This window comes from Stutzerimonas sp. R40042 (assembly GCF_026642215.1).
Taxonomy (GTDB): domain Bacteria; phylum Pseudomonadota; class Gammaproteobacteria; order Pseudomonadales; family Pseudomonadaceae; genus Stutzerimonas; species Stutzerimonas frequens.
The window spans coordinates 2,439,836-2,497,506 of record NZ_CP113258.1 but is presented as its reverse complement, the minus strand read 5'-3'; the positions used below and the strand labels follow the sequence as shown (position 1 = coordinate 2,497,506).

The window sequence follows — 57,671 nt, the reverse complement described above, 5'->3', positions numbered from 1 at the left end:
TGATCGGCGTGGTGAAGAAAAACGCGATCCTGATGATCGACCTGGCGCTGCAGTTCGAGCGCCAGGACAAGCTGTCGCCCGCCGAGTCGATTCACCAAGCCTGCCTGTTGCGCTTTCGCCCGATTCTGATGACCACCATGGCGGCGATCCTTGGCGCGCTGCCCTTGCTGCTCGGCGGCGCGGAGGGCGCCGAAATGCGCCAGCCGCTGGGCCTGACCATCATCGGTGGCCTGCTGCTGAGCCAGATCCTGACCCTCTACACCACGCCGGTGGTCTATCTGTACCTGGACCGTCTGCGTCATCGTTTCAACAGCTGGCGCGGTGTACGCACCGATGCCGCCCTGGAAAATTCGCTATGAGCCCGTTGTCGCTGAAGATGCCCCTGCAACCCATCGCCGCTGCCGTTCTGGCTCTGTCGTTGAGTGCCTGTACCCTGGGCCCGGACTATCAACGGCCGGAACTGCCGGTAGCCGCCGAGTTCAAGCAGGCCGAAGGCTGGAAGCCGGCGTCACCGGCCGATGTGCTGGCGCGTGGCGAGTGGTGGCGGCTTTATGGCGATGCCGAGCTGGACGCCCTGGTCGGCCGGCTGAATGTCGACAATCAGAACCTGGCAGCGGCCGAGGCGCAGTTCCGTCAGGCCCGGGCACTGGTACGTGGTGCACGCTCGCAGCTGTTCCCGATCCTTTCCGGCAGCGCCGGCGTGACCCGTTCGGCGCAGGGCAGCGGTAGCTCGGACACCAGCGGCGGCTCGTTCGGCAGTGGCGTCAGCGAAAGCTACGAAGCAGGTTTGAGTGCGTCCTGGGAAGCGGACATCTGGGGCCGGCTGCGGCGCAATCTGGAAGCGAACCGCGCCAGCATGCAGGCCAGCGCCGCAGACCTGGCCGCGGTGCGGCTGAGCCTGCAGGCCGAGTTGGTGCAGACCTACCTGCAACTGCGGGTGATCGACGAACATCAGCGCCTGCTCGATCAGACCGTCGCGGCCTACGCACGCTCGCTGCGCCTGACCGAGAACCAGTATCGGGCCGGTATCGTGCCGAAATCCGACGTCACCCAGGCGCAGACACAACTCAAGAGTACCCAGGCCCAGGCTATCGACCTGCGCTGGCAGCGGGCGCAGATGGAACACGCGATTGCCGTGCTCATCGGCGTTGCGCCCTCGGAGCTGGACATCGCGGTGCGCGAGGACATCCCGGCGCTGCCGGGCGTGCCGCTAGCCGTGCCGTCACAGTTGCTGGAGCGGCGTCCCGATATTGCCGCCGCCGAGCGCCAGGTTATGGCGGCCAACGCCAACATCGGCGTCGCCGAAGCGGCCTGGTATCCCGACCTGACGCTCTCCGCCAGCGGTGGCTACCGCAACAGTAGCTTCAGCGACCTGTTCAGCGTGCCCAACCGGTTCTGGTCGCTCGGCCCGCAACTCGCGCTGACACTGCTGGACTTCGGCAGCCGGCGCGCCGAACTGGAGCGTGCCGAAGCCAGTTACGACCAGACCGTGGCCACTTACCGGCAGACCGTGCTCGACAGCTTCCGCGAGGTGGAGGATTACCTGGTGCAGCTGCGAGTCCTGGAAGAGGAGGCGGTGGTGCAGCGCGAGGCGCTGGAGGCGGCACAGGAGTCCCTGCGTCTGATCGAGAACCAGTACCGGGCAGGCACCGTCGATTTCCTCAGCGTTGCCACGGTGCAGACCACCGCGCTGAACAACGAGCGCACCAACCTGACCCTGCTGGGCGATCGGCTGACCGCCAGTGTGCTGCTGATCGCCGCGCTGGGCGGTGGCTGGGACAGCGCGCAGCTGGATCAGTCACCGACGGCTGCGGCTTCGCCGGACGCGCCCTGATTCCAGTCGCGAGGTCGCTGCCGGAAAAAAAAGCCCCGCATGATCGGCGGGGCTTTTGCGTCCTAAGCGGCGTCGCGCGCGGCGGTCATTTGCGCTGCTTGCGATTGACGGTCTGGGCTGCCTTGATGATGTCGGCGCCGATCACCGGTTCGAACTGCTGCCAAACCGGACGCATCGCTTCGCGCCAGCGCTCGCGCTCTTCCGGGGTCAGGCTGACGATTTCGGTCGTTCCCGCCTGGCGAATGCGTTCGCGGTCGGCCTGATTCAGCTCCTCGGCCTCGCGGTTCACCATGTAGCTCACCTCGTCGAGGATGGCTTCCAGCTCGAAACGAATCTTGTGCGGCATGCCCATCCAGAAGCGGGTGTTGCTGACCACCATATAGTCGAGCACACCGTGGTCGCTCTCGATGATGTAGGGCTGCACGGTATGCATCTTCTTGCTGTAGATGTTCGACCAGGGGTTCTCCGCGCCCTGTACGGTACCGGTACGCAGGGCATCGTAGACATCGGCGAAGGCGATCTTCTGGGTTGAGGCGCCGACAGCACCGAACTGCGCCTCGAGCACGGCAGAGGGTTGGATGCGGAAGCTCAGCCCCGAGGCATCGCTTGGCAGGCGCAGCATGCGGGTCGCCGAGAGCTGCTTCATGCCGTTATGCCAGTAGGCCAGGCCGGTGATGTTCTGGTCTTCCATGGAGCGCAGCAGCTGCTTGCCCTTGGTGCGCTTCTGGAAGCGGTTTACCGCGTCGATATCGTCGAACAGGAAGGGCAGGTCGAATACCTGCAGCTGCTTGGTGTACTGCTCGAACTTCGCCAGTGACGGCGCCAGCAGCTGCACTTCGTTGTTGCGCAATGCCTCCAGCTCCGTGGCATCACCGAACAGCGTCGAATTCGGGTAGACCTCGACGCTTACCTGGCCCGGCAGACGCTCCTCGGCCAGGCGTTTGAACATCAGCGCACCCTTGCCCTTGGGCGTGTCTTCGGCCACTACGTGAGAGAACTTGATGACGATGGGCTCTGCCTGGGCAAAGGCGCTGGCGGCAGCCAGCACGAGCCCGGCAAGGGTAATGATCGGCTTCATGAAAGACTCTTTATTCTGGTTGGTTGGCAGTGCATCCGTGCGGCTGAGCCACAGGACACCTCTAGGCTTTCAGCCGCTCGTTATGCCAAAGATAGATGACGACTGAAAGCGCTTTCCCCAACCAACCAGACGGGAGCGGCACCGTGTCACATTTTCGCCTGACCGGCCGCCGAAACCGCGAGGCGAGCCGACTGACCACCGAGGTCCCAGCCACCCCCGAGCGCCTTGTACAACGACACAACCGAGCGGTAGACCTCCACCTCGGCCTGGGCCTGGGCATCCTCGGCCTGCAGTCGCTCGCGTTCGGCATCGAGCAGCACGAGAAAGTCAGCCGTGCCTTCGCGATAGCGGATTTCCGCTTGCTGTGCGGCGGCGCGGCTGGCCGTCGATTGGCGGATCAAGGAGAGCAGGCGCTGCTGCGCGTTGGCGTAGTCGCTGAAGGCGTTTTCAGATTCCTCCAGCGCCAGCAGCACTTGCTGCTCGTAACCCGCTAGAGCAGCGTCGGCATCCGCCTCGGCACCGCGCAGACGGGCGCGCACGCTGCCCAGGTCGAACGCCGCCCAGCTGATGCTCGGCGCCACGCCCCAGGCCTGTGCGGCGCTGGAGCCGATCTGCGAGCCGCGCCCGGCGATGAAACCGAGAAATCCGGACAGGCTCACTCGCGGGAACAGATCGGCTGTGGCTACGCCGACATTGGCGGTCGCCGCCGCCAGCTGACGTTCGGCCGCACGGATGTCCGGACGCCGGCGCAGCAGCTCACCGGGATCGCCAATCGGTAGCGACTTGGCGATTGCCGGCAGCTCGCGGGGCGAGAGGTCGACGCTGAGCTGATCGGCGCGCTGGCCGAGCAAGGTGGCGATGCGGTTGCGCGCACGCACCTGCTGTGCCCTGAGCTGCGGCAGGCTGGCCTCGGTGGCCGCCAGACGGGCATCGGCGCGCAGCACATCGAGTTCGCTGCCGACACCCGCTTCGCGCAGCTGCTCGGTCAGTTCATGGGAATTGCGCTGGTTGGCCAGGTTGTCGCGGGCGATGCGCTCGCGCAGCTGGGCGCCACGCAGCTGACCGTAGGCATCCACCAGCTCGGCGACCAGGCTGACCTGCAATTGATAGAGCTCGGCCTCGGCAGCTTCGGCCTGCGCTTCGCTGGCCTCCAGGCTGCGCTGGATACGGCCGAACAGGTCCAGCTCCCAGGCCATGTCCAGGCCCAGATCGTAACGCTCGGCGTTCACCCGCTCTTCGCTGAAACCGGGTTGCTGGGCCTTGCCGATATCGGCGCGCGCACCTGCGGTGACGGTGGGCAGACGATCATTGCCGACATCATCGCGAATAGCCCGCGCCGCACGCAAACGGGCATAGGCGATACGCAGCTCGCGGTTTTCAGCCAGTGCTTCGCCGACCAGGGCATCCAGTGTCGGGTCCTCGAACTGCTGCCACCAGGCCGCCTCGAAGCGCGAGCGGTCGTGATCGCCGCGCTCGGCCTGAAGCAGCCGCGCCGGCTCCGGTTGCGGCGCGCGGTAATCCGGGCCGACGGCGCAACCGGTGATGGTCAGGGCGAGCAGGGAAAGGGTGAAGAACTTCATGCGCGGGCCTCCTTGAATACCGCTTTGCGTGCTTCGCGCTTCTCGACGAAGGCGCGAATCACCAGATAGAACACCGGGGTCAGCAGCAGCCCGAAGAAGGTCACCCCGAGCATCCCGGAGAACACCGCCACGCCCATGGCATGGCGCATCTCGGCGCCGGCCCCGCTGGAAAGCACCAGCGGTACCACGCCCATGATGAAGGCGAAGCTGGTCATCAGGATCGGCCGCAGGCGTAGGCGGCAGGCCTCCAGGGTGGCGGCGAGCCGGTCCATGCCTTCCTCCTGCTTGTCCTTGGCGAACTCGACGATCAGGATCGCGTTCTTGCACGCCAGGCCCACCAGCACGATCAGGCCGATCTGGGTGAAGACGTTGTTGTCGCTACCGGCCAGGATCACCCCGGTGATGGCCGAGAGCAGCGTCATCGGCACGATCAGGATCACCGCCAGCGGCAGGCTCCAGCTTTCGTACTGCGCTGCCAGCACCAGGAAGGCCAGGAGCACGCAGAGCGGGAAGACGAAGACCGCGGTGTTGCCGGCGAGGATCTGCTGGTAGGTCAGCTCGGTCCACTCGTAGGTCATGCCGTTGGGCAGCTCGGTCTGGAGCAGTCGTTCCATGGCTGCTTCGGCTTGCCCTGAGCTGTAGCCCGGTGCGGCGGCGCCGTTGATCTCCGCGGTGAGGAAGCCGTTGTAGTGCATCACCCGGTCCGGGCCGGCGCTGTCCGTGACGCTGACGAAGGTCGACAGAGGGACCATCTCGCCGCGGTTGTTGCGCACCTTTAGCTGGCCGATCTGCTCTGGCGCGAGGCGGAACTTCTGGTCGGCCTGGACGTTGACCTGATAGGTGCGACCGAAGCGATTGAAGTCGTTCGCGTACAGCGAGCCCAGGTAGACCTGCATGGTGTCGAAGATGTCGTCGATGGCCACGCCATGGGTCTTGGCCTTCTCGCGGTCGATATCGGCATCCACCTGCGGCACGTTGACCTGGTAACTGGTGAACAGGCCGGCCAGCTCCGGATAGTCCGCGCTCTTGGCGATGACGTTCTGCACCTGCTTGTACAGCGCCTCATAGCCAAGGTTGCCGCGATCCTGCACCTGCACGCGGAAGCCGCCGATGGTGCCCAGGCCCTGTACGGGTGGCGGCGGGAAGATGGCGATGAAGGCATCCTGGATCTGCGCGAACTGGCCGTTCAGGTCCGCCGCGATGGCGTTGGCCGAGAGCGACGGATCCTTGCGCTCATCGAAGGGCTTGAGCGGGGTGAAGACGATGCCGCTGTTCGGGCTGTTGGTGAAACCGTTGATCGACAGCCCCGGGAAGGCCACGGTGTTCTCCACGCCCGGATGCTTGCCGGCGATATCCGACATGCGCTTGATCACGTCCTCGGTGCGGTCCAGGGTGGCGGCGTCCGGCAGCTGGGCGAAGGCGACCAGATACTGCTTGTCCTGCTGCGGAACGAAGCCGGTCGGGGTGCTGGCGAAGCCCATGTAGCCCAAGCCCACCAGGCCGAGGTAGACCAGCAAGGCCACGGCGCTGCCGCGCAGGATGCGCCGCACCACGCCGACGTAGCCATGGCTGGCGCGGTCGAACACGCGGTTGAACGGGCGGAACAGCCAGCCACCGAGCAGCCGGTCGAGCAGCCGCGAGAAGCCGTCCTTCGGCGCATCGTGGGCCTTGAGCAGGGTCGCGGCCAGCGCCGGCGACAGGGTCAGCGAGTTGAACGCCGAGATCACCGTCGAGATCGCGATGGTCAGTGCGAACTGCTGATAGAACTGCCCGGTCAGACCGGAAATGAACGCAGTCGGGATGAACACCGCGCAGAGCACCAGGGCGGTGGCGATGATCGGCCCGGTGACTTCCTTCATGGCCTGACGGGTCGCCTCTACCGGCGACTTGCCGAGGCCGATGTTGCGCTCGACGTTCTCCACCACGACGATGGCGTCATCCACCACGATGCCGATGGCCAGCACCAGGCCGAACAGCGACAGCGCGTTGAGCGAGAAACCGAGCAGGTGCATCACCGCGAAGGTGCCGATCAGCGACACCGGCACGGCGGCCAGCGGAATGATCGAGGCGCGCCAGGTCTGCAGGAACAGGATCACCACCAGCACCACCAGCACGATGGCCTCGAGCAGGGTGTGCACCACCGCCTCGATGGAGCCGCGCACGAAGATGGTCGGGTCGTAGACGATCTCGTAGTCCACGCCCTGGGGGAAGCTCTGCTTGAGCTCGGCCATGCGCTCGCGCACCAGGTCCGAGATGGCGATGGCGTTGGAGCCCGGGCGCTGGAATATCGGGATGGCCACCGCCGGCTGGTTGTTCAGCAACGAGCGCAGGGCGTACTGGCTGGAGCCCAGTTCGATGCGCGCGATGTCCTTCAGGCGGGTGATCTCACCGTCCTCGCCGGCGCGCACGATGATGTTCTCGAACTCCTCCTCGTCCACCAGGCGCCCCTGGGTGTTGATCGACAGCTGGAAGTCGGTGGCGCCCGGTGCCGGCGGAGCGCCCAGGGCTCCGGCGGCGACCTGACGGTTCTGCTCGCGGATGGCGTTGACCACGTCGGTGGCGGTGAGGTTGCGCTGGGCGACCTTGTTCGGGTCGAGCCAGACGCGCAGGGAATAGTTGCCCAGGCCGAACAGCTGCACGTCGCCCACACCGTCCAGCCGCGCCAGCTCGTCCTTGACGTTGAGCGCTGCGTAGTTGGACAGGTAGAGCATGTCGTAGCGCTGATCCGGCGAGGTCAGGTGCACCACCATGGTCAGGTCGGGGGAGGCCTTGTCCACGGTGACGCCGAGGCGCTGCACCTCGGTGGGCAGGGTCGGCATGGTGCGCGTCACGCGGTTCTGCACCTGCACCTGGGCGTTGTCCAGGTCGGTGCCGAGGGCGAAGGTGATGGTCAGCGTCAGCTTGCCATCGGCGGTCGCCTGGGACGACATATAGAGCATGCCCTCGACGCCGGTGATGGCCTGTTCCAGCGGCGAGGCAACGGTTTCGCCGATCACCTTGGGGTTGGCGCCGGGGAAGTTGGCCCGTACCACCACGGTGGGCGGGACCACTTCTGGATATTCGCTGATCGGCAACTGGAACAGCGAGATGGCGCCGCCGATGAGGATCACCAGCGACAGCACGGCGGCGAAAATCGGCCGTTTGATAAAGAATTGCGAGAAATTCATGGCGCACTCCGGGGTAGGGCGCGGCGGGCGCGCCCTGGCGGATCGATCGGATGGGCGCGCCTGGCGCGCCGGGGTTCAGGGCAGCTGTCGAACGATGCTCAGCTGCTCGGGCGCTGGGCCAGCGTGCGCTCGACCACCTGCGGTTTCATCGCCTCGCTGATCGCGCGGCGCTGGCGATCGAGGGTCGCGAGGGTCTCGGCATCGGCCATCGGTACGCTCTCCGGCTGCACCTGGCTGCCCGGGCGTACCCGCTGCAGGCCGTTGACCACGATGCTTTCGCCCTTGGCCAGGCCATCGCGCACGATGCGCAGCCCCTCGAGCTTGGGCCCGAGCTCGACCGGCCGGTAGGCGACGGTGCCGTCCTCGGCCAGCACCAGGACAAACTTCTTGCCCAGGTCCGTGCCCACCGCCACGTCCTTGATCAGCACGGCCTCGTAGGTCGGGCTGCCGACCAGCTTCAGCCGTGCATACAGGCCGGGGGTGAAGCTGCCGTCGCGGTTATCGAACACGGCGCGGCCGCGAATGGTGCCGGTACGCGGGTCGACCTGGTTGTCCATGAAGTCCATGTGGCCCAGATGCGGGTGGCCGTCCTCGTCCGAGAGGCCGAGATAGACCGGGGTCGCCTCGCCGCGGTCGCCATGACGCGCCAACTCGCGGTACTTCAGGTACAGACGTTCGTCCGCCTCGAAGTAGGCGTAGACCTTGTCGGTGGAGACCAGCGTGGTCAGCAGGGCCTCGCCGGCGTTGACCAGGTTGCCGGCCGTGATCAGTGCGCGGCCGGCACGGCCGTCGATGGGCGCCGTCACGCGGGTGAAGGAGAGGTCCAGCTGGGCCTTGTCCAGCTGCGCCTGAATCGCCGCGACCGCGGATTTCGCTTCGCTGGCGGCGCTGACACGGGCATCGGCCAGTTCGGCGGAAATCGCGTTCTTCTGCCGCAGGCGCTCGCCGCGCTCGGCTTCGGCGGCCGTGCGCTGCTGGGTCGCGCGGGCCTGTTGCAGCTGCGCCTGCAAACGCTTGACCTCGGCCTGGAACGGGCGTGGATCGATCTGGAACAGGAGGTCGCCTTTTTTCACCAGCGCACCTTCCTCGAAGGCCACCTTGTCGATGAAGCCCGAGACGCGCGGGCGGATCTCCACCGACTCCGGCGCCTCCAGGCGCCCGGTGACCTCGTCCCACTCGGTCACCTGCTGCTCGATGACTTCGGCCACGCTGACCGCAGGCGGCGGCGTACCCGACTGGGTGGCCTCCGGTGCCTTGCCGCAGGCGGCGGTGATCAGCACCGTCAGGGCAATAAGGGGAAAACGCAAGGCGTTGAGCGAACGTTCCATGCTTGACTCCGCAAGTCGGATTTGTTGATGGCAGGAGTCTGCGTAGTCAAGCCGTTCAGCAGAAATCGAACGGGCCAAAGGTGAATATCATTGGCGGTGATGGTTGGGCATTCGATATCAGCGCGAGGCGAGGACGTCGTGCAAGGTGTTGGTGCCGTTGCGTCAGGTATGGACACTCGAGAGGGGGTTGTAGGGTGGGCTTTAGCCCACCAACGGGCCTTGAGGCCTGGGAACGCTTGGTGGGCTGAAGCCCATCCTACTGGACTGCTAGAAGGAGCTGCTGGGGCAGGGCACTGAAAATGGTGAGGCGGTGTGCGCGGGGGCGATATACGCGTGGAAAAGGCTGCGCCGTTTCCGCCCTACAGACTATCCGGGTCGCCGACGAACATCTGGATGCGCGAGCGCAGCCAGCGCTCGGCGGGGTCGTTGTCCTGAGCGCCGCGCCAGGCCATGGACAGTTCGAAGTCCTGGCTGGTCTGGAAGGGCAAGGGCTCGGCACGCACGCCGCCGTTGGCCGCCAGCGCGGCCGCGGCGTAATCCGGGACGGTGGCGATGATATCGGTGCCGGCGAGCAGGCTGGCCAGGCCGTTGAACTGCGGCACCGCCAGCACCACCTTGCGCTTGCAGCCGTGCAGGGCCAGTTCCTCGTCGATGTAACCGTTGAGGTCGCCGGCAAAGGAAACCATTGCATGGGGACGGCTGCAGTAGTCCTCCATGCTCAGCCGGCCGGGAATGCTGTCGGCCCGCAGCAGCATCGGTTTGGGCCGGCGCAACACCTTGCGCTTGGCGTTGGCCGGCAGCTCCTCGGTGTAGCAGACGCCCACCGAAATCTCGCCGGATGCCAGCAGGCCGGGCATCAACAGGTAGTTGGCGCGCCGCACCACCAGCACCACGTCCGGTGCCTCGGCGCGCAGGCGGCGCAGCAGCGGCGGTAGCAGGGCGAACTCGACTTCATCCGTCAGGCCGATGCGAAACACCTGGGTGCTGGTGGCCGGGTCGAAGGTGGAGGCGCGGCTGACGGCGGTGGAGATCGAGTCCAGCGCCGGCGACAACAGCTGAGCGATGTCCAGCGCGCGGGCAGTGGGTTCCATGCTGCGACCGGTGCGCACGAACAGCGGGTCGTCGAACAGCGCGCGCAGGCGGGCCAGCGCGGCGCTGATTGCCGGCTGGCCGAGAAAGAGCTTCTCGGCGGCGCGGGTCACGCTGCGCTCGTGCATCAGCGTTTCGAAGACGATCAGCAGATTGAGGTCAACACGGCGAAGGTCGTTGCGATTCATGCCTGGTTCACGTCGAGCCTGGTGGCCGGACCACGGTCCGGTTCGGTGGGTCGCTGCATTCTAGACAGCTTGCGCAGACGAGCGCATGCCCGATTCCGCTTTCGAAATGCACAAACCTGCGATGCGCCCCGCGGGGATACATACGCAAACCCATCATTGCCGTGCATGGCAACTATCGATGGGAATCCGCGTCGCTCGCTGGAGTTGTGACGATACTGACGATAGAGTCCGTTTGCACAGTAGTAAGCGAGGGGTCGCAATGTCCCGCATCATCCGTTTTCATCAGTTCGGCCCGGCCGACGTATTGCGTCAGGAAGAGCGCGCGGTGCCGGTTGCCGGCCCGGGCGAGGTCCTGATCGGCGTGCGCGCCGTCGGCGTGAGCTGGAACGACGTGCTCTGGCGGCAGGACCTGGCGCCGCGCCATGCGCGTCTGCCCGCCGGGCTCGGCAGCGAGGTGGCGGGCGAGGTGCTGGCGGTGGGCGAGGGCGTCCAGGGCTTCAGCGTCGGCGACCAGGTGGCGGGTTTCCCCGCCCACGATCTCAATCAGTACCCGCTGTATGCCGAACACGCGCTGCTGCCTCAGCAGGCCCTGGTGCATTACCCGGACATGCTCAGCGCCAGCGAGGCGGCGATCCACTATACGCCGATGCTGGTGAGCTATTTCGCCCTGGTCGAACTGGCTCAGCTGGAGCCCGGTCAGTACGTGCTGATCAACCAGGCCGCGCATTGCACCGGCCCGGCTGCCGTGCAGCTGGCCAAGGCGCTGGGCGGGCGGGTGATCGCCACCTGTGACACCAGCGAGGACCGTGACTACCTGCGTGAACTGGGTGCCGAGACGGTGATCGTCACCGAGGAAGAAGACCTGGTCGGTCGCCTGCAGAAGCTGACCGAAGGGCGCGGTGTCGAGGTGGTACTGGATGCCTGTGGCGGCTCGCAGATGAAGCTGCTCGGCGATGTCATGGCGCCGCTGGGCAAGCTGATCCTCTATGGCATGAACGGCGGCAACGAGACCGCGCTGCCGGTCTGCGCGGCCTTCAAGAAGAACTTCAAGTTCTTCCTGCATTGCCTGTGCGACTTCACCGGGCAGCCGGAACTCGGGATCGAGCAGAACCGCGAGGCCGTCGAACGCGCGCTGCAACACATCAACCAACTGACCGTCGACCGCCTGGTGCGTCCGCAGGTCGACCGGCAGTTTCCTTTCGAGCAGGCAGTCGAAGCCCACCAGTACGTCGAAAGCGGCGTACCTCGTGGTCGTGTCGTGCTGACGCTGAACTGACCATCCGAAGGCCCTGTACAGGGCCCTCTCATCGCCCCGCAGAAACTTTTCTCGCAGCGTTCCAGTCCTCCGAAGACAGGCTCACTACCTTGACGGAGGATTTTCCATGGCCGATGACAATCAGACCCTACCCCCACAGAAGCAGGCGGAACCCGGCAAGGAAGGGCTGATGAACCCGCGCCCGGAATATCGCGGTGAGGACTACAAGGCCGCTGGCAAGCTCGCCGGCAGGGTCGCCATCATCACCGGCGGCGATAGCGGTATCGGTCGCTCGGTGGCGGTGCTGTTCGCCCGCGAAGGCGCCGACGTGGCGATCCTCTACCTCGACCAGCATCAGGACGCCGAGCAGACACGCAAGGACGTCGAGCAACACGGCCGGCGCTGCCTGACCTTCGCCGGCGACGTGGCCGACCGCGATGTATGCCGCAAGGTCGTCGACGAGACGCTGGCGCAGTTCGGCAAGTTGGACATCCTGGTCAACAATGCTGCCGAGCAGCATCCCCGCGATCGTTTCGAGGACATCCCGCCGGAGCAGTGGGAGCAGACCTTCCGTACCAACGTGTTCGGCATGTTCCAGCTGACCCAGGTGGCGTTGCCGCACCTGCAGGAAGGCGCCTCGATCATCAACACCAGCTCGGTGACCGCCTACAAGGGCAACCCGATGCTGATCGACTATTCCTCCACCAAGGGCGCCATCGTCGCCTTCACCCGTGCCCTGGCCATGAGCCTGGCCGAGCGAGGCATCCGGGTGAACTCGGTGGCGCCGGGACCGATCTGGACGCCCCTGATTCCCTCCACCTTCGATGCCGACAAGGTCGCCGAATTCGGCTCCAACGTGCCGATGAAACGGCCCGGCCAGCCTGAAGAGGTGGCGCCGGCCTACGTCTATCTGGCCAGCAGCGATGCGTCCTATGTCAGTGGGCAGGTGATTCACGTCAACGGCGGCACCGTGGTCAACGGCTGACCGCAGGCCGGCACCTAAGCGAAGGAGTACAGGGTATGCCACGCACGATCTGGAAAGGCGCGGTCAGTTTCGGACTGGTACACATCCCGGTGGCGCTGGTGCCGGCCACTACACGGCAGGGCATCGATTTCGACTGGCTGGACAAGCGTAGCATGGATCGGGTCGGTTACAAGCGCATCAATAAGACCACCGGCGAGGACATCGACAGCGAGAACATCGTCAAGGGCGTCGAGTACGAGAAGGGCCACTACGTGGTCATCAGCGACGACGAGATCAAGGCGGCGCATCCCAAGGCCACGCAGACCGTGGACATCGTCGCCTTCGTCGATGCCAAGGACATCTCCTTTCTCTACATCGACACGCCGTACTACCTGACCCCGGACCGGCGTGGGGAAAAGGTCTATGCGCTCTTGCGCGAGACGCTGATCCAGACCGGCAAGGTCGGCATCGCCAACGTGGTGCTGCGCAACAAGCAGCATCTGGCGGTGGTGATGCCGCTGGGCAAGGCGCTGGTGATGAACACCCTGCGCTGGGCCGACGAGGTGCGCGGCGTCGAGTACCTCGAACTGAAGGACGAAGCGCTCGATCCGGACCTGGCCGAGCGCGAACTGGACATGGCCAAGCGTCTGGTGGAAGACATGACCGAGAAGTGGAAGCCGGAGCAGTACAAGGACACCTTCCAGGACCAGATCATGGACCTGGTGGAGAAGAAGGCTCGCGAAGGCAAGCTGGAAGCCGTGGGCGGGCCGGAAGAGGTGGTGGATCGCCGCTCGGCGGATGTCATCGACCTCACCGAGCTGCTCAAGCGCAGCCTGGCTGCCAAGCCGGGCAAGGCGCGCGCCGCCGAGGCGGACGAGGAGGAAGATGCGCCGGAAAAGGCGCCAGCCAAATCCAAGCCTGCGAGCAAGGCCAAGACCAGCAAGTCGTCCAGCTCGTCACGCACACGCAAGGCACCGGCCGCGAGCAGCAAATCCAGCAAGAAGGCCAGCTAAGGCATGGCCGCGCAGCGAAAAGGCACCGCCCGCCCTTTGGTCGGCGGTGTCGGCATCAGCAGCCATCAGCGGGTGATCGACGAGGCAAGCGGCACCACCAAGCTGGCGCTGGCAGAGTATTACCTGGCGGTAGCGGACTGGCTGGTGCCACAGCTCGCCGGGCGACCGCTTTCCATCGTCCGTGCGCCGGAAGGTATCGGCGGCGAGAGCTTCTTCCAGCGCCATTGCGGCCGGTTGAAGATGCCGCACATGCGCGCGCTGCCGAAAAACCTCGATCCCGAGCACGCCCGGTTGATCCAGGCCGACAACATCACCGCCGTCATCGAGGCGGTGCAGATGGGCAGCGTCGAATTCCATACTTGGAACGCCCGCAGCGATCGCATCGAGCGACCGGACCGGGTGATCTTCGATCTGGATCCGGACCCGGCACTGCCCTGGGCGAGCATGGTCGAGGCTACCGAGCTGACCCTGGCGCTGCTGGATGAGCTGGGGTTGCGCGCCTTCCTCAAGACCAGCGGCGGGCGCGGGATGCATGTGGTGGTGCCGATCGAGCGGCGCCACGACTGGGATTGTGCGCGCAGCTTCGCGCGCTCGGTGACGGAGCGGCTGGCGCGGGAGTCGCCGCAGCTGATCGTCGACAAGATGGGCCCGCAGAATCGTGTCGGGCGCATCTTCGTCGACTACCTGCGCAACCAGAAGGGCGCCAGTACCGTCGCCGCCTACTCGGTGCGGGCGCGGCCCGGCCTTGGGGTGTCGCTGCCGGTGAGCCTGGAAGAGGTGCGCCACCTGGAAGGCGCCGGTCAGTGGCGGCTGGGCAACGTCCGCGACTACCTGAATACGCGCAGCGACGACCCCTGGTCCGACTACGGCAACACCCGCCAGCGGTTGGGAAGGGAGCTGCTCGAGCGGTTGCGCGAGGGCCGCTAAGCGGCCCTTTGTGCATCCTCGCAGTCACGCTTCCGACGGGACGCAGCGCATTCCGACCACCTTGCATCCCCGGCGGTAGAGCCGCCCGTCATCCCGTCTGAACCTCTGCCAGCCGTACCCAGTCGACCCTCTAGCAGTTGAGCCGAGCATTCATGACAGGAGATACCGATGACGGCACGAGTATCCCGGCGGCAGTTTCTCAAGTTGGGCGCAGCCGGCTTGGGCGCTTCCAGCATGGCGATGATGGGCTTCGCCCCGGAGGAGGCGCTGGCCTCGGTGCGGCATTTCAAGCTCACCGGCGCCAAGGTCACCCGCAACATATGCACGTACTGCTCGGTCGGCTGCGGCATGTTGCTGTACGCACGTGGTGACGGAGCGATCAACAGCCATGACCATATCTTCCATGTCGAGGGCGACCCGGATCATCCGGTCAGCCGCGGTTCGCTATGCCCGCGGGGCGCCGGTGTGCTCGACTTCATCAGGAGCGATTCTCGGGTGCGCTACCCGCAGGTGCGCGAGCCGGGCACGGATGAGTGGAAGCGCATCAGCTGGGATGAGGCGCTCGACCGCATCGCCCGCCTCATGAAGGACGACCGCGACCGCAACTTCGAGAGCCAGGATCAGGAGGGGCGGCAGGTCAACCGCTGGATGACCACCTCGATGGTAGCGGCCTCGGCCTGCACCAACGAGACGGCGTACCTGACGCAGAAGATCACTCGGGCGCTGGGCATTCTCAAACTCGACAACCAGGCGCGCGTCTGACACGGACCGACGGTGGCAGGTCTTGCCCCTTCATTCGGTCGCGGTGCCATGACCAACAGCTGGGTCGACATCCGCAATGCCAATATTGTCCTGTCCATGGGCGGGAACTCGGCCGAGGCGCATCCGGTGGGCTTCCGCTGGGTCATGCAGGCGAAGGAGCGCAGCGACGCGATCCTGATCTCCATCGACCCGCGCTACAACCGCACCACCGCGGTGGCGGACTATCACGCCTGGATCCGTACCGGCACCGATATCGTCTTCCTTGGCGGGCTGATCAGCTACCTGATCGAGAATAACCGCTACGCCCACGAATACGTGCTGCATTACACCGACGCGGCGCACCTGGTGCGCGAAGGCTTCGAGTTCAACGACGGACTGTTCACCGGCTACGACGAGGAGCGCCACCAGTACGACAAGGCCACTTGGAACTTCGACCTGGACGAGCAGGGCTTCGTCCGTCGCGACGAAACGCTGCAGCACCCGCGCTGCGTGTTCCAGATGATGCGCAAGCATTACAGCCGTTACACGGTGGAGATGGTCGAGCGTGTCTGTGGTATGCCGCAGGCCAAGGTTCTGCAGCTTTGGGAACTGCTGGCGCAGAGCGCGGCGCCCGACAAGACCATGACCATCCTCTATGCCCTGGGCTGGACCCAGCATTCCATCGGCGCGCAGATGATCCGCACCGGCGCCATGGTCCAGCTGCTGCTGGGCAACATGGGCATGCCGGGAGGCGGGGTCAACGCACTGCGCGGGCATTCCAACATCCAGGGGCTGACCGACATCGGCCTGCTGTCCAATCTGCTGCCGGGCTATATGACGCTGCCGGCAGCTGGCGCCCAGCGCTACGAGGACTACATCCGCGAAAAGATCCGCAAGCCGTTGCTGCCCAATCAGGTGTCGTACTGGAAGCACTACGAGCGCTTCTTCGTCAGCATGATGAAGGCGTTCTACGGTGATGCCGCCAGCGCCGAGAACGACTGGTGCTACGACTGGTTGCCGAAGCTCTCCGAGCCGCTGTACGACGTGCTCTATGCGGTCAACGACATGACCAAGGGCAAGATGACCGGCGCCTTCTGCCAGGGCTTCAACATCCTCGCGGCCTTTCCGAACAAGGCGAAGGTGCTGGATGGGCTGTCGAAGCTCAAGTGGCTGGTGATCATGGATCCGTTGGCCACCGAGACCGGCGAGTTCTGGAAGAACCATGGCGAGTTCAATGACGTCGATCCGAGCCAGATCCAGACCGCGGTGTTCCGCCTGCCGACCACCACCTTCGCCGAGGACGACGGCTCGATCACCAACAGCTCGCGCTGGCTGCAGTGGCACCACCAGGCGGCACCGCCGCCCGGCGAGGCGAAGACCGACACGGCGATTCTCGCCGGGTTGTTCCACCGCCTGCAGAAGCTCTACCAGCAGGAGGGCGGCGCCTTCCCCGAGCCGATCCTCAACCTGACCTGGGACTACAGCGACCCGGCGCATCCCGCCGCGTCGGAGCTGGCCAAGGAATACAACGGCCGCGCGCTGGCGGACATCGATGACCAGGGGCGGATCATCCGTCGCAAGGGCGAGCTGCTCAACGACTTCGGCGAGCTGCGCGCGGACGGTTCGACGTCCTGCGGCTGCTGGATCTACTCGGGCGCCTGGACCGAGCAGGGCAATATGATGGACCGGCGCGACAACTCGGACCCTTACGACATCGGCGTCACCCTCGGTTGGGCCTGGGCCTGGCCACTGAATCGGCGGATTCTCTACAACCGCGCGTCGGCTCGACCCGACGGCACGCCGTGGGACCCGAACCGTGCGCTGGTCTGGTGGAACGGCGAACGCTGGGTCGGTGCCGACGTACCGGACTACCCCGTGGCCGCGCCGCCGGAAGATGACGTCAAGCCGTTCATCCTCACCGAGAGCGGCACCGGGCACTTCTTCGCCAGCGAGTGGCTGGGCGAGGGGCCGTTCCCCGAGCACTACGAGCCGCTGGAATCGCCGATCCCCAACAATCCGCTGCACCCGGACAATCCGCTGGCCTACCACAATCCGGTTGCCCGCATCTTCGCCGAAGATCGACATACCTTCGGCACCTACGAAGAGTTTCCGTATGCGGCGACCACCTACCGCCTCACCGAACACTTCCACTACTGGACGACCCACGTGCTGCTCAATGCCATCGTCCAGCCGGAAAAGTTCGTCGAGATCGGCGAGGTGCTGGCTGGCGAGCTGGGCATCGCCGCGGGGGAAAAGGTGCGGGTTCGCTCCAAGCGCGGGCATATCGATGCGGTGGCGGTGGTGACCAAGCGCCTGCGTCCGCTGCAGGTGGACGGGCGCACCGTGCATCAGGTCGGTATCCCGATCCACTGGGGCTTCACCGGCGTGGCGAGAAAGGCTCACCTGACCAACACGCTGACCCCCTTCGTGGGCGATGGCAACACCCAGACCCCGGAATTCAAGTCGTTCCTGGTGAACGTCGAGAAGCTATAGGAGGCGCCTGATGCGAGGTGACCAGATCAACCTGCAGAACATCATCGCGCGTTCGGCGACCACCGAGCCTTCGCCGCAGATCCGCTCCGGCGGCGTGGAGAAGGTGACCAAGCTGATCGACGTGTCGGTGTGCATCGGCTGCAAGGCCTGCCAGGTGGCGTGCATGGAGTGGAACGACCTGCGCGACGAGGTCGGCGAATGCGACGGTACCTATAACGCGCCGCAGGACCTGACCCCCTCATCGTTCGAAGTCATGCGCTTTTCCGAGTACGAAAACGAGGAAGGCGGCCTGGAGTGGCTGATTCGCAAGGACAACTGCATGCACTGCGCCGAGCCGGGTTGCCTGAAGGCCTGCCCGTCGCCCGGCGCCATCGTGCAGTACGCCAACGGCATCGTCGACTTCAACTCCGAGCACTGCATCGGCTGTGGCTATTGCGTGGCCGGTTGTCCGTTCGACATTCCGCGGATCTCAAAGAAGGACAACAAGGCCTACAAGTGCACGCTTTGTTCCGACCGCGTCTATCACGGCCTGGAGCCCGCCTGCGTGAAGAGCTGTCCGACCGGCGCGATCCAGTTCGGCACCAAGGACCAGATGCTCGACTACGGCGCGCACCGGGTCGGCAAGCTCAACGAACGTGGCTACGAGAACGCCGGCATCTACGACCCGGCGGGTGTCGGCGGCACCCACGTGATCTATGTGCTGCAGCACGCCGACAAGCCGGAGATCTACAGCGGCCTGCCGAGGGATCCGCATATCAGCCCGACGGTAGAGCTGTGGAAGGGCGTGACCAAGCCGATCATGTCCGCAGTGCTGGGCGTGTCGGTGCTGGCCGGCTTCTTCCACTACATGACCAAGGGACCGAAGGAGGAACCGGAGGACGACCCCGAAACGGAAAAAGCCGCGGCGGACCCTGAACAGGATCTGCGTGACGAGGAGCGGCGGCCATGAGTCATCCCAACGTACGCAAAGGCATCCTGCGCTATGGCCCATGGGCGCGGGCCAATCACTGGATCGTCGCGATCTGCTTCGTGCTGCTCACCCTGAGCGGACTGGCGCTGTTCTACCCGGCGTTCTTCGGCCTCACCGCGCTGTTCGGCGGGCCTGAGCCGACGCGCATCGTGCACCCGTACATCGGGGTGTTCATGACGCTGTTCTTCCTGATCCAGGCGGTGCGCTTCTTTCGCGCCAATCTGTTCCGCCGCCATGACGTGCAATGGGCGCGGCAGATCGGCGACGTGCTGTCCAACCGGGACGAGCGGCTGCCGCCGGTGGGCCAGAACAACGCCGGGCAAAAGCTGGTGTATTGGGTTTTCCTGGCCACGGTGCCGGTCCTGCTGGTGACAGGTGTGGTGCTGTGGCGACCCTGGGTGGCCAGCGAGATGCCGATCTGGGCGCTGCGCTGGGCCGCGCTGATCCACGCGGTAACGGCGTTCGTCGCCATCCTCACGCTGATCATCCACATCTACTCGGCCATCTGGGTCAAGGGCTCGATTCGCGCGATGACCCGGGGATGGGTCAGCCCGGCCTGGGCCAGGCATCACCACAAGCTCTGGTATGACGAGGTCATGGCCGGCGACAAGCGTGGCGAAGAGACGGCCTTGCCCCATCGCGAGCCCGGCGATGCCGCGGCTTCGAGAAACCGAACATGACTGAACAAGGAAATCGAACATGAAAGGAAAACGCGGAGCGGCGGGTCATGAGTTCGGCTATGCGCCGACCACCATCATGGAGCCTCCAGAGGTGGTACTGCCGGACGTCCAGCTGTTCAGCCGCCGCGCGCTGCGCCTGCGCGAGCTGATGGTCATGGTGCCGGCGCTGGACGAGTTTCTCGACTTCATGGCACGCCTGGCGCAGGCCCAGCATCAGGTCCTGAGTGGGCGCGAACCGTCCTGGCGTCCGGCGCCGGATGCCTTCGATCAAGCCTTGGAGCATCGCATGCCGCCGCTGGGCTTCCGTGCGTTGCGCCGCGATCTGGACTGGCAGGGTGATCTGCGCGCGATCCTCGATGCGCTGGCGCTGCACGTCGGTGAGCGGCAGAGACCGCTGCTGCAAGCCCTGCGTGACGCGGATGCCGATGCACTGCAGGCGATCGCCGAGGATGTACTGGAACAGCGCGCCGGCAGCGCCGAGACCCGCGGGCTGATGCCGCTGGTGGCAGCCGCGCTGCAGGTGGCCTGGGTGCGCCTGGCGGCGGGTTTGCCGCGCGCCCCTGCGCAGCCGCTGGCCGAGGCCCGAGCCTTGTGCCCGTGCTGCGGATCGCCGCCGGTGGCGAGCGTGGTGCACAACGAGCCAAATCGCAGCGGCGTGCGCTTCCTGCATTGCGCGCTGTGCGCGACCGAATGGCACCTGGAGCGGGTCAAGTGCAGCAACTGCGAAACCGGTGGGCAGCTGCTCTACCTGGGGCTGGACGACGAAAAGGGCGAGCCGTTCCTGCCGGTGCAGGCGGAAGCCTGCGGCGCTTGCGAGAGCTATCTGAAGATCGTGCTGCGGCCGCTGCAGGGTCGCGCCGAGCCAGTGGCAGACGATCTTGCCAGCCTGGCGCTGGACCTGATGCTCGCCGAGGAGGGCGACTACGCCCGCAGCGGCTACAACCCGTTGCTCGTCTTCGATGCACAGTCGTGAGCGGCGCCCCAGGGTCAGGACGGTTGTGGGTCGTCGGTATCCACGACCGACTGATTGCCATAGGGCGAACCGGGTTTGTGTTCGTCCAACTCGTCGGCACAGGGCACCTGCGGCACATCGCCTGGCTTGTCATGCACGATCGGATCGGGTTGGGGCATATCGGGGCGTGCGTGAGTCATGCTCGTTCTCCTCTAACCGGACGCTGATGATGACGTCCGACGTTCTTGATTGATGGGCGCGGGCTGCGCCGGTTCCGGCCAGCCGTCGGGACTTTCAAGGCTTGCGACGGTCGGCCGTAGCCGCCTGCGCAAGGGTTCCAAGCGCCCCGCAGGCATCCCGTCGACCAGTTGCCGAATGGGGCTGTCGACGCCGTAAAGCGCTGAACTTTCCCAGGCGGGCTGGCTCGGAAGAAAGAGCCGACAAAAACCGCCATTCGCGGGTCGGCACCCGAACCGCACGATGACGCATCCAGAGGCGGCTCGGGCAATCCGAACCCTTGCGCCCCAGGAGCCCGTTCGATGAGCGATGCACAGCCCGACGTGACGATTCACCCTCGACTCGAAGAAGCCCTGAAGATGCCGCGCATCGCCATCGAATCCACCCTGCCGGTGGTCGACGATGGCCGCTTTGCGGCCAAGGCGATCATTGGCCAGCCTGTCGTTGTCACCAGCAGGATATTCGCAGACGGCCATGACCAGCTCGCCGCCGCAGTGTGCTGGCGCGAAAAGGGCGAGAGCGGCTGGCGTCGTGCGCGATTGAAGCTCCTGGGCAATGATAGCTGGCAAGGTCAGCTCACCCCGACCCAGGTGGCCGAACACGAGTTCGTGATCGAGGCCTGGTGGGATGTGTTCGAAAGCTATCGCTACGAACTGTCGAAAAAGCACACCGCGGGCGTACCGGTGCAGCTGGAGCTGGAAGAGGGCCGCCTGCTGCTGGAAAAGGCCAGCGCGCGCGCCCAGGGCGAGAACCGCGCGATCCTCGACGATCTGTTGCACCGGCTGGGCTCGGCGCATCTGGAAGATGAGCGGGTGTCGCTGCTGCTGGCGGCGGAAACCGCTGCGGCCATGGCTGCGGCCGATCCGCGCGAGCACTGCAGCCGCAGCCCGGTCTATCCGCTGGATGTCGAGCGCCCGATGGCCCAGTTCGCCAGCTGGTACGAGCTGTTCCCACGCTCGGAGACCGATGATCCCAATCGGCACGGCACCTTCCGCGACGTGCACAAGCGTCTGCCGGCGATCCGCGACATGGGCTTCGACGTGCTGTACTTCCCGCCGATCCACCCCATCGGGCGCCAGCACCGCAAGGGTCCGAACAACAGCCTGCAGGCCGGCCCGAACGACCCGGGCAGCCCCTACGCCATCGGCAGCGAGGAGGGTGGTCACGACGCCATCCACCCGGAGTTGGGCTCGCTGGACGACTTCCGCGAGCTGGTCGCCGCGGCCCGCGAGCACGGGCTGGAGATCGCCCTGGACTTCGCCATCCAGTGTTCCCAGGACCACCCCTGGCTCAGGGAGCATCCGGGCTGGTTCTCCTGGCGCCCGGACGGCACGATCAAGTACGCCGAGAACCCACCGAAGAAATACCAGGACATCGTCAACGTCGACTTCTACGCCGAGGACGCCATGCCCGACCTCTGGATCGCGCTGCGTGACGTGGTCTGGCACTGGGTGGAGCAGGGCGTGAAGATCTTTCGCGTCGACAATCCGCACACCAAGCCGCTGCCGTTCTGGGAGTGGCTGATCGCCGATATCCGCGAGCGTGACCGCGACGTGATGTTCCTCTCCGAGGCCTTCACCCGCCCGGGCATGATGGCGCGCCTCGGCAAGGTCGGCTTCAGCCAGAGCTACACCTACTTCACCTGGCGCAACACCAAGGCGGAGCTTTCCGACTATCTCAGCGAGCTCAACGAGCCGCCGCTGCGCGACTGCTACCGGCCGAATTTCTTCGTCAACACGCCGGACATCAACCCCTTCTTCCTGCAGGACTCCGGCCGCGCCGGTTTCCTTATCCGCGCGGCGCTGGCGACCATGGGCTCGGGGCTGTGGGGCATGTACTCGGGCTTCGAGCTGTGCGAATCGGCGGCGATTCCGGGCAAGGAGGAGTATCTGGACTCGGAGAAGTACCAGATCCGACGACGCGACTACCAGGCGCCTGGGAACATCGTCGCCGAGATCGCCCAGCTCAACCGCATTCGCCGGCAGAACCCCGCACTGCAAACGCACCTGGGTTTCAAACCCTACCTGGCCTGGAACGACAACATTCTCTACTTCGGCAAGCGCACGCCGGACCTGTCCAATTTCATTCTGGTGGCGGTCAGCCTCGATCCACACAACGCACAGGAAGCGCACTTCGAGCTGCCGTTGTGGGAGCTCGGCCTGCCGGATGACGCCCACACCCAGGGCGAGGACCTGATGAATGGGCACCGCTGGACCTGGTACGGCAAGACCCAGTGGATGCGTATCGAGCCCTGGCATCTGCCGTTCGGTATCTGGCGCCTGACCGCTCAACGGCCTGACCCGGACCTCAAGTAGTTTCTAGGAAGCAGCTGAAAACCATTTCAAAATCAATTGATTATGGTTTTGTCTTGATATGGATTTCAGCTGTGGCTTCGTCGTTGCCCGGGTCGCAGACACGCGCGGCCCTTCACCACGACAGGAATGAAGAACATGGCAAAACCGCGCAAGCCGGCCGCATTCATCAAGGATCCGCTCTGGTACAAGGACGCGGTGGTGTACCAGGTGCACCTGAAATCCTTCTACGACTCCAACAACGATGGCGTTGGCGACTTCGTCGGGCTGATCGACAAGCTGGACTACATCGCCGATCTGGGCGTGAACACGATCTGGCTGTTGCCGTTCTATCCCTCGCCGCGGCGCGATGACGGTTACGACATCGCCGACTACCGCGGCGTGCATCCCGAGTACGGCAACATGGCCGATGCCCGGCGCTTCATCGCCGAAGCGCACAAGCGCGGGCTGCGGGTGATCACCGAGCTGGTCATCAACCACACCTCGGACCAGCACCCCTGGTTCCAGCGCGCACGCAAGGCGAAGAAGGGCTCGGCGGCGCGCAATTTCTACGTCTGGTCCGACACCGACGACAAATACCAGGGCACGCGGATCATCTTTCTCGACACCGAGAAATCCAACTGGACCTGGGACCCAGTGGCCAAGCAGTACTTCTGGCACCGCTTCTATTCTCACCAGCCGGATCTGAATTTCGACAACCCGCAGGTGATGAAGGCCGTGCTGGCGGTGATGCGCTTCTGGCTGGACATGGGCATCGACGGCCTGCGCCTGGACGCAATTCCCTACCTAGTGGAACGCGACGGCACCAACAACGAGAACCTGCCCGAGACCCACGCGGTGCTCAAGGCGATACGCGCCGAGATCGACGCCAATTACCCCGACCGCATGCTGCTGGCCGAGGCCAACCAGTGGCCGGAGGACACCCAGCTGTACTTCGGCGGCGAAGACGGCGGCCCCGGCGACGAATGCCACATGGCCTTTCACTTCCCGCTGATGCCGCGCATGTACATGGCCATCGCCCAGGAAGACCGCTTCCCGATCACCGACATCCTGCGGCAGACGCCGGATATCCCGGACAACTGCCAATGGGCGATCTTCCTGCGCAACCACGATGAGCTGACCCTGGAGATGGTCACTGACCGCGAGCGTGACTACCTCTGGAACTACTACGCCTCGGACAAGCGGGCGCGCATCAACCTCGGCATCCGTCGTCGCCTGGCGCCGCTGCTCGAACGCGACCGTCGCCGCATCGAACTGCTGAACAGCCTGCTGCTCTCCATGCCCGGTACGCCGGTGATCTACTACGGCGACGAGATAGGCATGGGCGACAACATCTTCCTCGGCGATCGCGATGGGGTGCGCACCCCCATGCAGTGGTCGGTGGACCGCAACGGCGGTTTCTCCCGCGCCGACCCGCCGAATCTGGTGCTGCCGCCGGTGATGGACCCGCTCTACGGCTACTACACCATCAACGTCGAGGCGCAACAGCGCGACCCGCATTCGCTGCTCAACTGGACGCGGCGGATGCTGACCATCCGCAAGCAGTTCAAGGCCTTCGGCCGCGGCACGCTGAAAATGCTGGCGCCGAGCAACCGGCGCATCCTGGCCTATCTGCGCGAATTCACCGGGCCGAATGGCGAAACCGAGATCATCTTCTGCGTCGCCAACGTTTCGCGTTCGGCCCAGGCGGCGGAGCTGGAAATGTCGCAATACGCCGGCATGGTGCCGGTGGAGATGGTCGGCGGCAGTGCCTTCCCGCCCATCGGCCAACTGCCGTATCTGCTGACCCTGCCGCCTTACGGCTTCTACTGGTTCCAGTTGGCGCCCACCAATCAGATGCCGAGCTGGCACCAGGAACCGGTGGACACCATGCCGGACTTCCGGACCCTGGTGCTCAAGCGCCTGGACACGCTCACCAGCGGCAACCGGCGGATTCTGGAGACCGAGTCGTTACCCGCCTACTTGCCCAAGCGTCGCTGGTTCGCTGCAAAGGACGTGGCGATTGAGGCGATTCGCATCAACTACTGCGTGCCGTTCGGCGATCCCAACCGGCCGGTGCTTTTGAGCGAACTCTGTGTCGAGTCGGCCGGGCGCAGCGATCTCTATCAGTTGCCGCTGGGCTTCCTCGACGAGGCTGACTTTGGCACCGCACTGCCGCAACAGCTGGCGCTGGCCCGCGTACGCCGTGGGCCGCAGGTCGGACTCATGACCGATGCCTTCGCGCTGGAACAGTTCAGCGCAGCGGTCATCCAGGGGCTGCGCGACGAGCTGGTGCTGCCCTGCAACGATGGCGAGATCCGCTTCGTGCCGATGCCGCAGCTGTACGAGCTGCAGTTGCCGGAGCACCCGGAGGTACGCTTCATCTCCGCCGAGCAGTCCAACAGTTCAGCGATCATCGACAACAAGGTGATGATCAAGCTGCTGCGTCGCGTCGCGGCGGGTATCCACCCCGAGCTGGAAATGGGCGGCTTCCTCACTGCCGGTGGCTTCGCCCACATTTCCGGCATGCTCGGCCAGGTCAGTCGGATCAACAAGCAGGGCGAGCCGGTGGCGCTGATGGTGATCCAGCATTTCCTCGACAGTCAGGGCGACGCCTGGGAATGGACGCTGAACAACCTCGACCGCGCGGTACGCGACGAGATCGCCGGTGGCGTGTCGCTGCACGAGAATCAGTTCAGCGCCCTCGATGAACTTGAGGCGTTCAACCGGCTGCTCGGCCAGCGCCTTGGCGAAATGCATGTCGCCCTCGCAGCGCAAACGGACGATCCGGCGTTCGCCTACGAACGCACCGACAAGGCCAATGCCGAGCAGTGGGCGCAGAGCATCGTCGGCCAGCTCGAACAGGCGCTGGCACGCCTCGCCGAGCACCGTTCCAGCTTCGAGCGCAAGGATGCGGCCGCGGTCGGTCAGTTGCTCGAGCGGCGTGACGGCCTGCTCGCACAAGTGCAACCTCTTGCTGCTAGAACGCTTGGAGGTCTGCGCACCCGAGTGCATGGCGACTTGCACCTCGGCCAGGTGCTGGTGGTCCAAGGCGATGCATACTTCATCGACTTCGAAGGCGAGCCCGCCCGCTCGCTGGAAGAGCGGCGTGGCAAGCACAGCCCCTTCAAGGACGTGTCAGGGCTGCTGCGCTCGTTCGAATATGCAGCTGCCATGACCATTCGCGGTGCACAGATCAGCGACAGCACGCCGGAAGCGGACCAAGCCCGTCAGCGCATTGCCGCGAGTTACCAGAGCAGTGCCCAGCAGGCTTTCCTCGAAGCCTACCGGCAGGCCACGGCCGAACTGCCGCATGCCTGGAAGGACAAGGATGGCGCGAATGCTGCACTGCTGCTGTTCAGCCTGGAGAAATGCGCGTACGAGATCGTTTACGAAGCGGAGAACCGCCCGGCCTGGTTGCCCGTCCCGCTACAGGGACTGCTGGCCCTGGCACAACAGCTTTTCGATGGAGGTTCCAATGATTGATCGCCCGGTTCTGACCACGCCAGGGGAGACCCTGATGCCCAGCGATACCGATGTGGACGCCCTGGTACGAGCCGAACATGGCAATCCCTTCGCCGTGCTCGGACCGCACCCGGACGGCGATGGAATGGTGGTACGGGCCTACCTGCCCAACGCGCTCGGTGTGGAGCTGCTCGACCGGGACCAGCAGTTGCTGGCGGTGATGGAGCAAGGGCAGGTACCGGGTTTCTTCTTCACTCGACTGGCCCATCAGCAGCCCTACCTTTTGAAGATTCGCTGGGCGGGCGGGGAACAGATCACTGAAGATCCCTACAGTTTCGGCCCACAGCTCGGCGAGCTGGACATGCACCTGTTCTCCGAAGGCAACCATCGGCAGATCGGCCGGGTGTTCGGCTCCCAGGTGATCGAGGTGGACGGCGTACAGGGCGTGCGTTTCGCCGTCTGGGCGCCCAACGCCCGGCGCGTCTCGGTGGTCGGCAGCTTCAACGGCTGGGACGGCCGCCGCCATCCCATGCGGCTGCGCTTTCCATCCGGCGTGTGGGAGCTGTTCATTCCGCGCTTGCAGCCTGGCGACACCTACAAGTACGAGATTCTCGGCCCCAACGGCATCGTGCCGCTGAAGGCCGACCCGGTTGCCCTGGCCACCGAGCTTCCACCGGGCACCGCCTCGGTCATCGCGCGGCCGCTGGATTACCAGTGGAAGGACCAGGCCTGGATCCAGCAGCGCGCCTCGCGCCAGTCACTCAACGCGCCGATGAGCATCTATGAGCTGCATGCGGGTTCCTGGCGACGTGAGGGTGGCGATAACGGCCGGCTGTACAACTGGCATGAGCTGGCCGAGCGGCTGATCCCCTACGTGGTAGACATGGGCTTCACCCATATCGAGCTGATGCCGATCATGGAGCACCCGTTCGGCGGCTCCTGGGGTTACCAGTTGCTCTCGCAGTTCGCCCCCAGCGCCCGCTACGGCAATGCCCATGACTTCGCCGAGTTCGTCGATGCCTGCCACAACGCCGGCATCGGCGTGATTCTCGACTGGGTGCCGGCGCATTTTCCGACCGATGCCCATGGCCTCGGCGAGTTCGACGGCACCGCGCTGTACGAATACGCGCACCCGTTCGAGGGCTTCCATCAGGACTGGGACACCTACATCTACAACCTCGGCCGTACCGAGGTGCACGGCTTCATGCTGGCCTCGGCGCTGCATTGGCTGCGTGAGTTCCACGTCGATGCGCTACGCGTCGACGCAGTGGCCTCGATGCTCTACCGCGACTACTCGCGCAACGAGGGTGAGTGGATTCCCAACCGTCACGGCGGGCGCGAGAATCTCGAGGCGATAGATTTCGTCCGTCACCTGAACGACGTGGTGGCCACGGAAACGCCGGGCGCGCTGGTGATCGCCGAGGAGTCCACCGCGTTCCCCGGGGTCAGCAAGCCGACCAGCGAAGGTGGCCTCGGCTTTTCCTACAAGTGGAACATGGGCTGGATGCACGACACGCTCAAGTACATCCAGGAAGACCCGATCCACCGCCAGTATCACCACGACAAGCTGACCTTCGGCATGGTCTACGCCTATTCCGAGCATTTCGTGCTGCCGATCTCCCACGACGAGGTGGTCCACGGCAAGGGCTCGCTGATCGACAAGATGCCGGGCGACCGCTGGCAGAAGTTCGCCAACCTGCGCGCCTACCTGTCGTTCATGTGGACACATCCAGGCAAGAAACTGCTGTTCATGGGCAGCGAGTTCGGCCAGTGGCGTGAATGGAATCATGATCGCGAGCTGGATTGGCACCTGCTCGAAGAAGCCGATCACCGCGGCGTGCAGAACCTGGTGCGCGATCTGAATCGGCTGTACAGCCAGGAGCCGGCGCTGCATGAACTGGACAGTGACCCCCGCGGTTTCCAGTGGCTGATCGGCGACGATCGGGCGAACAGCGTGTTCGCCTGGCTGCGCAAGAGTTCGACCGGCCATCCGCTGCTGGTGATCGGCAACTTCACCCCGGTGGTGCGCGAGGGCTATCGCATCGGTGTGCCGGTGGATGCCAGGTGGCTGGAGGTGTTCAACAGCGACGCCGAATGCTACGGCGGCTCCAACACCGGCAACGGCGGCGGCATGCTGGCCGAGCCGGTGGAGAGTCACGGCGAGAAGGTTTCGCTGTCGCTGACCCTGCCGCCACTGGGCGTGCTGGTAATGCGACCGCAGGTCTGAAGGCTACAGCGATGACAAGCGCCGCTCGGGGCAACCTGAGCGGCGTTTTTTTACTGGAGGGCGGGGAAGCGGGGCATCTGGTCACTGCACTTTGCGGGTTTGCTTGAGTCGCTGATGTCACGGTCAAGACCACTCCAGCGAGTGCCGCGATCAACCCTGTCGTGGAGCGGGCTGCCGACTGGTCTGATGGCGAGGCTGCAGCGTCGCCCCTTGTGGGGGCGGGAGCTGCAGCCGACCCAGGTCTCAGCTCGTCTCCCGGGTAGCCGTCGGCTGCTCTGCGCCCTGGTTACCTTTACGCAGCTTCTTCGCCCGCGCCTCGAGTACCACGTAGACAAGGGTGGCGAACAGCAGGGGGATCAGGAAGTAGATCACCCGATAGCCGATCAGCCCGGCGACGATGGCTCCCTTGCTCATCTCGTCGGCGAGCATGGCCACGAACACGGCCTCGATCACGCCGAGCCCCGCGGGAATATGGGTTACCACGCCGGCGATGCTGCTGATCATGAGAATGCCCAGCACCTCGGGATAGGCCGCCTGCCTGGACAGCATGAAGTACACCACCAACGCCATCAGTGACCAGTTCGCCGCGCCGAGGACCAGCTGAATCAGTGCCAGGCGCAGTGACGGCAGGTGGATCTCATGACCGCGAATGGTCCACGAACGCCGTTTGGAAAAGCCACAGAGCCCAAGGTAGACGACGCACGCCAGCAACAAACCGGCGCCTAGCACGCGCAGCGCGGTGAAGCCGATTTCCCAGTTGGCTGGTGGCGTGATCCAGCCCATGACGAAGATCAATCCGGCCAGCCACATGTAGCCCAGCCAGTTGGTGAGCAGGCTCAGGGTGAACACCCTGGTGATCTGCGATGGGCGCAGGCCGAGGCGCGAATAGAGACGAAAGCGCAGGGCGATGCCACCGACCCAGGCGCTGAGGTTGAGGTTGAAGGCATAACAGACAAAGGTGACCGGCAGGATCTGCCGCAACGGCAGGTCATGGCGCGCGTAACGCTTGCCGAGCACGTCGAAGAAGCAATAGACGACGTAGCTGCCTAGCGCAGCCGCGCCTGCCATCCACAGCGTCTCGGCGCGGTAGTTGCGCAGGGTGCTGTAGACCTCCTGCCAGTCGAGGTTGCGGGCCAGCCCGATCAACAGCCCTGCGACCAGGATGAAGAAGACGTACGTGAGAATCCTCTTGATCAATGGCCAGCGCCGACGCCAGCCGCCTTTCGCCTCGCCGTGGGTCGTGTGGCTCATCGTTGTTCTCGCTGTATGGGGGCGGGCACGCTATCGAGTGGAGGCGCATCTGCATCGAGCAGCTCCAGACGTGGCTTGTGTTTGGGGAACAGGTCCACCAGACCGGGGAAATGCCGCAGGAAATGGAAGATCAGAAATGCCAGCGGCGCGCGCCACCAGAAGCCACGGATGATCCGTTCCAGCGGGATGCGTCGGCAGTCGGTCTGCAGCAGGTGATCGAGCCGCTCGTGCAGGTGCCGGTTGAACACGTGGTCGCGGATGATCAGGTTGGCTTCCAGATTCAGCGACAGGCTCAGCGGGTCGAGATTGCTCGAACCCACCGTCGACCATTCATAGTCGGCCAGCGCCACCTTGCCATGCAGCGGGCGCCGGCAGTATTCGTGAATCTCCACGCCGTCACGCATCAGATAGTTGTAGAGCATGCGCGCGCCGAACTTGGCAATCGGCATGTCCGGTTCGCCCTGGAGGATCAGCCGCACCCGCACGCCACGCCGCGCGGCATTGCGGATCTCCCGTAATACGCGATAACCGGGGAAGAAATAGGCGTTTGCAATCAACAACCTGGAGCGAGCATCTCGAATCGCCTGCAGGTAATGCTGTTCGATGTCGTTGCGATGCTGGTCATTGTCGCGGGTGACGAACAATGCTCGCGCTTCGCCACGACTGACGCCGCCATAGCCGGGCGTCTGCTGCCGCACGCGGCGTCGCCACCAGCGATGCTGCGGCGGTTTGTTCGGCGCGATCTGGCTGAGGGCGAAATGATGGATATCCCGCACCACCGGGCCTTCGACCTGCAGCGCGTAGTCCTGCTTGGCGGCCGGGCCGAAGTCAGCCAGGTGATCGGCCGAGAAGTTGATCCCGCCGATGAAGGCGACTTCGCCATCGACCACCACGATCTTGCGGTGCATGCGGCGGAACACGTTCAGTCGGCGGCCAAGCAAACGCTTGCCCGGATCGAACATGTGAATGCGCACGCCAACCCGCGTCATCGCGCTGACGAACTCGCCGTGCAGATCGGCCGAGCCGTAACCGTCGACTGTCACGTCGACGCTGGCGCCATTGTTCGCCGCGGCGATCAGCGCCTGCTGCAACTCGGCACCGACCTTGTCCTGAAACAGGATGAAGGTTTCCAGCAGGACCTCTTTCTTGGCCTGTGCGATGACATCGAACACGCGGGGAAAGAACTCTTCGCCATTTTCCAGCAACTGAAGGCGATTACCGTCTCTCCAGTGGTAACTCATAGGTGTATCTCCACCGCCAGGGGCAGATGATCGGACAAGTGCGTCCAGGGTTTGTTACCGAGTATTCGCGGTTTGTGACTGCTGGCATTGCGCACATAGATGCGATCCAGGCGCAGCATCGGCCAGCGCGCCGGGAATGTCTTGGCGACCTTGCCCTGGGAAACGGCGAAGACCTCGTGCAGCCCGGCGCAGCGATCGAGCGTGCGCGTGGCCTTCAATCGCCAGTCATTGAAGTCACCAGCGACCACCACTGGCGCACCCTCGGGCAGCGAGTCGAGCAGGTTGCAGAGTAATTCCAGCTGCTGCTGGCGATGCGATTCGCGCAGGCCCAGATGCACGCAGATCGCATGGAACTCCTCGTGCCCCGGCACCTGCAGCACGCTGTGTAGCAGGCCACGCCGCTCGGGGCCGGCTATGGAGATATCGAGATTCTCGTAACGGATAATCGGAAACTTCGACAGCAGGGCATTGCCGTGGTCGCCGTCCGGATAGACCGCGTTGCGCCCGTAGGCAAAATCGGTCCAGATGCTGTCGGCAAGAAATTCGTACTGCGGGGTCTGCGGCCAGTTATGAAAGCGCAAGGCGTGCTTTTCGTGCGTACCCAGCACTTCCTGCAAGAACACGACGTCGGCCGAGACGCTGCGGACCGCTTCGCGCAGCTCCGGCAAGATGAATCGCCGATTGAACGCGGTGAAGCCCTTGTGGGTGTTCACCGTGAGAATGCGGACGGCATTGACCGCCGTAGCCATGTGCGCGTCGAGGTCGGCGCTTGCGATCGGGTGGTCTTTATCCAGAGTCAATCGATAGCTCCTTCCAGTTTTCCGGGGCTGACCTGCAAATGCTCATCCAGGCCGAGCCGATGCAGCAGTTGGCGTGCGTCGTACGGCGCACGGACCTTCACGTCGTTGTCGAAGTAGCAGTACACCTGGCGCGAGGCTCGCCGTCGCGGCTTCTTCGAGCTGATCAGCCGTGCGTCGTCGGGCTGGCTGCCGGCGTTCCAGGATTCGATCCGGTGGCGCCATTCATCCAGCGCGGCGTCGGTGTAGCCACTGGTGTAGAGCTCTTCGGCACCATGCAGGCGGATGTAGACGAAGTCGCTGGTGAGGTCTTCGTGATGCGGCCACTTGCCGGCGGTATCAGCCACTACCAGCGCTACCTGGTACTTGCGCAGAAGCTCGACGAACGCCGGATCGACGAAGCTGGCGTTGCGGATCTCCACGGCGTGGCGCATGCGCCGCTTGCGGTCTACGGACAGGTAGCTGCGGCCCTCCATGCGTGGCTCGCAGTCTCTGGCAATTGCCAGCGCCGCTTCGGTGTCGTGGGGCAGCTGGCGCAGAAAGGCTTCGAACAACGCAGGGTCGAACTTGAACGACGGTGGGAACTGCCAGAGGATCGGCCCCAACTTTTCCTTGAGCTGAAAGATGCCCGAGGCGAAGAAGTTGGCCAGCGCCCCGTCGACCTCGCGCAGCCTGCGCACATGGGTGATGTAGCGCGGTCCCTTGACGCTGAAGACGAAGCCCTTGGGCGTATCGGCGTACCAGTCGGCATAGCGTTCGGGCGTCTGCAGCGAATAGAACGAGCCGTTGATCTCGATGCTGCTGACCGCCCGGGAGGCGAAACGCAGCTCCTTCTTCTGCGTCAGCCCCTTGGGATAGAAATCGCCTCGCCACGGCGCATAACGCCAGCCCGAGATGCCGATATGGATGCCAGCCATGGGCGAGCTACCTGGGATTCTGCACGGTAGTCGGGTCGCTGGCCGGAAAGGTATCGGCCACTGCCTCATCGAGAATCTGCTCCTCGCTGCCCTGTGCATCGCCGCGCTGAGGCTGCAGTTCGACCTTGATCCAGCCATTCTCGCGACGGTCGAAGGCTTCGAAGGCAGCGATCACGTCGGTCATCGGCTTGACCTGGGTAAGGATCTTCGCCGGGTCGATACGCCGCGCCTGAACCATTTCGATCAGCCGCGGGATGTACTTGCGGTGGTGGCAGTTGCCCATGTTGATGGTGATGTTCTTGTTCATCGCCATGCCAATGGGAAAGGTCATTGCATCCGGCGGATAGACCCCGATGATCGACAAGGTGCCGGCCTTGGCCAGGCTCTGCACGGCCCACTCCAGCGCCTGGGCGGGTGCGTCGCCGGGCTGCCAGAGCGCGCCGGATGTGGCGCCCTCGGCCGGCTTGCTGCCGCAACAGCCATGCTCGGCATCGACCCCCACGGCATCGATGACCCGGTCGACACCAATGCCGCCGGTGAGGCGCTTGATGGCTTCGACCGGATCTTCACGATTGAAATTGATGGTTTCTGCGCCCTGGCGCTGGGCCATGCGCAGGCGATCGTCGTACTGGTCGATGGCGAACACCCGACCGGCGCCGAGCAGCTTTGCGCTGGCGATGGCGAACTGGCCCACCGGCCCGCAGCCGAACACCGCCACGGTGTCGCCACTACCGACCTCGGCCATCTCGGCGCCGAAGTAGCCGGTGGGAAAAATGTCGGACAACAGGATCGCCTGGTCATCGCTGATCTCCGGCGGCAGCTTCACCAGGCCGATGTTGGCGAAGGGGATCCGCGCCTTTTCGGCCTGCAACCCATGAAAGGGGCCGGTGGTCTGCGGGCCGCCGTAGAAGGAGGTGCCGGCTTCCTTGCCGTTGGGATTGGCACCGTCGCACTGGGCGAAGTAGCCCGCCCGGCAGTAGGAACAGTTGCCGCAGGCAATGGTGGATGGGATGACCACCCGATCACCGACCTGCAGGTTACGAACATCGGCACCCAGCTCCTCGACGATGCCGACACCCTCGTGGCCGAGAATGGTGCCAGGCTGCATGCCGCTCACGGTGCCGCGCACGAAATGCAGATCGGTGCCGCAGATGGCCGATGCGGTGATGCGCACGATGGCATCGGTAGGCGCAAGGATGCGCGGTTCGGGTACGTCTTCCAGGCGGATGTCGCCGACGTCGTGATAAACCACAGCTTTCATAGCTACTCCGTATCGCCGGCGCGGTGCGGGGCACGCAGCCGACGGTTGTCGGGCGGAACGGATGAGCGGGCAGCACGGCAGAAGAAGCGAACCGGCGCGATGCTCGAATCTCAGGCTCCGCGGGGTATCAGAAAAATTCGTATGCGCACGGCGCAATGACGCCAGGGCACATCTGTTCCGACTTTCCCCGGCGTTGGCGGTTCATCTTTTCTATGTCTGGCGCCGTTCGGCCGCCGCGCAGGGATGGGCTATTCGCGCGTCCAGGGCTGGCGTTCGCCGATCACCTCGACGAGATAGTCGATCATGACCCTTACTTTTGCCGGTGGACGGCGGTCCGGTGGATAGACCACATGGATGCCACCCAGCCCGACACAGGGGTGATCCAGCTCCAGCGTGACCAGCTCGCCGCTACGCAGCGCCGGAGCGACGATGAACTGCGGCTGGTAGACGATGCCCTGGCCACCGATCGCCGCCGCCAGCAGTGCTTCGCCGTTGTTGGCGATCAGGTCGCCCGAGACTGCCACGCGCACATCGCCGTTGCGGCCGAACGCCCACAGCGTGCCGCTTGCCAGGCTCGACAGGCTGTAACCGAGGCAATTGTGCTGGGCGAGGTCGGCGACGCTGCGCGGCACGCCCCGTTCGTCCAGGTATCGCGGTGCGGCGCAGATCAACAGCGGACAATCGGCCAGACGCCGAGCCTGTAGCGGGCTGTCCTCCAGCCAACCGATACGGACCGCCAGATCCCAGCCCCCGTCGAGCAGATCGATGCGGCTGTCGGTCAGGCCCAGCTCGACTTTCACCGCCGGATGACGGCGGCTGAAGTCCGGAATCAGCGGGGCGATGTAGCGGGTGCCGAATGACAGCGGCACGTTCATCCGCAGCAGCCCCGACGCCTCGACACGCTGCGACGCGACACTCGCTTCGATCTCGTCGATTTCCGGGAGGATGCGTTGGCAGGCCTCCAGATACTGGCCGCCCGCTTCGGTCAGGGTCAGGCGGCGCGTGCTGCGATGGAACAGCTTTACCCCCAGGCGGCTCTCCAGCGCATCTACATGCTTTGTGGCCATGGCCGGCGACATGCCCAGATGCCGCGCCGCTGCCGAGAGGCTTCCGGCGCTGGCGGCGCGGGCGAACACGCGCATCCCGGTAATGCGATCGAGCATGCGATTCCTCGCTATCAGTAAAAGGTGTTGGCTGTACTTGCCCGGTTCTCACACCTCTGAGTGTAAGCCATGATTTCCGCATATTCGTTCCGGGAAGGCTTGCAATGCTCACGTCCGCCACATCGACTGCCGGTCAGACCATGCCAACTCTGTTCGTCCCGCACGGTGCCGGGCCTTGCTTCTTCATGGACTGGAACCCGCCGACCGCGTGGAATGCCATGGCGGGCTTTCTCAAAGGCATCGCCGCAACCTTGCCGGCCAGACCGACCGCCATCGTGCTGGTATCCGGCCATTGGCTGCAGCCGAGTTTCAGTGTGACCAGCGCCGCACGTCCCACGCTGATCTACGACTACCACGGCTTTCCGCCGCACACCTACGAGCTGCGTTATCCGGCGCCGGGCGAACCGGCCCTGGCCGCGAGGATCGCCGACTTGCTCGACGCCGCCGCGCTGGGGGGGCGTGAGAATGCGCAGCGTGGCTTCGACCACGGCATGTTCATCCCGCTGAAGCTGATGTTTCCGGATGCCGACATCCCGGTGGTGCAGCTTTCACTGCGCAGCGACCTCGACCCGCAGGCGCACCTCGCGGCTGGCCAGGCCCTTAGGGCGTTGCGCGACGAAGGCGTGCTGATCGTCGGCAGCGGCATGAGCTTCCACAACATGCGCGGCTACGGCGACCCGCGCTTCGCGGCGATTTCCGATGAGTTCGACCATTGGCTCACCGCTGCGGTCGAACTGCCGCCCGACGAGCGAGACCGGGCGCTGCAGCGCTGGGAAGACGCACCGGCGGCGCGCCTGTGCCACCCGCCCAGGGCCGAGGAACACCTGATCCCGCTGCTGGTGGCTGCCGGCGCAGCGGGCGATTCGAATGGACGCAAGGTCTTCAGCGACCGCGTCATGCACACCACGCTGTCAGCCTACCGCTTCGGCTGACGCGCCTATTTCATCGAGGAAACACCATGTACCGATCCCAAAGCCGAATCACAGCGAGCAATCCGTCGCGCCTGATCAAGCGCCTATGCAACCACTGGCGACACAAGTTTCCCGTGCAGCTGGACGAGCAGGGCGGCGACATCGAACTGCCGCTCGGCCGCTGCAGCCTGCGCGCCAACGAGGGCGTGCTGGACGCAAGATTGGAGGCCGACGATCGGGCGCAGCTGCAGCAGTTGCAGAAAGTGGTCGCCGATCACCTGGCGCGCATGGCCGGCGACGAGCCGCTGAACATCGCCTGGCAGACCGAAACCGGTGCCGAGCCAGCCGCACAGCCGGCCGAAAACCGGGCGCTGGACTCCAGAACTCGCTACGGCACCGTTTCGCGGGTATTCCACTGGCTGATGGCGCTGCTGATCGTCTGGCAGTTCCTCAAGCTGGGTGACCGCATCGAAGAGGGCGAGCACTGGGTCGGACAGACACTGGTGCCTTGGCACGTCTCCCTGGGCGCCGTGCTCTTAGTCCTGGTGGTGCTGCGCATTCTCTGGTCGGCCAGCCAGCTGAGCCGGCGGCCGCTGCACGATCCAGCCACGGCCTGGTTGGTCAAGGGCGGTCACCTGGCGCTGTATGGGTGCATGGTGGCGATGCCGGTTACCGGCGTGCTCTATCTGGTCGGCAATGGCTACGGTCTGAAGGTGTTCGGCCAGCAGCTGGTGGAGAAGGGACCGGAGATCGCCTGGGCGGCCTCGGTCGGTGGCCTGCACTCACCGCTAGCCTGGCTGACCGTACTACTGGTGATCGGGCATATCGGCGCCGCGCTGTATCACCGACTGGTCAAGCGCGACGACATCATGCAACGCATGCTCTAGCCCAGGGCGTCGCCTCGCGAGCGGACGCAGCAGTCAAGAGCTCCGGTAATCGGAACTCATTGATTGCTGAGGGCGAAGTTCGGCAGCGAATCCACCGGCTGGCTGAACCGGAAGGGGATAGACAACATCGAGCCGCCATAAGATTTCTGCACCACGAAATGCAGGTGCGGCCCGGTGCTGCGGCCCGTATTGCCGGACTTGCCGAGTAGCGTGCCGGCTTCCACTCGCTGCCCGGGCTTGACCCGCACCGAGCCCCTGCTCAGGTGCAGATAGGCGCTGTGGGTGCCGTCTTCATGCTCGACTCGAACATGGTTACCGGCTGGATCGGGCAGGCGCCCGCCCTGGCCGTTGCGAATCTTCACCACGGTGCCGGCGCGAGCGGCAACGATCGGAGTGCCTACCGGCATGGCGATATCCACCGCGTAGCGTCCGCTCGGCGAGTTGTGGCTGAAGTCGCCGCCAGCGCCCTGGGAGATCCTGAACGGGCCGCCGCGCCAGGGCAGGGCATAGGCGGGGCCATCGACGGTGCCAGGCTGATCCGGCTCCGGCGAGAAGAGCAGCGCGTAGCTGAACGAATGCTTGAACATGATCGGCCCACCGGCCTGGCGCTTGCTCAGCGTGGCGACGCGCACCCGGCTGTTTGCCGGCACCGTCTTGCGAATCACGCCCTTGCCGACGCCGGCCACATTGACCATCCGCGTCAGGCGCAGGGTCACCTCCACCGGTACTTCCAGGGTATTGCTGACATCCATGGCCTTGCCGCTGCCGGCGCGGTTGATGAACAGCCGCACCGAGCCGGGCTTATCGGTCGCTTTCGCTTGTTTGCTGGAGGCGAAGGTAGGAGCCAGCGGGGCCAGCCCGATCATGAGCAGAAGGGGATAGATGAGCGGTCGAAGAGAGAGCATGACGTGTGATCCATCACGGAAAAGACAAGACTGCCGGCGACAAGCAGAACGAATCCGTTGGTTGGTTAAGAGGGCCGCGCTGGATTTTGGGACTTGAGTCACATGGCGAGGTTCACTGCCGCATGTCATTTTTTTTGCAAAGGAGAGTGGTCTCGACCGCAAGCATGGCGCGTAACGCTTCGCGAGCCGATTAACCATGCTGGGTTCAGCGAGCCAGCGTCGGAGAAGCAGGGCGCCCCTGGGCGGGGCGCGCCTCGATCACTCGTCGGCCTTGATCAGCTCAAGCAGCAGCAGCGAACGACCCGTCACGGCGTACTCGTCATTGAAGTCGAAGCGTTCCGGCCGCGCGGTCGGGTGGTTGGTGTCGATCAGGCGATTCCAGTAGATGCCCTGCGGCACTTCCGGCAGCGTGAAATTCACCAGGTCGTGGTGCGCGTTGACGATGAGCAGCAACGTTGCATCCGAACCGGCGCGACGGATGCCGGTAGGCTGGGCTCGGCCGTCGAGCAGCATGCCCATGCAGCGGTTGTGGGCGTCCTCCCACTGCTCGATGGTCATTTCCTCGGCATTCGGCGCGAGCCAGGTGACATCCTTGACCCCCAGCTCCTCGTTGTAGGCGCCAACGAGGAAACGGCCGCGACGCAGCATCGGGAAGCGCTGACGCAGGCGGATCAGCTTGCGGGCAAAGCCGAGCAGGCCGTAGCTGTCCTCGCTGATGTCCCAGTTCACCCAGCCGATCTCGCTGTCCTGGCAATAGGCGTTGTTGTTGCCATGCTGGGTCCGAGCGAATTCGTCCCCGGCGACGATCATCGGCGTGCCTTGGGAGAACAGCAGGGTGGCGAGGAAGTTGCGCATCTGCCGGTAACGCAGCTCGTTGATCTCCGGATCGTCGCTGGGGCCTTCGACGCCGTGGTTCCACGACAGGTTGTTGTCGCTGCCGTCGCGGTTGTCTTCGTCGTTGTCTTCGTTGTGCTTGTGGTTGTAGGACACCAGGTCCTTCAACGTGAAACCGTCATGGGCGGTGACGAAGTTGACCGAGCTGAACGGACGCCGTCCGCGCTGGTTGAACAGGTGGCCGGAGCCGGTCAGGCGGCTGGCGAAATCGGCCAGCTGACCATCGTCACCCTTCCAGAACGCACGCACCGTATCGCGGAACTGGTCGTTCCATTCGGCCCATCCCGGCGGGAAACCGCCCACCTGATAGCCACCGGGGCCGCAGTCCCAGGGTTCGGCAATCAGCTTGATCTTGGCCAGCACCGGGTCCTGGCGACAGGCGACAAGGAAGCCGTGGCGCTCGTCGAAACCATCGTGCTCGCGGCCGAGAATGGTCGCCAGATCGAAGCGGAAACCATCGACGTGCATCTCGGTGGCCCAGTAGCGCAGCGAATCGGTAACCATCTGCAGCACGCATGGGTGGCTCATGTCCAGCGTGTTGCCGGTGCCGGAATCGTTGATGTAGTAGCGCTTGTCGTCCGGCATCAGACGGTAGTAGGAGGCGTTGTCGATGCCGCGCATGGACAACGTCGGGCCCAGCTCATTGCCTTCGGCCGTGTGGTTGTAGACCACGTCGAGGATCACTTCCAGGTCGGCGTTGTGCAGGTGCGCGACCATCTCCTTGAACTCGCTGATCTTGCCGTTGGCCAGGTACTTCGGATGCGGCGCGAAGAAGGCGATGCTGTTGTAGCCCCAGTAATTGGTCATGCCCTTTTCCAGCAGGTGCTGGTCCTGGACGAAGGCATGAATGGGCAGGAATTCTATGGACGAGACGCCGAGCTTGCGGATGTAGTCGATCACTTCCGGCGTCTTGAAGCCGGCGAAGGTGCCACGCACATCGTCGGCCACAGAAGGGTGGCGCATGGTGTAACCGCGCACATGGGTCTCGTAGATGATCGTCTTGTCCCAGGGCACCTGCACCGGATGGTCGCGGCCCCAGGTGAAGGCCGGGTCGATGATCTTGCACTTGGGCACGAAGGGCGCGCTGTCGCGCTCGTCGAAACTGAGATCACCATCGGGGTGGCCGATGGTGTAGCCGAACAGCGCTTCCGACCATTTCAGCTCGCCCACCAATTGCTTGGCGTAGGGGTCGATCAGCAGCTTGTTCGGGTTGAAGCGATGGCCGTTCTCCGGGTCGTAGGGCCCGTGAACGCGATAGCCGTAGATCTGCCCGGGATGCGCGTCTGGCAGGTAGCCGTGCCAGATCTCATCGGTGTATTCCGGCAGCTCGATACGTTCCAGTTCGGTCTCGCCGCTGGAGTCGAACAGGCACAACTCCACCTTGGTGGCATGGGCGGAGAAAATGGCGAAATTGACGCCCAGCCCGTCCCAGGTTGCACCGAGCGGGAAGGGTAGGCCTTCGCGAATCCTGGAAGGGGTCATGACCTGCGGCGCATGGGGCTTTTTCTTACTCATGAAATCTCCAGTGGCATTTCTCGAAGGCAAAAGGGCGACCGTGTCGGCACGGGCGATCATTCGACCGATCCGATGCCGACAAGGTGCAGCCGCCGGTCAGCTCTCCTTCTTGGCCCGCGGAGCGCGTGGTTTGCGGATGGTCTCGGGCGTGCCGGCAGCGGCGTCGGTGTCGGCTTTCGGTGCCGCTCGCGACGCTCGAGGCTTGGCTGCCGGAGCCGCCTTGGCCGCCGATGTGGCCTTGCTTTTCGGCGTGGCATCGGTGGGCTTGGTGGCGGGCTTGCGGGGGCGGCTGGCGGGTTTTGCCTGCGGAGCACCTTTCTCGGCCTCCACCAGCTTGCGCGCCATCTCCCAGTGGCGTTCATCCTCCCCGTGCGGGCAGCCTTCGGACTGCCAGATCTGGTAAGCGAAATCGCGGATTCTCTGCTCGTCTGAACTCATTGTTGGGATTCTCCTGTTGCACTGATGGACGTATACAGGACGGCCACCGAGAGTCCGTCCAGAACACGCGCAGCTTCGAGGCTGGCTTGTTGGGATGTGACTGTCGTTCCGTCGAAAAGTCGTTCGAACTCGCTACCGTCCAGCGCCTCGGGCAATGCGACACGCGTATCCCCCCAGCGCTGGGCCGGAATCCGTGGCTGCTTGCTGTCGCCCAGCAGGCCGACAGCCAAGCGCGGCACCAGCACCACCAGCCATTGCCCGTCCAGCTCCCGGGCAAAGGCGAGCAAGTGCTCGGAATGCGCGCCGCTCACTGAAAGCGGCAGGTAACGGCCTTCCCTGAACAGCCGCGAAAAGCGACGACGTGCCTGCAACGTGCGGCTGATCACCAGCTGCTTTATGCGACCGTCATGCCAGCTCTGCAGCAGCTGGTCCGGTGTCGCGGCCTGCGTGAGGCTGCTGCGGCGGGCCGCGAAGTCCACCGGGCGGCGGTTATCCGGGTCGACCAGACTGAAATCCCAGAATTCGGCACCCTGATAGAGATCCGGCACCCCCGGCGTGGTCATCCGCAGCAGGCTCTGCGCCAGCCCGTTCAGGGCGCCGGCTGGGGCCAACTCGGCTGCAGCTGCGCCAATCTCGCCACGTAGTCCCGCACCTTCGGCGCCGGTGAGCAGGTGCTCCACATACCGACGACAGGCACCTTCGTAATCGCTGTTGGGGTCGGTCCATGTGGTGCGCAACTTGGCCTCTCGCAGGGCTTTCTCCTGCCACTGCAGGATGCGCTCGCAATACTGCTGCATGCCCGCGGCGTCCTCGCCTTCCAGGTCCAGCGGCCAGCTGCCGAGCAGCACCTGGAACAACATGAGTTCGTCAGCAGGCGAGGGCGCAGGGCCGTCGGGTTGCTGCTCAACCTTGTCCGCGGCCAAGTCACGCCAGCGCCGCACCTTGTCGGCAAACCACTCGGCACGTTCGCTGAGCACGGCGATCCGCGCGCGCGTGTCCTCGCCACGCTTGTGATCGTGGGTCGCGGTGGTCAGCAGATTGAGCGGGAAATGCTCGGCACGCTGCAGGCACTCATCGTGGAACGCCTGCAGCGGGGCGCTGAAGTGCTGCGGGTCGAAGCCCACATCGTTGCGCGAGAGCAGAATGCCGGAGCGATAGCAGGCGGTGTCTTCGACGGCTTTGGCGGCGGCCGGCGAGGTCAGCTGCTGGAAGCGCGTGCAGGCGTAGCGGCGGATCTTGCGCAGTGCTCGTGGCAGCTGGCGCAGGCTTTCACCGCCGAGCCAACGCTGCAGATGCTCGAGCAGCGGCCAGTCAGCTTCGCTCAAGGTGGTCTTCGCGCCTTCCAGCGCCTGCTGGAAGAATGGCTCGTCCGCCTCGCGCCTGCCCGGCGCCGCGATGTAGGTGCGGTAAACCGGAAAGTGGATGATCAGTTCGAGCAGGGCCCGGCGGATCGCGCCCAGGGTGATGTCACGGGTCATCACGTCACCGCGCGCCACCTGCAGCAGTGCCTGGGCCACGGTTTCGAAATCGCCGGCCAGCGGTCCGGTCAGCACCAGCTGACGTGCCTGGCGCGCCTCTTCCATGAAATCCGTAGTGCGTCCGCTGGTCTCGCCCCACAGTGCACAGAGTGGCTGCTCGCCCGCCGGGTCATGCTGCAGCAGCGACACCTGGTTCATGAATTCGTAACCGGTGGTGCCATCCACGCCCCAATCGTCATGCAGCCGCTCGCCACCGGCGAGGATCTTCTCGACATAGATCGGCACATGGTCCTGCAGCGCTTCGGCGGGACGACCGGCGTTGAGCCGATCGACGCGCCGTCGCAGGCGACGGCAGTAGCCACGCGGGTCCGCGAGGCCGTCGACGTGATCGATACGCAGGCCATCGACGAGACCTTCGCCGATCAGCTCGAAGATCTTGGCGTGGGTCTCCTCGAACACCACCGGGCGTTCGACACGCAGGCCGCCCAGCTCGTTGATGTCGAAGAAGCGTCGCCAGTTGATGTCGTCACCTGCGGTGCGCCAGCTGGCCAGCCGATAGTGCTGGCGCTCGAGCAGCCCATGCAGGCGGCGGAAGCCGTCCGCCGTGGTCGAGTCGTAACTATTCAGGGCCTGTTCCAGCGCTTGACGCGTGCTGGCGTCCTGCAGTTGTTCGGCCAGGTCGGCGCGCAGCAGGCGTGCGGTCTGGTAGGGCGCCGGTTCGGTCTTCAGCGCATCGAAGTGTTGCGCAAGCGTCCTCAGCTGCGGGTGATCGGCGGCGCGAAGTACCTCGCCATAACTCGGCGGGGTGATCGGAAAGCGATGCTCGTAGTGCTCGGCGTAGAGCGCCCCGTTGTCGATATCCAGGCACAGCTTCACCGTGCCCTGTTGCAGCGCCTCGCCGTAGTCGCTGCCGAGGAAGGGCACCAGCAGCTGGCCTTCGAGCAGCGGATCCGGCGAATTCCATTCGATGTCGAAGAACTGCGCATAGGGGCTGCGGCGGCCCCATTCGAGCACGTCCAGCCACCAGGCGTTTCCTGCCCCGCCAACGGCCATGTGGTTGGACACGATGTCCAGGATCAGCCCCATGCCCTTGGCGCGTAACGCCTCGACCAGTCGCTGCAGTGCCGGTTCGCCGCCGAGTTCCGGATTGATGCGGGTCGGGTCGATCACGTCGTAGCCATGCATCGAGCCTGGACGGGCGGTGAGCAAGGGCGATGCGTAGATATGGCTGATGCCCAGTTCGGCGAAGTAGTCCACCAGCGCGGTGGCGTCGTCCAGGGTGAAGCCGCGGTGGAACTGAAGTCGCAGCGTAGCGGTGAGATCTTTCATCGATGCGCAGCTCCACGATGGTTGTGGCGGGCCCGCGCGAGACATTCCAGACGCCTGCGACTGGCATCGCCGTCAAGCAACGTCGCGCTGTCACCGGGGTACCGGCGGCGCCAGTTGGGATGGGTTTCGACGATGCCGGGCATGTTGGTCTGTTCCTCCAGGCCGAGGGCATCCTCGACCGGCAGCAGCACCAGCGGTGCGGGGGTATGACCGAGAAAGCAGGCGGCAGCGTCAACGGCCTGCTCGGTGCTCAGCAGCTGATCGGAATGCCTGCCGCTGTCCTCGCAGAGCAGCCGGTTGAGACCGGCACGCTCATGCTCGCGGACCCGCCATTGCTGGTCGCGATCGGCTTCCTCTACCTGGCCGACCTTGATGCGCCAGTCGATGTCATGGCCATTCCACCAGCCCGTCAGGGTCGGGATGTCATGGGTGGTGGTGGTAGCCAGGGCCTGGGATGAGTAGTGCCCGGCGCGCTGGAAATGCCCGTCATGCTGTTCGAACAGCAGCACGCGCATGCCAAGGATGCCGCGTGCGGCCAGGACGTCGCGCAGTCCGGGCGGAATGGTGCCCAGGTCTTCACCCAGGATCACGGCGCGATGGCGCCAGGCTTCCAGGCACAGCAGGCGCAGCATGTCGTCGAATGGGAAGTTCAGATAGACGCCATGTTTCGGATCGGCGCCGGCGGGCATCACCCAGAGGCGCTTTAGTCCGAGCACATGGTCGATCCGCATGCCTCCCGAATGGGCCAGGTTGGCGCGCAGCATCTCGATGTAGGCACGAAATCCGTTCTGCTTCAGCCCCCAGGGCGAGAACGCCGAAATACCCCAATTCTGCCCATCGCGGTTCATCACGTCCGGTGGCGCACCGACGCTCAGTGAGGCCAGCAATTCAGCCTGACGGCTCCATGCCTGGCTTCCGCCGCCATCGGCACCGACGGCCAGATCGGAGATCAGGCCGATGCGCATGCCCGCGCTGCGCGCGGTGACCTGGGCGCGCTCGAGCCCTCGCGCCATCAACCACTGACCGAAGGCGTGGTAGCTGACCTCATCGGCATGTTCACGGGCGAACTTCTCGACGGCCGGGCTCGCTGGGTCACGGTAGTCTTCCGGCCAGTTCCGCCAGTGCTGCGGATGGCCATCGGCGCTGCGCAGATGGGCATGCAGCGCTTCGAATCGACAATGGTTTTCCAGCGCTTCGCCGCCGTTGCTGCGAAAACTGTCGAAGTCGAGCTGCTGCGGGTTCTCACCCTGACGGAAATCGTCGAACAGCTGCCGCAACAGGCGCTGGCGCGATTGCGCCACGGCCGGCCAATCGATCAGCTCCAGCCGCTCGAGGCGCTCGAGCTCACCGCCGAGTCCACAGGCCTCGATGGCCTGACGCACCGGCAGCTCACCGAGGATGGCGCCGGGCGCGGCATGCAGGACGTTGTAGAACAGCCGGCTGGATGGCGAGTAGGGACTGTATTGATCGATGTGCACGCCGAACATCGCATGTACCGGGCTGATACCCAGCGCATCGGCGCCGTGAGCTGCCGCATTGCGTACCAGTTCTTCCAGGGCCTGGGTGTCGCCCAGGCCTCCATCGCCCGGGCGGCGCAGACTGTAGAGCTGAACGGTCAGGCCCCAAGCGTGGGCGCCGGCGACTTCGGCCACGGTCGGGCACGAGTGAGGCGCAACGGCGAGCGTGACCTGCCTGTCAGCAACCGCCAATTGGTGGTAGCCCGGTGTATCGATAGCCGGCAGCCGTGCCTGATGGTCGAGCTCGCCATGGCGGACCTCGCCGTTCTCCAGCGTCAGCTCGAATCGGCTGGCAGGTTGGAAATACGCCGCGAGTTCCAGCGAATGGTGCTGATCGCAGGTCATGAGAGGCGGTAAGCCGCCATGGTTGTTCTGGCGATCCAGCATGGCCAGGCTGGCGTCGACATCCTCAGCGCTGTCCGCGGCCAGCCCCAGACAGGCAAGCACCTCGCGCAGCACGTCCGGGGTAACGCGTTGCTGGCGATTGTCGGCGTCGATCCAGTCGATGGACAGGCCGGCGGCTTCCGCCAGGCGGATCAGTGGTTCGTCGCTCATGTGGCTTTCTCCAGATACAGCTTGGCCATACGAGGCGCCAAAAGGCCCTGTGCCGGGCTCGCGATGTCCCGGCTGGCGAACAGCAGCTGGGCTTGCTGAGGCGCTGCGGGCAGCGGTACATCAATGTCGCTCAGGTTCAGCTCCAGCCGCAGCCGACTGCCGTCGCCGAACTGCCAGCGCACCAACACCGAGCCCTCGCCGAGTACCGTCGAATCCAGAAAGCGCACGCCCGGTAGCCGCGGCACGATCTCGGCACGGCGGATCTTCAGCAGCTGGCGGTACAGCGCGAGCCACTGCGCATGGTCGGGTTCCTGTCGGGCGGTGAAGTCCGGTCGCGAATCCTCAAACGTGGAGAGGGCGTTGGGGTCGGGGATTCGCTCGCGGGTCGCTTCGTCGGCGAACTCGGCAAACTCGGCAAACTCGTTACGGCGGCCTTCGCGCACGGCATCAGCCAGTTCGCCGTGGTGGCTGGTAAAGAACAGGAAGGGTTGGCGTGCGCCCCATTCCTCGCCCATGAACAGCAGCGGCACCATGGGCGACAGCAGCAGGACCGCAGTCGCCGCCCTGAGCGCATCGGCATCGGCCAGGCTGACCAGGCGTTCGCCAAAGGCGCGGTTGCCGGTCTGGTCGTGGTTCTGCAGAAACAGCACGAAGGAGGTCGGCGACAGGTGGCCGCTGGGTTCGCCGCGCGCCTCGCCGCGGCGGTTGTTCTGGCCCTGGTAGATGAATCCCTCACCAAGAAAGCGCGCAAGTTTCGCCGTCGCGTTCTGGCAGTAGTCGGCGTAATAGCCCTGCTGCTCGGCGGTTAGCAGGGTGTGCAGCACGTTATGGCCGTCATCGTTCCACTGCGCGGTGAAGCCCTGATCAAGCAGGCTGGCGCGGTTGTCCTCATTCTCCAGCACCAGGTGGACATGGCGACCAGGCTCGACGGTCGTGTGCACACGCTCGGCCAGTTCCAGCAGGAAGCTGCGGTCGGTGATCGCATGCACGGCGTCGAAACGCAGCCCGTCGAAGCGATAGTCCATCAGCCACATCAAGGCGTTGTCGATGAAGAAGTCGCGCACCTCGCGGCGGCGGAAATCGATGGCGTCACCCCAGGGCGTCTGCTGATCGTGGCGAAAGAAATGCTTGGCGTAGTGACCAAGGTAGTTGCCGTCCGGGCCGAAGTGGTTGTAGACCACATCGAGAAACACCATCAGCCCCAGGCCGTGGGCGGTATCGATCAGGTGCTTGAGCTCTTCCGGACTGCCGTAGGCGGCTTCCGGCGCGTAGGGCAGCACGCCGTCGTAGCCCCAGTTGCGGTCACCGGGAAACTCGGCGATCGGCATCAGTTCGATGGCCGTGACACCCAGCTCGGCAAGATCGGACAGGTGCTTCTCCATGGCCGCGAAGCCACCATAGAGGCCGACATGCATCTCATAGAGCACCGTTTCGTGCCAGGGCCGCCCCTGCCATTCGCCGTTGCGCCACAGATAGCCATTGCCGGTGTCGACCACCAGACTCGGTGACTGAATGTCACCGGCCTGTCCGCGCGAGGCCGGGTCCGGCACCTGGAGTTCATCGTCGATGAGAAAGCGGTAAAGGGTTCCGACGCCGTAAGGCGCATCGATGCTGTACCAGCCATCTTCGGCGGCGGTCATCGGCAGCGTTTGTGCGCCTACGACAATCAGGCTGACGCTTCGCGCGTCGGGTGCCCAGAGGCGGAAGCGGGTGGTCCCGCTATCCAGCAACTCCGGACCGTGATGCGCGATATAGGCACGCTGCTTCTGCATTGATCACTCTCTTCAGATGGTTAGACGAACCTCGCGGCGCTCCGTGAGCAGCTGCCGGTAGAGCAGGTCATATGGCTCGATCGCATGACGCCAGAAGAAGCCGGCGGACATCGCCCGGCAGCGCATCGCGCCGAGCAGTTGCGGACGCTGATGGCAGGCCAGCGCCCGCTGGACCGCTTGGCGATAGCTCTCGGCGCTCGGTTCGTCGAACAGGAAGCCGGTGATGCCATCCTCGATGGAATCGGCCAGACCGCCGGTGCGGCGAGCGATCGGCAGCGACGCATAACGTTGTGCGTACATCTGGCTGAGGCCGCACGGCTCGTAGCGCGACGGCATCAAGAGGAAATCGCTGCCGGCGAACAGCCGACGGGCATCGGTCTCGTTGAAGCCGACGTGCGCCGCGACCCGGCCCGGATAACGGCGGGCCAGCTCCCGCACCTGGTGCTCGATATGGCTCTCACCCTGACCGAGGATTGCCAGCTGGCCTCCGCCTTCGACGATGCTGTGAGCGACCTCGAGGGTGAGGTCGACGCCTTTCTGATGAACCAGGCGCGATACCACCGCGAACAGCGGCGCCTCGCTGGCTTCCAGGCCGAACGATTCGCGGATGTAGGCGGCGTTCGCTGTCTTGCCATCCCAGTCGCGCGCGCTGAAACCGCTGACCAGATAGGGGTCGCTTTGCGGCTCCCAGCTCTCATCGATCCCGTTGAGCAAGCCACTGAGCAGGCCCTGGCGGGCCTTCATGCTGAGGAAGCCCTCCATGCCACAGCCGAACTCCGGCGTGGTGATCTCCCGGGCGTAGGTCGCACTGACCGTGGTGACCTGATTGGCGTAGGCGATGCCCGCCTTGAGGAAGGACAGCTTGCCGTAGAACTCCATCCGCTCCGGATCGCACGCTTCCCCGGGAATGCCCAGATGGCGACGCAGGCTCATATCGACATTGCCCTGGTAGGCAAGGTTGTGAATGGTGAAAACGCTGGGCGTCGATAGCCCGCGCCAATGCATGTAAGCCGGTGTAAGGCCGGCCGGCCAGTCATGCGCGTGCACCAGTTCCGGTGCCCAGCTGATGCAGGCGGTACCCGCGGCGATCTCGGCGGCGGCCAGGCACAGGCGGGCGAACCGGACCGGGTTGTCGGGCCATTCCTGGCCGTGGGCGTCGCCGTAGGGTGAGCCTTCGCGCTCGTAGAGTTCCGGGCAGATCAGGACGTAGATGATCAGGCCGTCGGGCATGTCCATACGGCCGATCCGGCAGCCGGGCACATCGGCATACGGCCCCAGGTTGCCGACCGTGCGAATGGCGTGTCCGCTGTTGATCACCTGCCGATACCCAGGGATCAGCACGCGCACATCGTGGCGGGCACTCAGCGCACGGGGCAGGGCGGCGGACACGTCGGCCAGCCCACCGGTCTTCACCAGATCAGTCAGCTCAGAGGTTACGAAAAGGATGCGGCGTTTATCGTCGTGGCTACTGCGAATCTGCAGAGCAGGGCGAGTAACCGGAGGCAAATTGAGTGGGGCCTTCGGCAAGCCGAGAGGCTGGGCGTTCACAGCGGCAATACTCATCAAGATCTCCCCAAGAGCTCCGGCGAACAGGCACCGGCGCCAGCTACGAGCATATTTCTCCCATGCAACGATCTGATGACCGCCACATACCATGAACACGACAAGGTAAAACGACTTTTTGGAGCTGCCGCGAGACAGGCAGGGCTGCGCCGGCCCTACCAGAAACCAGACCCAGCGTCGCGGTAGAAGTTCTTAAAAATGTAGAACAAAAAACCAACACTGGAACTCACAGCAGGCCAACCCGTTCCGAATAAAAACCCTCAACGAAATAGCCCCCAGAAGGGCGGAGCAAAAAGCATGCAAGAGATCGAACGAGTCGTTGCGTTTCTGCAGCGCGAGCAACTCAAGCTGACCACGGCAGAGTCGTGCACCTGCGGGCTGATGGCATCGTTACTGGGCGATATTCCAGGCTGCGGCCAGGTGCTCGACAGCGGCTTCGTGGTCTATTCGCCGAAGGCGAAGAACCGTCTGCTGCGGGTTGAGTTCGAGACCATGGAGAGCTTTGGCCTCACCAGCGAAGAGGTCGCGCGGGAGATGGCGGTCGGCGCGCTGAATGCGAGTGGCGCAACGTTGGCAGTGGCCAATACCGGCGTCGCCGACGACGATCAGGAAGACGCCGGAGGCACCCAGTGCTATGCGTATGCACTGATGCGGGGCGAACGGCAGGTGGTAGTGAGCGAAACGGTGCAGTTCGACGGTGACCGGGTGGAGATTCGCAAGCAGGCTGCACGACACGGGCTCACCCAGCTGCCGAACATGTACGCGCGCCTGCTGAAGAAGCTCGATGGGGAAAGCGGGGCGTAACGCTATACCGGCGGCTGGCGTTCCGGCTCGACGTGCTCCGGCTGCGACATATCGACGCGCTGTTTGTGGCCCACGCTGAGGTCAGCGCGAAGCTGCGGCAGCGAGTGGGGATATTGGCGTTGGATGAACCCCAGCAGATTTTCACGGATATGGCAGCGCAGGTCCCAGTTGCGTGACGAGTCCGCCGAGCTGACCAATGCACGCAACTGGATGGATTTCTCGCTGGTGTCGGTCACCTGCAGTACGCAGACACGTCCATCCCAGAGCTCGGGAACGTCCTTGCACAGGCGGCGCAGCTCTTCGCGCAACGGCTCGAGCGGCAACGAATAGTCGGTCCAGAGGAAGACCGTGCCGATCAGGCTGGAACCGCGACGGGTCCAGTTCTGGAAAGGCTTTTCGATGAAATACTGCAACGGAACCACCAGTCGCCGATCGTCCCAGATCCGTACAACGACGTAGGTCCCGGTGATTTCCTCGATACGCCCCCATTCGTTCTCGACGATGACCACGTCATCCAGCCGGATCGGCTGGGTCATGGCGATCTGTACGCCGGCGATGAGGTTGGCCAGTACCGGCCGGGCAGCAAAGCCCACCGCCAGACCGGCAAGCCCGGCCGAAGCCAGCAGGCTGGCGCCGAACTGCCGCGCGCCGGGGAAGGTCATCAGCATTGCCGCAGCCCCGACCAGCAACACGAAGAAGGCAAGGGTACGCAGCAGCACTCGCGACTGGGTCTGAATCTGGCGGGCTCGCAGGTTGTCGACCACATCTACCGGATTGCGCAGCTCGATGAAGTGCTGCAGGCCGCGCAGCGAGCGCATCACCAGCCAGGTCAGGGTGGCGATGATCAGGAGTGTGGTGACGTGGCGTGCGGCATCGATCAACAGCAGATCGTTCGGGGCCGACGTCCATACGCCCTGCACGCCGATCAGCGGCAGCAACACCCGAATGGGCTTCTCCAGCTGTTCGGACAGCTCTCGGGTGAACAGAAAAGCCCGAGCCAGACGCAGCATCAACGCGGTCAGTAGCCGTCCAAACAGGCTGAGGACCAGCGCGACGAACAGCGCCGCAACGATGGTGCGCAACGCCGGCTGGCTGATGTGCTGGTCCCATTGCAGGAGGAAAGCTGGAAATTCGATGGTGGTGATCCCGTTGGCTATATCTGGCCCAATGACAGACGCTGACCCGCGAAAGTTCAGGGCAGAGCAGACGGACCACCCCGGACGGATGGGCGGAACTCCTGTGCGCGGGGTGCCTCACAAATTTCAAGCGGGCTGCGAAGAAAGGCCCAGTATTCCCCGACCAGATTGGAGTGAGCCATGCAAAGCGCACAGACCGGCAACGACGTCCGTACAGAACGCCTCATCGAATGGCTGCGCGATGCGCATGCCATGGAAGCACAGGCCGAGACCATGCTCAACAAGCAGGCCAGCCGTATCGAGCACTATCCGGAACTCAAGGCGCGAATCGAGCAGCACATCACCGAGACGCAGAACCAGGCCAAGCTGATCGAAGGCTGCCTGCAGCGTTACGACAAGTCCTATTCAGGGCTCAAGGACCTCGGCGGCAAGATGATGGCGATGGGGCAGGCCATGGGCGGGATGATGGTCAACGACGAGGTCGTCAAGGGCGCGCAGATGGGCTACGTCTTCGAAAATCTGGAGATCGCCTCGTACAAGATCCTGATCGCCGCTGCCGAGGCGGTAGGTGACATGCAGACCAAGGAAGTCTGCGAACGCATCCTGGTCGAGGAGATTGCCATGGCTGACTGGCTGCGCGATCACCTCGCCGAACTGACCCAAGCCTATCTCACTCGCGCGGCAGAGCCGAAGGTCGAAGCCAAGCGCTGAGTTCCCGCCCGCAGGTCCGGCCGCGACCGGCCGGACCGACTCCCAACTCATTCACGGCATGCACAGCAGTCCATGCTGACGGTGGAAGCTGCCCATGAAACCACGCCCCCTGATCAAAACTCTGACCTTCGCCGTGCTGCACTTCGCCACGGCCTTCACCGTGGTCTATGCGCTGACCGGCAGCCTGGTGATAGGCGGGGCCGTCGCGCTGATCGAGCCGTTGTGCAATACCCTGGTGTTCTATCTGCACGAGCGGGCCTGGCAGCGCTTCGGTCGGCAGAAGCGTCCCACTCCTACAGCTACGGCCATGATGTGTTCCTCCGGTACATGAGCCGTGGGCAGCGTGGCGCCAATCGTGCGGCGCGCTCGTCGCGCTGATTATCGGCGGCTCACTCCACCGTCTCGAAGCGGCCGCCTTCGCTCGGCAGCGTGCTGCGGGTCGCGCGCATCTCTATACGCAGCTCCTGAGCCAGGCGCACCAGATTGGCTGCATCACGGCACTGGTCATAGGAAATACCGAGCACGGTCAGCTCTTCGTTCGGCGGTTCGTGAAAAAGGCGCACGCTGAGCGAGCTGTCGGTTTCATCGCGTACCTCGCAGTGAAACGGGCGCAGGTAGGTGTGCAGAATGGCTTCGATCTTGAACAGAGGAAGACGCGTATTCATAAATCCTCCCTAGCTAAGGAGGGTGACTGAAGCGCAGTACGGCGTTCGCTGCGCACCCCTGGTTTTGCGACGTCTCTCAACCGTAGCAGCCTGATCCCGGTTGTAAATGCGGCGATCTGTCCATCGATGGGATTAGCTCGCGCAGAGGCTCTAGCGCGACGAGTTTCACCACCACCGCTCATCGGAACTTCCCACGTCGCGGCGCTTGTCGCTGGCTGAACTCATACCGGCAGAGGATGACCAAATTAAGTACGCAGCCTCGCCGGAGACCGAAATGAACAAACTACTGCTTGCGACATTACTCAGCGCATTGGTCGTGACACCAGCCGTCGCACAGTTTCCTGCCGGTACCCCGCGGGACGATACCGGGTCGCGTCCGAGCCCGATGGGCAACCCCACGCCGCAAGAAAAAGTCGAAACCCGCAAGGACCAGCAGGGAAGGACGGTCACCGAGGATGGTCGCCTGGTGGTGCCGCAGCCCGGCGAGGAGACATCCACCGATCCCGCGCGTCATTCGGCCCCCGGTGGCGCTGATGACACGTCGACGGATGCCGGCAAGCTGGAATGACCCCTGGTTTCGACGCGGAGCTCAGCCATGGCGCTCGACGACTATCAACGCATGCGCGACTTCGCCGCCACGCCGGAACCCGCTGGCAAGGCGCGGCCGAAATCGCGCAAGAGCCAGACTCTGCAGTACTGCATCCAAAAGCATGACGCGACGCGCCTGCACTACGACTTTCGCCTGGAACTGGATGGCACGCTGAAGAGTTGGGCGATTCCCAAAGGGCCGAGCCTGGATCCGAGCGTGCGCAGGCTGGCGGTGCACGTGGAAGACCATCCGCTGGAGTACGCCACCTTCGAGGGGCATATCCCCGAAGGGCATTACGGTGCCGGCGATGTGATCGTCTGGGATCGGGGTGTGTGGAAACCACAGGGCGATCCGCAGGAGGGTTACCGCAAGGGCAAGCTCAAGTTCAGTCTCGAGGGCGAAAAGCTCGCCGGCAGCTGGAACCTGGTCCGCACGCGGATGGACGGGAAGAAAGAACAGTGGTTCCTGATCAAGTCGCGTGACGAGGCGGCGCGCGAGGAGGGCGATTACGACATCGTCGCAGCCGAACCCGATAGCGTGCTCAGCGACCGAACCCTGGTGCCGCGCAAGCGTGGCGCAGCCAAGGCGCGGATCGCCGAATCTCCGGCCAAGCCGGTCAAGGCACCGGCGAAGAAGCGTCAAACGGGGCAGCAGAAGGCGGCAGTCACCCTGGAAGGCGCGGTTCCGGCTGAGCTGCCGGAGAGCTTCAAACCACAGCTGGCCACCCTGGTCGATTCGGTGCCCGCCGGCGACTGGCGCTACGAGATCAAGTTCGACGGCTACCGCATGCTCGCGCGCATCGATTCCGGTGAGGTCAGGCTGTTCACCCGCAACGGCCACGACTGGACGGCGAAAATGCCCCAGCAGGCCGCAGCGCTGGCCGGACTTGGCCTGGAGTCGGGTTGGCTGGACGGTGAGGTGGTGGTGCCGAACGAGGAGGGCACCCCGGATTTTCAGGCGCTGCAGAACGCATTCGAAGCAGGCCGCAGCGGCAACATTCTCTACTATCTGTTCGACATGCCCTACCTGAACGGCATGGACCTGCGTCAGGTACCGTTGGAGCAGCGCCGCTCGGCACTGCACGAGGTTCTGCAAGGTAGCGACAGTGAGCTGCTGCGTTTTTCCGAGGACTTCACCGAGCAGCCCGACAGCATTCTGGAAAGCGCCTGCCAGATGAAGCTCGAAGGCCTGATCGGCAAGCGCGTCGGCAGCAGCTACACCTCCCGGCGCAGCAGCAGTTGGGTGAAGATCAAATGCAGCAACCGGCAGGAATTCATCATCGTCGGCTACACCCAGCCCAAGGGCACCCGCACCGGTTTCGGCGCGCTGCTCCTCGGTCTGCATGATGACAAGGGCGAACTGCGTTACGCCGGCAAGGTCGGCACCGGCTTCAACCATGCAACGCTGCAAAGCCTGCACAAGAAGCTGAAGAAGCTGGAAACCGATAAAAGCCCGCTGGCCAAGGCGCCGCCGGCCGCCGATGCCCGTGGCGCGCAGTGGCTGGAGCCGAAGCTGATGTGCGAGGTGGCGTTCGCCGAGATGACCCGCCAGGGCGTGGTGCGTCATTCGGTGTTTCATGGCTTGCGCTCTGACAAGCCGGCGAAAGCGATTACCCATGAGCGACCCAAGGCGGCTGCCAAGCCTGGAGCGGCCGGCACGCGCGGCAGGACGGATCCCATCGCCCGCGGGCGCATCAAGATCTCCAATCCCGACCGCGTCATCGATCCCAGCAGTGGAACCACCAAGATCGAGCTGGCCCGCTTCTACGCGCAGATCGCACCTTGGGCCCTGCCGCAACTCAAGGCCCGCCCGCTGGCTCTGGTGCGCGCACCGGAAGGAATCAGCGGTGAGCTGTTCTTCCAGAAACACGCCGACAAGCTGGCCATCCCGCATATCACGCAGCTCGACCCGGCACTCGACCCGAAGCATGGCGCGCTGCTGGTAATCGACAACGCCGAAGCACTGGTCGGTGCGGCGCAGATGGGCACCGTCGAACTGCACAGTTGGAATGCCGTGGCGCCAGACCTCGAGCACCCGGACCGTTTCGTCCTCGACCTCGACCCGGATCCCGCGCTGCCCTGGAAACGCATGATCGAAGCGACACAGCTGACGCAGACCCTGCTGGACGAGATCGGCCTGGTTTCGTTTCTAAAGACCAGCGGAGGGAAGGGCATGCACATCATCGTGCCCCTCGACCCCGTGCACGAGTGGAGCGAGGCCAAGCGCTTCAGCCAGGCCATCGCCCAGTACATGGCCAAGCTCCTACCAGGGCACTTCTCGGCGGTCAGCGGACCGAAGAACCGGGTCGGCCGCATCTTCATCGATTACCTGCGCAACAGTCGCGGCGCCAGCACCGTCGCTCCCTATTCGGTGCGTGCACGCGAAGACCTGCCGGTTTCCGTGCCCATCCATCGCGACGAGCTGGCGGACCTCAAGGGCGCCAACCTCTGGACCGTGCGCAATCTGCTGGAACGCCTGGAGCAACTGGGCGACGACGATCCCTGGGCAGAGATGCCGCGGACCAGGCAGACCATCACCGCGCAAATGCGCGAGCGTCTCGGCATTTGGACTTAAGCCGCCGTTGGTCTAAACACCGGTTGCTCTACACCGTCAGGGCGATACCCGGGTGACGCCACTGGGCGAACAATCGGCGCGTTCAGGGGAGCGGTAGCGGTGAGGGAGGCGCCAGACAAGGCCAGCATGATGTCGGCCAACAACAGTATTCGAAGGAGTGTCCCGCATGTCCGCGCATAAACCGCTTATCGCCTGCATCCTGCTTGGCTCGCTGCCGGGCCTGGCTTTGGCACTGGCTGAAACCACCCAGACCGGAAACGACAACGAGGTCGTCCTCGAGCAGAGTGGTGGCTCGAATACGGCGATGCAGTTGCAGCAAGGGAATACCAACTTCTCGCGTGTCGAGCAGGACGGCGGCGACAATTCGGCTCAGACAACGCAGCTCAATCTCGACAATCAGGTCGAGGTTTTCCAGAGCGGAACTGCCAACCAAGCGACGGTGTATCAGGCCAGTGATTACACCTTCGGGCATTCGGCATCGGTCATTCAACTCGGAGACGAGAACGTTGCCGAGGTGGTGCAAACCGAAGGTAACGGATCGCAGGCGACCATCCACCAGCAGGGCGCGGGCAACGTCCATCGGGTCGAGCAGCTGTTTTATGCCAATGGGCTGGAAAGCCGAACCTTCGGCACGGACAACCTCACCGAAGTCACTCAGAATGGTGCTGCAACCGCCACTACCCAGCAGTTCGGCAGCAACAACCGGATCACCATCGACCAGAACGTCTTTGCCTATGGCGGGGCGGTTACCGTGGAACAGGACGGCGCCTTCAACGAGGCCACTGTTACCCAGGTGGGCGGGCGGTACTACACAGGGGAGGTCGACCTGAAGCAGCTCGGCAGCGCCAACAGTGCGCAGGTCGAGCAGTGGGCGGGGTTCAGCAACCTCACCTTTACCCAGGATGGCATCGGTAACGAGCTGGCCGCCAGGCAGACGACACGCACAGGAACGATCCGCGGCAGCTCTGTGGGCAACGACAACCGCGTCAACATCAGCCAGGGTTACGATGGCCCGGTGCTCGAGATTGCCCAGACCGGTTCGTCCAACGAGATCGATGTCGTGCAGGATGCCGCCTATGGCACGGCTTCAATCAGCCAGACCGGCGATGCCAATGTCGCCGTGCTCAATCAGCTGACGGAATTCGCCGCGCCGCCAAGCGCCGCCATCATCCAGAACGGCACTGGCAACAGCACGTCGATCACCCAGCGCTAGCAGGTAGTTTTTTAACGGCCTGATAGAGCGACGGCAAGCGCGACTATTAAACAGTCGCGCTGCGTTCATGGAACGCAGCGTACGGCTTGTGCTGCACAGCGACAGCAGGCGTCAGCGGCGAAGAATTCGCCCGGGTGCATATTCAGAGCGACCTTGCTGCCAGCGGTTCGATGGCCGGGCCGTGTATGACCTCGCCGTCAGCCTGGAAGATCGAGCCATGGCACGGACAATCCCAGGTACGGTCGGCGTTGTTCCAGGTCACGTTGCAGCCCATGTGTGTGCATGCGGCGGATACGGCGTGCAGGATGCCAGCGTCGTCGCGCCATACAGCGAGCTTTTCGTCGCCGCGTGTGACCACACCGCCTTCGCCCGGCGCGATGGAATCCAGGTCGTCGACCAGCGAGTGACTGTCGCTGCTCTGATTGAAGTCATCCGGGGAAGGCCGATTAGGATCGTAAAGATGCTTCCACGGACGGCGTCCGGTGATGATCTGCCGCGCGATGCCAAGCCCTGCGGCGGTGCCGTTGCTGATACCCCAGCCATTGAAGCCGGTAGCGACGAACAGGCCGGGCGACTGCTCGCGATCCGGCTCACCGACATAGGCCATCCGGTCAGCGGTGTCGTAATCCTCATTGCACCAGCTCCACACCGCTTCGCCCACTGGCAGGTTGCGCTGTGCCCAGTGTTCAAGATCGACGAAGCGTTGGGCGACGTTGCCATCCTGGCCGGTCCTGAAGCGCGGGCCGAGGACAATGAAGAGCGGGCCTTCGTCATCTCGCGCCATACGAATCGAGTGGGTCGGCTCGTCGACTCCGATGAACATGCCCTCCAGCCGCGCGCCGGCCTGCGGGCGAAAAGCCATGGCCACATGGCAGCGCGGCTGGGTCGGACTGACGAGGTCGACCGGTGTTTCGACCGGCATGTGCGTAGCGAGAATCACCTGGTCGGCTTCCACGCTCCCATTGTCGAAACCGACGCGCCAGCGTTCTTGGCGTTCGAAACTCTTCGCGCGGGTGTGCTGGTGGATTCGCCCACCGCGCGCCTGCAGCGTATTGGCAAGGCCGATCAGGTAGCGGGTCGGGTTGAACTGCGCCTGGTCGGGGAAT

42 protein-coding genes and 1 pseudogene (2 of these 43 running past the window's edge) are annotated in these 57,671 nt (G+C 64.5%); 21 read left to right on the top strand and 22 right to left on the bottom strand.

Annotated features, from left to right (window positions below):
* Positions 1-359 carry the 3' portion of an efflux RND transporter permease subunit gene (locus tag OUY36_RS11790; protein WP_102841056.1) on the top strand. It extends 2,746 nt beyond the left edge of the window, so only the last 359 of its 3,105 coding nucleotides appear in the window; the start codon falls outside the window, past its left edge; its stop codon occupies positions 357-359.
* Positions 356-1,834: an efflux transporter outer membrane subunit gene (locus OUY36_RS11785; RefSeq protein WP_270053841.1), complete on the top strand. Its 1,479-nt coding sequence runs from the start codon at positions 356-358 to the stop codon at positions 1,832-1,834. Before OUY36_RS11790 ends, OUY36_RS11785 begins: the two co-directional genes overlap by 4 nt.
* A gap of 85 nt (positions 1,835-1,919) precedes the next feature.
* On the opposite strand, the gene OUY36_RS11780 is transcribed toward OUY36_RS11785, so the two are convergent.
* The 5 genes from OUY36_RS11780 to OUY36_RS11760 form a co-directional block, all read right to left on the bottom strand.
* On the bottom strand, positions 1,920-2,912 hold the full coding sequence (locus OUY36_RS11780) for a TRAP transporter substrate-binding protein (protein WP_208216089.1): 993 nt from the start codon (positions 2,910-2,912) through the stop codon (positions 1,920-1,922).
* A gap of 146 nt (positions 2,913-3,058) precedes the next feature.
* Entirely contained in the window at positions 3,059-4,492 is a 1,434-nt protein-coding gene (locus tag OUY36_RS11775; RefSeq protein ID WP_267934423.1) for an efflux transporter outer membrane subunit, read from the bottom strand.
* Positions 4,489-7,659: an efflux RND transporter permease subunit gene (locus OUY36_RS11770; protein ID WP_267934422.1), complete on the bottom strand. Its 3,171-nt coding sequence runs from the start codon at positions 7,657-7,659 to the stop codon at positions 4,489-4,491. The genes OUY36_RS11775 and OUY36_RS11770 overlap by 4 nt, the downstream gene beginning before the upstream one ends.
* A 98-nt stretch (positions 7,660-7,757) precedes the next feature.
* Positions 7,758-8,987 carry a multidrug efflux RND transporter periplasmic adaptor subunit MexE gene (gene mexE, locus OUY36_RS11765; RefSeq protein ID WP_267934421.1) on the bottom strand — a complete coding sequence of 410 codons (1,230 nt, stop codon included), beginning with the start codon at positions 8,985-8,987 and terminating at the stop codon, positions 7,758-7,760.
* A 359-nt stretch (positions 8,988-9,346) separates the two neighbouring features.
* The gene (locus OUY36_RS11760; RefSeq protein WP_013982836.1) at positions 9,347-10,264 is read right to left on the bottom strand and encodes a LysR substrate-binding domain-containing protein; all 918 of its coding nucleotides are present in this window, start codon (positions 10,262-10,264) and stop codon (positions 9,347-9,349) included.
* Positions 10,265-10,523: 259 nt separating this feature from the next.
* Here OUY36_RS11760 and OUY36_RS11755 point away from each other — a divergent pair, with 259 nt between their 5' ends.
* From OUY36_RS11755 to fdhE, 8 genes are all read left to right on the top strand, one after another.
* Positions 10,524-11,540: a zinc-dependent alcohol dehydrogenase family protein gene (locus tag OUY36_RS11755; RefSeq protein ID WP_133457198.1), complete on the top strand. Its 1,017-nt coding sequence runs from the start codon at positions 10,524-10,526 to the stop codon at positions 11,538-11,540.
* A gap of 106 nt (positions 11,541-11,646) precedes the next feature.
* Entirely contained in the window at positions 11,647-12,504 is an 858-nt protein-coding gene (locus OUY36_RS11750) for an SDR family oxidoreductase (protein WP_267934420.1), read from the top strand.
* A gap of 35 nt (positions 12,505-12,539) precedes the next feature.
* Positions 12,540-13,496, top strand: coding sequence for a non-homologous end joining protein Ku (ku, locus tag OUY36_RS11745; RefSeq protein ID WP_267934419.1), 957 nt, complete (start codon positions 12,540-12,542; stop codon positions 13,494-13,496).
* Between the two features lie 3 nt (positions 13,497-13,499).
* Positions 13,500-14,423 carry a non-homologous end-joining DNA ligase gene (gene ligD, locus OUY36_RS11740; protein ID WP_267934417.1) on the top strand — a complete coding sequence of 308 codons (924 nt, stop codon included), beginning with the start codon at positions 13,500-13,502 and terminating at the stop codon, positions 14,421-14,423.
* Between the two features lie 168 nt (positions 14,424-14,591).
* Positions 14,592-17,657 (top strand): formate dehydrogenase-N subunit alpha, encoded by a 3,066-nt coding sequence (fdnG, locus tag OUY36_RS11735; protein WP_267934416.1) that lies wholly within the window; start codon positions 14,592-14,594, stop codon positions 17,655-17,657.
* Between the two features lie 10 nt (positions 17,658-17,667).
* Positions 17,668-18,606 (top strand): formate dehydrogenase subunit beta, encoded by a 939-nt coding sequence (gene fdxH / locus OUY36_RS11730; RefSeq protein ID WP_200593697.1) that lies wholly within the window; start codon positions 17,668-17,670, stop codon positions 18,604-18,606.
* Positions 18,603-19,307, top strand: a complete 705-nt coding sequence (locus OUY36_RS11725; protein WP_200593699.1) for a formate dehydrogenase subunit gamma — start codon at positions 18,603-18,605, stop codon at positions 19,305-19,307. Before fdxH ends, OUY36_RS11725 begins: the two co-directional genes overlap by 4 nt.
* Before the next feature lie 19 nt (positions 19,308-19,326).
* Positions 19,327-20,280, top strand: a complete 954-nt coding sequence (gene fdhE / locus OUY36_RS11720; RefSeq protein ID WP_267934415.1) for a formate dehydrogenase accessory protein FdhE — start codon at positions 19,327-19,329, stop codon at positions 20,278-20,280.
* A 14-nt stretch (positions 20,281-20,294) separates the two neighbouring features.
* Here the strand turns inward: fdhE and OUY36_RS11715 are convergent, their stop codons facing one another.
* Complete coding sequence (locus OUY36_RS11715) at positions 20,295-20,459, bottom strand: hypothetical protein (protein ID WP_166082560.1); 165 nt, start codon at positions 20,457-20,459, stop codon at positions 20,295-20,297.
* Positions 20,460-20,798: 339 nt separating this feature from the next.
* On the opposite strand from OUY36_RS11715, the gene OUY36_RS11710 reads away from it, so the two are divergent.
* From OUY36_RS11710 to glgB, 3 genes are all read left to right on the top strand, one after another.
* A complete protein-coding gene (locus tag OUY36_RS11710) occupies positions 20,799-22,811 on the top strand; it encodes an alpha-1,4-glucan--maltose-1-phosphate maltosyltransferase (RefSeq protein WP_267934414.1) in 2,013 nt (670 codons plus the stop codon).
* Between the two features lie 135 nt (positions 22,812-22,946).
* On the top strand, positions 22,947-26,273 hold the full coding sequence (gene treS, locus OUY36_RS11705) for a maltose alpha-D-glucosyltransferase (protein WP_267934413.1): 3,327 nt from the start codon (positions 22,947-22,949) through the stop codon (positions 26,271-26,273).
* Positions 26,266-28,479 (top strand): 1,4-alpha-glucan branching protein GlgB, encoded by a 2,214-nt coding sequence (glgB, locus tag OUY36_RS11700; RefSeq protein ID WP_208218548.1) that lies wholly within the window; start codon positions 26,266-26,268, stop codon positions 28,477-28,479. Before treS ends, glgB begins: the two co-directional genes overlap by 8 nt.
* Positions 28,480-28,722: 243 nt before the next feature.
* On the opposite strand, the gene OUY36_RS11695 is transcribed toward glgB, so the two are convergent.
* The 6 genes from OUY36_RS11695 to OUY36_RS11670 all read right to left on the bottom strand — a co-directional run bounded on the left by OUY36_RS11695 (position 28,723) and on the right by OUY36_RS11670 (position 35,109).
* Positions 28,723-29,730 carry a lysylphosphatidylglycerol synthase domain-containing protein gene (locus OUY36_RS11695; RefSeq protein WP_267934412.1) on the bottom strand — a complete coding sequence of 336 codons (1,008 nt, stop codon included), beginning with the start codon at positions 29,728-29,730 and terminating at the stop codon, positions 28,723-28,725.
* Positions 29,727-30,971, bottom strand: a complete 1,245-nt coding sequence (clsB, locus tag OUY36_RS11690) for a cardiolipin synthase ClsB (protein ID WP_063542257.1) — start codon at positions 30,969-30,971, stop codon at positions 29,727-29,729. The genes OUY36_RS11695 and clsB overlap by 4 nt, the downstream gene beginning before the upstream one ends.
* The gene (locus tag OUY36_RS11685; RefSeq protein ID WP_063542259.1) at positions 30,968-31,771 is read right to left on the bottom strand and encodes an endonuclease/exonuclease/phosphatase family protein; all 804 of its coding nucleotides are present in this window, start codon (positions 31,769-31,771) and stop codon (positions 30,968-30,970) included. The genes clsB and OUY36_RS11685 overlap by 4 nt, the downstream gene beginning before the upstream one ends.
* Positions 31,768-32,685, bottom strand: coding sequence for a DUF72 domain-containing protein (locus OUY36_RS11680; RefSeq protein ID WP_267934411.1), 918 nt, complete (start codon positions 32,683-32,685; stop codon positions 31,768-31,770). Before OUY36_RS11680 ends, OUY36_RS11685 begins: the two co-directional genes overlap by 4 nt.
* Before the next feature lie 7 nt (positions 32,686-32,692).
* Positions 32,693-33,946, bottom strand: coding sequence for a zinc-dependent alcohol dehydrogenase (locus tag OUY36_RS11675; protein ID WP_133457186.1), 1,254 nt, complete (start codon positions 33,944-33,946; stop codon positions 32,693-32,695).
* A gap of 248 nt (positions 33,947-34,194) precedes the next feature.
* Positions 34,195-35,109 (bottom strand): LysR family transcriptional regulator, encoded by a 915-nt coding sequence (locus OUY36_RS11670; RefSeq protein WP_267934409.1) that lies wholly within the window; start codon positions 35,107-35,109, stop codon positions 34,195-34,197.
* Positions 35,110-35,213: 104 nt separating this feature from the next.
* On the opposite strand from OUY36_RS11670, the gene OUY36_RS11665 reads away from it, so the two are divergent.
* Both OUY36_RS11665 and OUY36_RS11660 read left to right on the top strand, forming a co-directional pair.
* Entirely contained in the window at positions 35,214-36,041 is an 828-nt protein-coding gene (locus OUY36_RS11665) for a DODA-type extradiol aromatic ring-opening family dioxygenase (RefSeq protein ID WP_267934408.1), read from the top strand.
* Positions 36,042-36,067: 26 nt separating this feature from the next.
* Positions 36,068-36,907 (top strand): DUF2218 domain-containing protein, encoded by an 840-nt coding sequence (locus OUY36_RS11660; protein ID WP_267934407.1) that lies wholly within the window; start codon positions 36,068-36,070, stop codon positions 36,905-36,907.
* A 56-nt stretch (positions 36,908-36,963) separates the two neighbouring features.
* Here the strand turns inward: OUY36_RS11660 and OUY36_RS11655 are convergent, their stop codons facing one another.
* The 7 genes from OUY36_RS11655 to glgA all read right to left on the bottom strand — a co-directional run bounded on the left by OUY36_RS11655 (position 36,964) and on the right by glgA (position 48,873).
* Positions 36,964-37,812: a M23 family metallopeptidase gene (locus OUY36_RS11655; RefSeq protein ID WP_267934406.1), complete on the bottom strand. Its 849-nt coding sequence runs from the start codon at positions 37,810-37,812 to the stop codon at positions 36,964-36,966.
* A 258-nt stretch (positions 37,813-38,070) separates the two neighbouring features.
* A complete protein-coding gene (gene glgX, locus OUY36_RS11650) occupies positions 38,071-40,221 on the bottom strand; it encodes a glycogen debranching protein GlgX (protein WP_200593719.1) in 2,151 nt (716 codons plus the stop codon).
* Positions 40,222-40,317: 96 nt separating this feature from the next.
* A complete protein-coding gene (locus tag OUY36_RS11645; RefSeq protein WP_063542275.1) occupies positions 40,318-40,659 on the bottom strand; it encodes a DUF2934 domain-containing protein in 342 nt (113 codons plus the stop codon).
* Positions 40,656-43,466, bottom strand: a complete 2,811-nt coding sequence (locus tag OUY36_RS11640) for a malto-oligosyltrehalose synthase (RefSeq protein ID WP_267934405.1) — start codon at positions 43,464-43,466, stop codon at positions 40,656-40,658. Before OUY36_RS11640 ends, OUY36_RS11645 begins: the two co-directional genes overlap by 4 nt.
* Positions 43,463-45,538 carry a 4-alpha-glucanotransferase gene (gene malQ, locus OUY36_RS11635; RefSeq protein ID WP_267934404.1) on the bottom strand — a complete coding sequence of 692 codons (2,076 nt, stop codon included), beginning with the start codon at positions 45,536-45,538 and terminating at the stop codon, positions 43,463-43,465. The genes OUY36_RS11640 and malQ overlap by 4 nt, the downstream gene beginning before the upstream one ends.
* On the bottom strand, positions 45,535-47,310 hold the full coding sequence (gene treZ / locus OUY36_RS11630) for a malto-oligosyltrehalose trehalohydrolase (RefSeq protein ID WP_267934403.1): 1,776 nt from the start codon (positions 47,308-47,310) through the stop codon (positions 45,535-45,537). The genes malQ and treZ overlap by 4 nt, the downstream gene beginning before the upstream one ends.
* Positions 47,311-47,322: 12 nt before the next feature.
* Positions 47,323-48,873 (bottom strand): glycogen synthase GlgA, encoded by a 1,551-nt coding sequence (gene glgA, locus OUY36_RS11625; RefSeq protein WP_230724740.1) that lies wholly within the window; start codon positions 48,871-48,873, stop codon positions 47,323-47,325.
* A 297-nt stretch (positions 48,874-49,170) separates the two neighbouring features.
* On the opposite strand from glgA, the gene OUY36_RS11620 reads away from it, so the two are divergent.
* Positions 49,171-49,677: a CinA family protein gene (locus OUY36_RS11620; protein ID WP_267934402.1), complete on the top strand. Its 507-nt coding sequence runs from the start codon at positions 49,171-49,173 to the stop codon at positions 49,675-49,677.
* Between the two features lie 2 nt (positions 49,678-49,679).
* Here the strand turns inward: OUY36_RS11620 and OUY36_RS11615 are convergent, their stop codons facing one another.
* Positions 49,680-50,792: a mechanosensitive ion channel family protein gene (locus OUY36_RS11615; RefSeq protein WP_102841085.1), complete on the bottom strand. Its 1,113-nt coding sequence runs from the start codon at positions 50,790-50,792 to the stop codon at positions 49,680-49,682.
* 201 nt (positions 50,793-50,993) lie between these two features.
* On the opposite strand from OUY36_RS11615, the gene OUY36_RS11610 reads away from it, so the two are divergent.
* Together OUY36_RS11610 and OUY36_RS11605 are read left to right on the top strand one after the other, a co-directional pair.
* Complete coding sequence (locus OUY36_RS11610) at positions 50,994-51,524, top strand: ferritin-like domain-containing protein (RefSeq protein ID WP_110776977.1); 531 nt, start codon at positions 50,994-50,996, stop codon at positions 51,522-51,524.
* Positions 51,525-51,618: 94 nt separating this feature from the next.
* Positions 51,619-51,902: pseudogene (locus OUY36_RS11605) on the top strand (DUF2061 domain-containing protein).
* Between the two features lie 11 nt (positions 51,903-51,913).
* Here the strand turns inward: OUY36_RS11605 and OUY36_RS11600 are convergent.
* A complete protein-coding gene (locus tag OUY36_RS11600; protein ID WP_063542293.1) occupies positions 51,914-52,189 on the bottom strand; it encodes a DUF1652 domain-containing protein in 276 nt (91 codons plus the stop codon).
* 274 nt (positions 52,190-52,463) lie between these two features.
* On the opposite strand from OUY36_RS11600, the gene OUY36_RS11595 reads away from it, so the two are divergent.
* The 3 genes from OUY36_RS11595 (at position 52,464) to OUY36_RS11585 (ending at position 56,565) form a co-directional block, all read left to right on the top strand.
* Complete coding sequence (locus tag OUY36_RS11595) at positions 52,464-52,757, top strand: hypothetical protein (protein WP_267934400.1); 294 nt, start codon at positions 52,464-52,466, stop codon at positions 52,755-52,757.
* A gap of 27 nt (positions 52,758-52,784) precedes the next feature.
* Positions 52,785-55,352, top strand: a complete 2,568-nt coding sequence (gene ligD / locus OUY36_RS11590) for a DNA ligase D (protein ID WP_267934399.1) — start codon at positions 52,785-52,787, stop codon at positions 55,350-55,352.
* Between the two features lie 226 nt (positions 55,353-55,578).
* The gene (locus tag OUY36_RS11585; RefSeq protein WP_267934398.1) at positions 55,579-56,565 is read left to right on the top strand and encodes a hypothetical protein; all 987 of its coding nucleotides are present in this window, start codon (positions 55,579-55,581) and stop codon (positions 56,563-56,565) included.
* 142 nt (positions 56,566-56,707) lie between these two features.
* Here the strand turns inward: OUY36_RS11585 and OUY36_RS11580 are convergent, their stop codons facing one another.
* On the bottom strand, positions 56,708-57,671 hold the 3' portion of the coding sequence (locus OUY36_RS11580; protein ID WP_267934396.1) for an FAD-dependent oxidoreductase. 512 nt of this gene lie beyond the right edge of the window; the window shows 964 of its 1,476 coding nt (coding positions 513-1,476); its start codon lies beyond the right edge, outside the window — the gene reads right to left on this strand; the stop codon is at positions 56,708-56,710.

Excerpts from the sequence above, each read along its gene's own strand:
- ligD (WP_267934399.1), top strand. The coding sequence starts at position 52,785 with ATGGCGCTCGACGACTATCAACGCATGCGCGACTTCGCCGCCACGCCG.
- OUY36_RS11695 (WP_267934412.1), bottom strand. The coding sequence starts at position 29,730 with ATGAGCCACACGACCCACGGCGAGGCGAAAGGCGGCTGGCGTCGGCGC.
- OUY36_RS11665 (WP_267934408.1), top strand. The coding sequence starts at position 35,214 with ATGCTCACGTCCGCCACATCGACTGCCGGTCAGACCATGCCAACTCTG.
- glgA (WP_230724740.1), bottom strand. The coding sequence starts at position 48,873 with ATGAGTATTGCCGCTGTGAACGCCCAGCCTCTCGGCTTGCCGAAGGCC.
- OUY36_RS11680 (WP_267934411.1), bottom strand. The coding sequence starts at position 32,685 with ATGGCTGGCATCCATATCGGCATCTCGGGCTGGCGTTATGCGCCGTGG.
- fdxH (WP_200593697.1), top strand. The coding sequence starts at position 17,668 with ATGCGAGGTGACCAGATCAACCTGCAGAACATCATCGCGCGTTCGGCG.
- fdhE (WP_267934415.1), top strand. The coding sequence starts at position 19,327 with ATGAAAGGAAAACGCGGAGCGGCGGGTCATGAGTTCGGCTATGCGCCG.
- OUY36_RS11715 (WP_166082560.1), bottom strand. The coding sequence starts at position 20,459 with ATGACTCACGCACGCCCCGATATGCCCCAACCCGATCCGATCGTGCAT.
- OUY36_RS11750 (WP_267934420.1), top strand. The coding sequence starts at position 11,647 with ATGGCCGATGACAATCAGACCCTACCCCCACAGAAGCAGGCGGAACCC.
- glgX (WP_200593719.1), bottom strand. The coding sequence starts at position 40,221 with ATGAGTAAGAAAAAGCCCCATGCGCCGCAGGTCATGACCCCTTCCAGG.
- OUY36_RS11670 (WP_267934409.1), bottom strand. The coding sequence starts at position 35,109 with ATGCTCGATCGCATTACCGGGATGCGCGTGTTCGCCCGCGCCGCCAGC.
- OUY36_RS11780 (WP_208216089.1), bottom strand. The coding sequence starts at position 2,912 with ATGAAGCCGATCATTACCCTTGCCGGGCTCGTGCTGGCTGCCGCCAGC.
- mexE (WP_267934421.1), bottom strand. The coding sequence starts at position 8,987 with ATGGAACGTTCGCTCAACGCCTTGCGTTTTCCCCTTATTGCCCTGACG.
- OUY36_RS11675 (WP_133457186.1), bottom strand. The coding sequence starts at position 33,946 with ATGAAAGCTGTGGTTTATCACGACGTCGGCGACATCCGCCTGGAAGAC.
- OUY36_RS11640 (WP_267934405.1), bottom strand. The coding sequence starts at position 43,466 with ATGAAAGATCTCACCGCTACGCTGCGACTTCAGTTCCACCGCGGCTTC.
- ku (WP_267934419.1), top strand. The coding sequence starts at position 12,540 with ATGCCACGCACGATCTGGAAAGGCGCGGTCAGTTTCGGACTGGTACAC.
- ligD (WP_267934417.1), top strand. The coding sequence starts at position 13,500 with ATGGCCGCGCAGCGAAAAGGCACCGCCCGCCCTTTGGTCGGCGGTGTC.
- OUY36_RS11660 (WP_267934407.1), top strand. The coding sequence starts at position 36,068 with ATGTACCGATCCCAAAGCCGAATCACAGCGAGCAATCCGTCGCGCCTG.
- OUY36_RS11785 (WP_270053841.1), top strand. The coding sequence starts at position 356 with ATGAGCCCGTTGTCGCTGAAGATGCCCCTGCAACCCATCGCCGCTGCC.
- treS (WP_267934413.1), top strand. The coding sequence starts at position 22,947 with ATGGCAAAACCGCGCAAGCCGGCCGCATTCATCAAGGATCCGCTCTGG.
- OUY36_RS11595 (WP_267934400.1), top strand. The coding sequence starts at position 52,464 with ATGAACAAACTACTGCTTGCGACATTACTCAGCGCATTGGTCGTGACA.
- treZ (WP_267934403.1), bottom strand. The coding sequence starts at position 47,310 with ATGCAGAAGCAGCGTGCCTATATCGCGCATCACGGTCCGGAGTTGCTG.
- malQ (WP_267934404.1), bottom strand. The coding sequence starts at position 45,538 with ATGAGCGACGAACCACTGATCCGCCTGGCGGAAGCCGCCGGCCTGTCC.
- OUY36_RS11710 (WP_267934414.1), top strand. The coding sequence starts at position 20,799 with ATGAGCGATGCACAGCCCGACGTGACGATTCACCCTCGACTCGAAGAA.
- OUY36_RS11655 (WP_267934406.1), bottom strand. The coding sequence starts at position 37,812 with ATGCTCTCTCTTCGACCGCTCATCTATCCCCTTCTGCTCATGATCGGG.
- OUY36_RS11755 (WP_133457198.1), top strand. The coding sequence starts at position 10,524 with ATGTCCCGCATCATCCGTTTTCATCAGTTCGGCCCGGCCGACGTATTG.
- OUY36_RS11760 (WP_013982836.1), bottom strand. The coding sequence starts at position 10,264 with ATGAATCGCAACGACCTTCGCCGTGTTGACCTCAATCTGCTGATCGTC.
- clsB (WP_063542257.1), bottom strand. The coding sequence starts at position 30,971 with ATGAGTTACCACTGGAGAGACGGTAATCGCCTTCAGTTGCTGGAAAAT.
- OUY36_RS11600 (WP_063542293.1), bottom strand. The coding sequence starts at position 52,189 with ATGAATACGCGTCTTCCTCTGTTCAAGATCGAAGCCATTCTGCACACC.
- OUY36_RS11610 (WP_110776977.1), top strand. The coding sequence starts at position 50,994 with ATGCAAAGCGCACAGACCGGCAACGACGTCCGTACAGAACGCCTCATC.
- OUY36_RS11725 (WP_200593699.1), top strand. The coding sequence starts at position 18,603 with ATGAGTCATCCCAACGTACGCAAAGGCATCCTGCGCTATGGCCCATGG.
- OUY36_RS11770 (WP_267934422.1), bottom strand. The coding sequence starts at position 7,659 with ATGAATTTCTCGCAATTCTTTATCAAACGGCCGATTTTCGCCGCCGTG.
- glgB (WP_208218548.1), top strand. The coding sequence starts at position 26,266 with ATGATTGATCGCCCGGTTCTGACCACGCCAGGGGAGACCCTGATGCCC.
- OUY36_RS11775 (WP_267934423.1), bottom strand. The coding sequence starts at position 4,492 with ATGAAGTTCTTCACCCTTTCCCTGCTCGCCCTGACCATCACCGGTTGC.
- OUY36_RS11620 (WP_267934402.1), top strand. The coding sequence starts at position 49,171 with ATGCAAGAGATCGAACGAGTCGTTGCGTTTCTGCAGCGCGAGCAACTC.
- OUY36_RS11645 (WP_063542275.1), bottom strand. The coding sequence starts at position 40,659 with ATGAGTTCAGACGAGCAGAGAATCCGCGATTTCGCTTACCAGATCTGG.